Source organism: Nonomuraea marmarensis (assembly GCF_043197025.1).
GTDB lineage: Bacteria > Actinomycetota > Actinomycetes > Streptosporangiales > Streptosporangiaceae > Nonomuraea > Nonomuraea marmarensis.
In genome coordinates, this window is the sequence record NZ_JBICRM010000004.1 from 1 (window position 1) to 57113 (window position 57113).

48 protein-coding genes and 1 pseudogene (1 of these 49 running past the window's edge) are annotated in these 57113 nt (G+C 70.3%); 20 read left to right on the plus strand and 29 right to left on the minus strand.

The window, feature by feature from the left end:
* Positions 1-294: 294 nt before the first annotated feature.
* From ACFLIM_RS07395 to ACFLIM_RS07410, 4 genes are read right to left on the minus strand one after another with little or no spacing between them, the layout of a single operon-like run.
* Positions 295-1197 (minus strand): carbohydrate ABC transporter permease, encoded by a 903-nt coding sequence (locus ACFLIM_RS07395; protein ID WP_393163310.1) that lies wholly within the window; start codon positions 1195-1197, stop codon positions 295-297.
* Positions 1194-2075 carry a carbohydrate ABC transporter permease gene (locus ACFLIM_RS07400; protein WP_393163312.1) on the minus strand — a complete coding sequence of 294 codons (882 nt, stop codon included), beginning with the start codon at positions 2073-2075 and terminating at the stop codon, positions 1194-1196. The genes ACFLIM_RS07395 and ACFLIM_RS07400 overlap by 4 nt, the downstream gene beginning before the upstream one ends.
* On the minus strand, positions 2075-3436 hold the full coding sequence (locus tag ACFLIM_RS07405; protein ID WP_393163314.1) for an extracellular solute-binding protein: 1362 nt from the start codon (positions 3434-3436) through the stop codon (positions 2075-2077). The genes ACFLIM_RS07400 and ACFLIM_RS07405 overlap by 1 nt, the downstream gene beginning before the upstream one ends.
* Before the next feature lie 11 nt (positions 3437-3447).
* Positions 3448-5355, minus strand: coding sequence for a glycoside hydrolase family 127 protein (locus ACFLIM_RS07410; protein ID WP_393163316.1), 1908 nt, complete (start codon positions 5353-5355; stop codon positions 3448-3450).
* A gap of 125 nt (positions 5356-5480) precedes the next feature.
* On the opposite strand from ACFLIM_RS07410, the gene ACFLIM_RS07415 reads away from it, so the two are divergent.
* Positions 5481-6518 (plus strand): LacI family DNA-binding transcriptional regulator, encoded by a 1038-nt coding sequence (locus tag ACFLIM_RS07415; RefSeq protein ID WP_393163318.1) that lies wholly within the window; start codon positions 5481-5483, stop codon positions 6516-6518.
* A gap of 207 nt (positions 6519-6725) precedes the next feature.
* Complete coding sequence (locus ACFLIM_RS07420) at positions 6726-8192, plus strand: Ig domain-containing protein (RefSeq protein ID WP_393163320.1); 1467 nt, start codon at positions 6726-6728, stop codon at positions 8190-8192.
* A 114-nt stretch (positions 8193-8306) separates the two neighbouring features.
* On the opposite strand, the gene ACFLIM_RS07425 is transcribed toward ACFLIM_RS07420, so the two are convergent.
* Positions 8307-8765 (minus strand): pectate lyase, encoded by a 459-nt coding sequence (locus ACFLIM_RS07425; RefSeq protein ID WP_393163322.1) that lies wholly within the window; start codon positions 8763-8765, stop codon positions 8307-8309.
* Between the two features lie 147 nt (positions 8766-8912).
* On the opposite strand from ACFLIM_RS07425, the gene ACFLIM_RS07430 reads away from it, so the two are divergent.
* Positions 8913-9392, plus strand: coding sequence for a luciferase domain-containing protein (locus ACFLIM_RS07430; RefSeq protein WP_393163325.1), 480 nt, complete (start codon positions 8913-8915; stop codon positions 9390-9392).
* 34 nt (positions 9393-9426) lie between these two features.
* On the opposite strand, the gene ACFLIM_RS07435 is transcribed toward ACFLIM_RS07430, so the two are convergent.
* From ACFLIM_RS07435 to ACFLIM_RS07450, 4 genes are all read right to left on the minus strand, one after another.
* Positions 9427-10734, minus strand: coding sequence for an FAD-binding oxidoreductase (locus tag ACFLIM_RS07435; protein WP_393163328.1), 1308 nt, complete (start codon positions 10732-10734; stop codon positions 9427-9429).
* Positions 10735-11024: 290 nt separating this feature from the next.
* A complete protein-coding gene (locus ACFLIM_RS07440) occupies positions 11025-12653 on the minus strand; it encodes a GMC oxidoreductase (RefSeq protein WP_393163330.1) in 1629 nt (542 codons plus the stop codon).
* A gap of 119 nt (positions 12654-12772) precedes the next feature.
* Positions 12773-13270, minus strand: coding sequence for a carboxymuconolactone decarboxylase family protein (locus ACFLIM_RS07445; RefSeq protein WP_393163332.1), 498 nt, complete (start codon positions 13268-13270; stop codon positions 12773-12775).
* A complete protein-coding gene (locus ACFLIM_RS07450) occupies positions 13267-14346 on the minus strand; it encodes an NAD(P)H-dependent amine dehydrogenase family protein (RefSeq protein ID WP_393163333.1) in 1080 nt (359 codons plus the stop codon). The genes ACFLIM_RS07445 and ACFLIM_RS07450 overlap by 4 nt, the downstream gene beginning before the upstream one ends.
* 141 nt (positions 14347-14487) lie before the next feature.
* Between ACFLIM_RS07450 and ACFLIM_RS07455 the strand changes: the two genes are divergently transcribed.
* Entirely contained in the window at positions 14488-16500 is a 2013-nt protein-coding gene (locus ACFLIM_RS07455) for an alpha-glucuronidase (protein WP_393163335.1), read from the plus strand.
* On the opposite strand, the gene ACFLIM_RS07460 is transcribed toward ACFLIM_RS07455, so the two are convergent.
* Genes ACFLIM_RS07460 through ACFLIM_RS07480 form a run of 5 tightly spaced genes read right to left on the minus strand, consistent with a single transcriptional unit; the run spans position 16501 to position 23050 of the window.
* Positions 16501-17187: a DUF624 domain-containing protein gene (locus ACFLIM_RS07460; RefSeq protein ID WP_393163337.1), complete on the minus strand. Its 687-nt coding sequence runs from the start codon at positions 17185-17187 to the stop codon at positions 16501-16503.
* Entirely contained in the window at positions 17184-18821 is a 1638-nt protein-coding gene (locus ACFLIM_RS07465) for an ABC transporter substrate-binding protein (protein ID WP_393163339.1), read from the minus strand. The genes ACFLIM_RS07460 and ACFLIM_RS07465 overlap by 4 nt, the downstream gene beginning before the upstream one ends.
* A 34-nt stretch (positions 18822-18855) precedes the next feature.
* Entirely contained in the window at positions 18856-19731 is an 876-nt protein-coding gene (locus ACFLIM_RS07470; RefSeq protein WP_393163341.1) for a carbohydrate ABC transporter permease, read from the minus strand.
* A complete protein-coding gene (locus tag ACFLIM_RS07475; RefSeq protein WP_393163343.1) occupies positions 19728-20714 on the minus strand; it encodes an ABC transporter permease in 987 nt (328 codons plus the stop codon). Before ACFLIM_RS07475 ends, ACFLIM_RS07470 begins: the two co-directional genes overlap by 4 nt.
* Positions 20711-23050: a beta-xylosidase/alpha-l-arabinosidase gene (locus ACFLIM_RS07480; protein WP_449291466.1), complete on the minus strand. Its 2340-nt coding sequence runs from the start codon at positions 23048-23050 to the stop codon at positions 20711-20713. The genes ACFLIM_RS07475 and ACFLIM_RS07480 overlap by 4 nt, the downstream gene beginning before the upstream one ends.
* A gap of 437 nt (positions 23051-23487) precedes the next feature.
* Here ACFLIM_RS07480 and ACFLIM_RS07485 point away from each other — a divergent pair, with 437 nt between their 5' ends.
* Together ACFLIM_RS07485 and ACFLIM_RS07490 are read left to right on the plus strand one after the other, a co-directional pair.
* Positions 23488-23967, plus strand: coding sequence for a MarR family winged helix-turn-helix transcriptional regulator (locus ACFLIM_RS07485; protein WP_393163347.1), 480 nt, complete (start codon positions 23488-23490; stop codon positions 23965-23967).
* On the plus strand, positions 23968-25236 hold the full coding sequence (locus ACFLIM_RS07490; protein ID WP_393163349.1) for an MFS transporter: 1269 nt from the start codon (positions 23968-23970) through the stop codon (positions 25234-25236).
* A 14-nt stretch (positions 25237-25250) separates the two neighbouring features.
* On the opposite strand, the gene ACFLIM_RS07495 is transcribed toward ACFLIM_RS07490, so the two are convergent.
* Positions 25251-25898 carry a nucleoside/nucleotide kinase family protein gene (locus tag ACFLIM_RS07495; protein WP_393163351.1) on the minus strand — a complete coding sequence of 216 codons (648 nt, stop codon included), beginning with the start codon at positions 25896-25898 and terminating at the stop codon, positions 25251-25253.
* Between the two features lie 150 nt (positions 25899-26048).
* On the opposite strand from ACFLIM_RS07495, the gene ACFLIM_RS07500 reads away from it, so the two are divergent.
* Positions 26049-27878 carry a glycoside hydrolase family 15 protein gene (locus ACFLIM_RS07500; RefSeq protein WP_393163353.1) on the plus strand — a complete coding sequence of 610 codons (1830 nt, stop codon included), beginning with the start codon at positions 26049-26051 and terminating at the stop codon, positions 27876-27878.
* A 143-nt stretch (positions 27879-28021) separates the two neighbouring features.
* Entirely contained in the window at positions 28022-30076 is a 2055-nt protein-coding gene (locus ACFLIM_RS07505; RefSeq protein WP_393163354.1) for a SpoIIE family protein phosphatase, read from the plus strand.
* A gap of 24 nt (positions 30077-30100) precedes the next feature.
* Here ACFLIM_RS07505 and ACFLIM_RS07510 read toward each other — a convergent pair whose 3' ends face one another.
* From ACFLIM_RS07510 to ACFLIM_RS07520, 3 genes are all read right to left on the minus strand, one after another.
* On the minus strand, positions 30101-30739 hold the full coding sequence (locus ACFLIM_RS07510) for a TetR/AcrR family transcriptional regulator (RefSeq protein WP_393163355.1): 639 nt from the start codon (positions 30737-30739) through the stop codon (positions 30101-30103).
* A 24-nt stretch (positions 30740-30763) separates the two neighbouring features.
* A complete protein-coding gene (locus tag ACFLIM_RS07515; RefSeq protein ID WP_393163357.1) occupies positions 30764-31702 on the minus strand; it encodes an NAD(P)H-binding protein in 939 nt (312 codons plus the stop codon).
* 166 nt (positions 31703-31868) lie between these two features.
* Positions 31869-33224, minus strand: a complete 1356-nt coding sequence (locus ACFLIM_RS07520; protein WP_393163359.1) for a ricin-type beta-trefoil lectin domain protein — start codon at positions 33222-33224, stop codon at positions 31869-31871.
* Between the two features lie 258 nt (positions 33225-33482).
* Here ACFLIM_RS07520 and ACFLIM_RS07525 point away from each other — a divergent pair, with 258 nt between their 5' ends.
* Entirely contained in the window at positions 33483-34643 is a 1161-nt protein-coding gene (locus ACFLIM_RS07525) for an alginate lyase family protein (protein WP_393163361.1), read from the plus strand.
* Positions 34644-34745: 102 nt separating this feature from the next.
* Here ACFLIM_RS07525 and ACFLIM_RS07530 read toward each other — a convergent pair whose 3' ends face one another.
* The gene (locus tag ACFLIM_RS07530) at positions 34746-35627 is read right to left on the minus strand and encodes a helix-turn-helix transcriptional regulator (RefSeq protein ID WP_393163363.1); all 882 of its coding nucleotides are present in this window, start codon (positions 35625-35627) and stop codon (positions 34746-34748) included.
* A 239-nt stretch (positions 35628-35866) separates the two neighbouring features.
* On the opposite strand from ACFLIM_RS07530, the gene ACFLIM_RS07535 reads away from it, so the two are divergent.
* Entirely contained in the window at positions 35867-37240 is a 1374-nt protein-coding gene (locus tag ACFLIM_RS07535; protein WP_393163365.1) for a sensor histidine kinase, read from the plus strand.
* Positions 37241-37260: 20 nt separating this feature from the next.
* Here ACFLIM_RS07535 and ACFLIM_RS07540 read toward each other — a convergent pair whose 3' ends face one another.
* From ACFLIM_RS07540 to ACFLIM_RS07560, 5 genes and pseudogenes are all read right to left on the minus strand, one after another.
* Positions 37261-37689, minus strand: a complete 429-nt coding sequence (locus ACFLIM_RS07540; RefSeq protein WP_393163367.1) for a hypothetical protein — start codon at positions 37687-37689, stop codon at positions 37261-37263.
* An 11-nt stretch (positions 37690-37700) separates the two neighbouring features.
* Positions 37701-39887 (minus strand): LLM class flavin-dependent oxidoreductase, encoded by a 2187-nt coding sequence (locus ACFLIM_RS07545; RefSeq protein WP_393163369.1) that lies wholly within the window; start codon positions 39885-39887, stop codon positions 37701-37703.
* Positions 39888-39898: 11 nt separating this feature from the next.
* Positions 39899-40789, minus strand: a pseudogene (locus tag ACFLIM_RS07550) (LLM class flavin-dependent oxidoreductase); the annotation flags it as partial.
* A 115-nt stretch (positions 40790-40904) separates the two neighbouring features.
* Positions 40905-41441 (minus strand): MarR family winged helix-turn-helix transcriptional regulator, encoded by a 537-nt coding sequence (locus ACFLIM_RS07555; RefSeq protein ID WP_393163371.1) that lies wholly within the window; start codon positions 41439-41441, stop codon positions 40905-40907.
* 448 nt (positions 41442-41889) lie between these two features.
* Positions 41890-43020 carry a hypothetical protein gene (locus ACFLIM_RS07560; protein ID WP_393163373.1) on the minus strand — a complete coding sequence of 377 codons (1131 nt, stop codon included), beginning with the start codon at positions 43018-43020 and terminating at the stop codon, positions 41890-41892.
* Positions 43021-43129: 109 nt separating this feature from the next.
* Between ACFLIM_RS07560 and ACFLIM_RS07565 the strand changes: the two genes are divergently transcribed.
* From ACFLIM_RS07565 to ACFLIM_RS07585, 5 genes are all read left to right on the plus strand, one after another.
* A complete protein-coding gene (locus ACFLIM_RS07565; protein WP_393163375.1) occupies positions 43130-43918 on the plus strand; it encodes a trypsin-like serine protease in 789 nt (262 codons plus the stop codon).
* Between the two features lie 73 nt (positions 43919-43991).
* Positions 43992-45014 (plus strand): hypothetical protein, encoded by a 1023-nt coding sequence (locus ACFLIM_RS07570; protein ID WP_393163377.1) that lies wholly within the window; start codon positions 43992-43994, stop codon positions 45012-45014.
* Between the two features lie 53 nt (positions 45015-45067).
* Positions 45068-46012, plus strand: coding sequence for a cucumopine synthase-related protein (locus ACFLIM_RS07575; protein ID WP_393163379.1), 945 nt, complete (start codon positions 45068-45070; stop codon positions 46010-46012).
* Complete coding sequence (locus ACFLIM_RS07580; RefSeq protein ID WP_393163382.1) at positions 46009-47097, plus strand: NAD(P)/FAD-dependent oxidoreductase; 1089 nt, start codon at positions 46009-46011, stop codon at positions 47095-47097. Before ACFLIM_RS07575 ends, ACFLIM_RS07580 begins: the two co-directional genes overlap by 4 nt.
* 4 nt (positions 47098-47101) lie before the next feature.
* Positions 47102-48322 (plus strand): cytochrome P450 family protein, encoded by a 1221-nt coding sequence (locus ACFLIM_RS07585; protein WP_393163384.1) that lies wholly within the window; start codon positions 47102-47104, stop codon positions 48320-48322.
* On the opposite strand, the gene ACFLIM_RS07590 is transcribed toward ACFLIM_RS07585, so the two are convergent.
* Both ACFLIM_RS07590 and ACFLIM_RS07595 read right to left on the minus strand, forming a co-directional pair.
* Complete coding sequence (locus tag ACFLIM_RS07590; RefSeq protein WP_393163386.1) at positions 48319-49233, minus strand: ABC transporter ATP-binding protein; 915 nt, start codon at positions 49231-49233, stop codon at positions 48319-48321. The genes ACFLIM_RS07585 and ACFLIM_RS07590 overlap by 4 nt on opposite strands.
* Positions 49234-49257: 24 nt before the next feature.
* The gene (locus tag ACFLIM_RS07595; protein ID WP_393163388.1) at positions 49258-49878 is read right to left on the minus strand and encodes a TetR/AcrR family transcriptional regulator; all 621 of its coding nucleotides are present in this window, start codon (positions 49876-49878) and stop codon (positions 49258-49260) included.
* 120 nt (positions 49879-49998) lie between these two features.
* On the opposite strand from ACFLIM_RS07595, the gene manA reads away from it, so the two are divergent.
* Entirely contained in the window at positions 49999-51168 is a 1170-nt protein-coding gene (manA, locus tag ACFLIM_RS07600; protein ID WP_393163390.1) for a mannose-6-phosphate isomerase, class I, read from the plus strand.
* Between the two features lie 77 nt (positions 51169-51245).
* On the opposite strand, the gene ACFLIM_RS07605 is transcribed toward manA, so the two are convergent.
* Entirely contained in the window at positions 51246-52847 is a 1602-nt protein-coding gene (locus ACFLIM_RS07605; RefSeq protein ID WP_393163393.1) for an FAD-dependent oxidoreductase, read from the minus strand.
* Positions 52848-52951: 104 nt separating this feature from the next.
* On the opposite strand from ACFLIM_RS07605, the gene ACFLIM_RS07610 reads away from it, so the two are divergent.
* Positions 52952-53530 (plus strand): helix-turn-helix domain-containing protein, encoded by a 579-nt coding sequence (locus ACFLIM_RS07610; RefSeq protein WP_393163395.1) that lies wholly within the window; start codon positions 52952-52954, stop codon positions 53528-53530.
* 3 nt (positions 53531-53533) lie between these two features.
* On the opposite strand, the gene ACFLIM_RS07615 is transcribed toward ACFLIM_RS07610, so the two are convergent.
* Complete coding sequence (locus tag ACFLIM_RS07615) at positions 53534-54418, minus strand: sigma-70 family RNA polymerase sigma factor (RefSeq protein WP_393163397.1); 885 nt, start codon at positions 54416-54418, stop codon at positions 53534-53536.
* 286 nt (positions 54419-54704) lie between these two features.
* Between ACFLIM_RS07615 and ACFLIM_RS07620 the strand changes: the two genes are divergently transcribed.
* From ACFLIM_RS07620 to ACFLIM_RS07630, 3 genes are read left to right on the plus strand one after another with little or no spacing between them, the layout of a single operon-like run.
* A complete protein-coding gene (locus ACFLIM_RS07620) occupies positions 54705-55427 on the plus strand; it encodes an SRPBCC family protein (protein WP_393163399.1) in 723 nt (240 codons plus the stop codon).
* Entirely contained in the window at positions 55427-55768 is a 342-nt protein-coding gene (locus ACFLIM_RS07625) for a YciI family protein (protein WP_393164038.1), read from the plus strand. Before ACFLIM_RS07620 ends, ACFLIM_RS07625 begins: the two co-directional genes overlap by 1 nt.
* Positions 55761-57050 (plus strand): RNA polymerase sigma factor, encoded by a 1290-nt coding sequence (locus ACFLIM_RS07630; protein ID WP_393163401.1) that lies wholly within the window; start codon positions 55761-55763, stop codon positions 57048-57050. The genes ACFLIM_RS07625 and ACFLIM_RS07630 overlap by 8 nt, the downstream gene beginning before the upstream one ends.
* 31 nt (positions 57051-57081) lie before the next feature.
* Here the strand turns inward: ACFLIM_RS07630 and ACFLIM_RS07635 are convergent, their stop codons facing one another.
* Positions 57082-57113 carry the end of an ROK family protein gene (locus ACFLIM_RS07635; RefSeq protein ID WP_393163403.1) on the minus strand. 808 nt of this gene lie beyond the right edge of the window, so only the last 32 of its 840 coding nucleotides appear in the window; the start codon falls outside the window, past its right edge — the gene reads right to left on this strand; the stop codon is at positions 57082-57084.

A 57113-nucleotide genomic window follows, 5' to 3' on the forward strand; every position in this document is an offset into this window, starting at 1 on the left:
CATGACGGCTCCGCCACGCAGCAGCGATCGGCGAATCACCCTCTCGAAGGCCGACATATCCCATCCTCCTGATCTTGCTAGAGCTCGAGGGCGAGCAATCGATTTCTCAGAATCTAGGAGTCGGCATGCCAACCGTCAAGAACTCCCTGTTGTTACAGCTTGCTAAAGCCAGGAATCGATATCCTCACACGACCTGCGCCTCCATCCCCCGCCAAGCCGTCGAGATCACTCCAGCACGGCGCCCGCGTTTCACACCCGTTTCACGCCGACGCCGCGACACGGCGCCCCCACCCGTCAGTTCTTGATGCCCGTCAGCGTGACCCCCTCGATGAAGTACCGCTGCAGGAAGAAGAACAACACGACGATCGGCGCGATCACGGCCGCCGACGCCGCCATCAGATACCCCCACTGGGTCAGGTACATGCTCTGGAACGAAGCCAGCCCCAGCGACAACGTGTAGTTCTCCTCATCCTGCAAATACAGCAGCGGCCCGAGGAAGTCGTTCCAGGTACCGATGAACGTGAAGATGGTCACGACGATGATCGCGGGCTTCGACAGCGGCATGACGATCGTCCAGAACACCCGCCACGGTGACGCCCCGTCGATATAGGCGGCCTCGTCCAGCTCGAAGGGAATCGTCAGGAAGAACTGCCTGAGCAGGAAGATGTTGAACACTCCCCCGCCCGCCCCGGCGAACCAGCTCGGCACCGTGAGCGGCGCGATCGTGTCCAGCGCCCCCAGCTCCTGCCACATGACGAACGTGGGAATGAGCGTCACCGCGTACGGCAGCATCACCCCGCTCAGCAGCAGCGCGAAGACGACGTTGCGGCCGCGCCAGCGCAGCCGGGAGAAGCTGAACGCCGCCACCGAGCACGTCAGCACCGTCCCGAGCACGCTGATGACGGCGATGACCACCGTGTTGAGGAAGTACCGGGCGAAGGGCTGCGTGGTCAGCGCCCCGCTGAAGTTCGACCACTCGAACGGCGCCGGGATCCACTCCGGCGGCGACACGAACATCTGGCTGTCCTGCATGAGCGCGCTGCGCACGAGCCACACGAACGGCAGCAGGGTCGGGATCGACCCCGCCACCAGAGCCACGTACAGCAGGATCCGGCCGTACCTGCGGGGCCTGCGCAACCCTTCGGTGGGGGCCACGCCCTTCGACCGGGTACGGTCCGGCGCCGCCACGGCGGTCATCTGGCACCTGCCATCTCGTAGTAGACCCAGCGGCGGGCGTTTCTGAACAGCAGGAACGTCACCACCATGATGATCATGAACAGGGTCCAGGCGAGCGCGCTTGCGTAACCCATCTCGCTCTCGGTGAACGCCTTGCGGAACAGGTAGTAGACGTAGAAGAGCGTGGCGTGGTTGGGGCCGCCCTCGGTCATCACGTACGCCTGGTTGAACACCTGGAAGGTGCCGACCACGCCGACCACCAGGTTGTAGAAGATGGTCGGCGTCATCATCGGCAGCGTCACGTGCCAGAAGCGCCGCCACGCCCCGCCGCCGTCGATGGACACCGCCTCGTACAGGTGCCTCGGCACGCCCTGCAGCCCCGCCAGGAAGATCACCATGGTGTTGCCGAAACCCCACGTGCTCATGATGATCAGTGAGGGCACGGCGGTCGACTCGGCGTAGATCCACTGGGAGGCGGGCAGCCCGCCCTGCCGCAGCAGCGAGTTGAACAGCCCGAAGTCCGGGTTGAAGATCCAGATCCAGAGCACGACGTTCGCGATGGCCGGGACCAGCGTCGGCAGGTAGAAGATGGTCCGCCAGATCGCCAGCCCCCTGACCCGCTGGTTGAGCAGCAGGGCCACGGCGAAGCTGACGATCAGCACCAGCGGGACCGCCCCGAGCGTGTAGTACGTGGTGGTGCTCAGCGACTTCCAGAACAGCTCGTCCCCGACCATGGCCGAGTAGTTGTCCAGGCCGATGAACGACGGGCTGGCGCCGATCTGCCAGTCGGTCAGGCTGAAGAAGGCCGAGGCCGCCATCGGGCCGATCGTGAAGATCAGGAACCCGAGGACGGCGGGCAGCGCCATCAGGATGCCCCAGCGGGTCTCGAGGCGGCGCATCACGGCTCCTGGACGTGCTGCCAGCCCTGCAGCATGCTGGTGATCTTCGGGGCGACCTCCTTGAGGATCTCGCCGGCCGGACGCTTGCCGGTCTCGATCTCCTGCAGGGCCGGAGTCAGTACGTCGCTCCCGATGGTGGTCATGTTCTTGACCCTGTTGCCGAACACGGGGACGCCGTGGTCGCGGGCGTAGTCGACCACGGCCGTGCGGAACTCGGCCGGGTGCAACTCGTTCTTGGTCCAGGAGTCGATGGCCGCCTGGTCCTCGTAGTACTTCTTCTCCTGCGGCATCCACAGCCCCTGCTTGTACAGGTCGACGTAGCGCGGGTCGTTGTGGAAGGCGAACAGCTCCACGGCCTCCTGCTCGTGCTTGCCGCCCGCGAACACCGCCGACGCCCCGGCGACCTGCGTGGAGGTGAACGGCTCCGCGTACTTCGGCAACACGCCGATGCCGTAGTCGACCTTGCTCTCGTTCATGTCGAGCAGGCTCCAGTGGCCGTCCACCACCATCGCCACCCGCTTGGTCTTGAGCAGGATGTTGGTGCCGGGCACCTCGTCCCCGGTGGCGGCGAGCTGGCCGGGGCCCGGCGCGACGCGGTGCTTGTAGATCAGGTCCTGCAGGTTCTGGAAGACCTGGATCGCCTCCGGCGTGTCGAGCAGGCACTTCTTGCCGGCCTCGTCGGCGAAGTCGCTGCCGTTGCTGCGCAGGAACCCGTACCAGGCGGCGCCGTACGTGATGCTGCTGGAGATTCCGAACTGCTTGATCTGCTTGGGATCGAAGCCGGATTCGTCGGGATGCTTGCCGTTCTGGTCGACGGTGAGCTTGTAGGCGTTCTCGACGAGCTGGTCCCACGTCCACGCGGAGGCCGCCTCGACCGGCGGCGTGACGCCGGCCTGCGCGACGGCGGACTTGCTGTACCACAGCAGCTCGATCTCGTTCGCGGTCGCGACGCCGTGCAGGTTGTCCTGGCCGCTCCACAGGTAGGCGTCCGGCAGGTAGCCGGCCAGCTGCGGGTACTTCTTCATGTACGGGAACAGGTTGACCAGCTTGCCCTGCTCGCCCAGGCGGAACGACAGGGCCAGCGGCACGTACCCGACGTCGGGCAGCCGGTTGCTGGCGACGAGCGTGTTGAGCTTCACGTCGTACTCGTCGGGCGTGTACAGCGGCTTGACCTTCATTCCGGCATGCTTGCTCTCGTACTGCTTGAGCATGCTCTCGATGGCCTTCTTCTCGAACGTCGAGCCCCAGTACATGAACTGCAGCTGCACGTTCCCGGCGGAGTCCGAGCCGCCGCCACAGGCCGCCGCCGTGGCGCCGAGGGCGGCGAGCCCGCCCAGCTTCAACAGGTCGCGTCTTCTCATCGGGGGGTTCCTTACGCGAGGGGGAGCCAGACCCGCATCGTGCCGCCGTCCCGGTTGTCCCACTGGAAGTACGGGACAGCCGTGGCGGTCACGAGGGTGCCGGCCGCAAAGGGTTGGCTGGTGTACGGCAGTCCGCCGCGCGGCTGGTCCACGGCGGCGGCCTCGGTCTCGATCAGCACGGTGCGCCCGACGCCTTCGAGGTTGGCCACGGGGACCACGCGCAGGCGGGCGCCGGGGCTCAGGGCGAGGTCGTCCACCTCGACGCCCCGCGCCTGGTCGGCCTGCTCGAAGCAGTAGACGAGCGGCCCGCGCTCGATGGCCACGCAGCCCCTGACCGCGTCGATCCTGCGGTGGGGGTAGGTGTGCCTGGGCGTCAGGTCGAGCCGCAGTTCGACCGTCTCGCCGTGCCGCCACTGACGACGGATCCGGAAATATCCGTCTTCGCCGGGCTGGGCGGGGCGGGCGTCGCCGGGCTCGTCCCAGGAGAGGCCGGCGAGAGTGGACTCGCTCCAGGCGGGGATGCGCAGCGCGAGCTCCCATTCGCCCGCCGGCGCCTCCTCGACGGTGACCCGGATCAGCCCGTCCCACGGATAGTCGGTGTCGATCTTCAGCCGGGCGGGCGCGCCCTCACCGGCCTGGACGGTGCCGGGGACGTACTGGTGCACCTGCAGGCCGGATTCCGTCTTGGTGGCGACGTAGCCGCTGAGGGAGGCCACCAGCCGCATGATGTTCGGCGGGCAGCAGGCACACGCGAACCACTCCCTGCGCCGCCCGAGATAGGCGTCCTCCACGAGGTCGTCCCTGCGCTGCAGCGGGTTGACGTAGAAGAAGCGCACGCCGTCGGCCGAGGTGGAGGCGGCGAAGGCGTTGTAGAGCGTGCGCTCGATCAGGTCCGCGTAGCGGCCCTGGCCGGTGGCCAGCAGCAGCCGCCAGTTCCAGTGGATGCCGGCGATGGCGGCGCAGCTCTCGCTGTAGGCCCGGTCGGGCGGCAGCTCGTAGCGCTCGCCGAACGCCTCGCCGTCGTGCCGCGAGCCGTTCCCGCCGGTGATGTACGTCTTGGTGGCGACCATGTCCTCCCACCGGCGCACCGAGCACTCCAGCAGCGACTCGTCCCCCGTCTCCAGGTAGACGTCCACGATGCCGGACTCCAGGTAGAGCTGGCGCACGGCGTGCCCGACGGGGGTGTCGGCGTCGCGTACCGGCAGGTGGTCCTGGGCGTACAGCATGCCCATGCCGCTGTCGGCGATCAGCCCCTTGCCGCGGCTGTCGATCAGATTGCCCGCCAGCTCCAGGTAGGTGCGCTCGCCGGTCAGCCGGTAGAGCTCGACCAGCGCGGTCTCCACCTCCGCGTGGCCGTCGATACCGTCGTTCCCGCCGGTCAGGAACACCTCGACCAGGTGGCCGGCGAGGCGCCGCGCGACCGCGAGCAGTCCGTCGCCGATCCCGGCTCTGGCGGCGGCCACGGCCGCCTGGAGCAGGTGGCCCGCGCAGTACATCTCGTGGCTGTACTCGAGCTCGGCGTAGATCTTGTCCGGCTTGACGACCTGGTAGTGCGAGTTGAGGTAGCCGTCGGGCCGCTGCGCCCGTTCGAGCACGGCGGCCGCCTGCTCGGCGAACTCGGCATACAGAGGTTGGGGAGCGCGTACGTGCTCCCACGCGATCGCCTCGAGCTGCTTGTAGAGATCGGAATCCTGGAACCGATAGCCCTGGAAGGGCCCGTCGCCCTCGCCTCCCGCACGCCGGAGGTTGGGCAACGCGCCCGAGCGTTCCATCTGCTCCAGGCCCAGGGGAATGCTCGCCTCGTGATTGATCCGCTGCCACCGCGCGAGCGGCCCACCGGTGATGACCACGTCTTGGATGCCGATCGGCCGCAACACTGCCCGGCTGGACGGAACGGCAGGACCAAGGATCTGTTCCATCACGCTCCTCACCTTGGTGAGAAAATATGAGAATAGGTTTTCTCAACCGGAGAGTAGGGTGTGATACATCACTGGTCAAGAGAACGGCTGTGCGGGTCAGTGTGTGAGCGCGAAAGGGGAATCGGTTGGCCAGCCCTTCCGAGGGGACAGCGAAAACGGTCACGATCAGGGACGTCGCGGCGGCCGCCGAGGTGTCGATCGGCACCGCGTCCAAGGCGCTCAACGGCCGTGGCCGGATGCGCACCGAGACCCGCGACCGGGTGCTCGCCGCCGCAGAACGGCTCGGCTTCCGGCCCAATCCGCTCGCCCAGGGCCTGCTGGCGGGCCGCACGTACACGGTGGGCCTGGTCACGGGCGACAGCTTCGGGCGGTTCAGCATCCCGGTGATGCTGGGCGCGGAGGACGCGCTCGGCGCGGGGAAGATCTCGGTGTTCATGTGCGACACGCGCGACGACCCGATCAGGGAACGCCACTACGTCGAGCGCCTGCTGGCCAGGCGCGTCGAGGGCATCATCGTCACCGGGCGGCGCACGGAGCCGCGCCCGGGCATCGGCCGAGACCTGCCGGTTCCCGTCGTGTACGCCATGACGCAGTCCACCGACGAGTCCGACGTCTCGATCATCCCCGACGACGAGGGCGGCGGCGCGCTGGCCGCCCGCCACCTCCTGGCGACGGGCCGCACGCGCATCGGGCACGTCACGGGGCCGCACCGCTTCGAGGCGGCGCGCCGGCGGGCCCGCGGGCTGAGCACCGCGCTCGACGCGGCCGGTCTCGAGCCCGCCGGCGAGGTCCTGTTCGGGCAGTGGAGCGAGGAGTGGGGCCGCCAGGGCGCCGACGTCCTGCTGCACGCGGCGCCCGACGTGGACGCCATCTTCTGCGGGAGCGACCAGATCGCCCGCGGGGTGGCCGAGACGCTGCGGGAACGGGGGCGCCGGGTGCCGGAGGACGTGGCGCTGGTCGGGTTCGACAACTGGGAGCCGATGGCGCTGGGCTGCCGCCCGCCGCTGACGACCGTGGACATGAACCTGGGCGAGATCGGGCGGCTGGCGGCCCGGCACCTGCTGGACGCCATCGCGGGCACGCCGACGGGCGGCGGGGTGACGATCGTCCCGGCCAGCCTGGTCCTGCGCGAGTCCACGCGACGAGCCGCACCGCAGGGTTGACCGGTGCTGTGTAACACCTTACTGTGCGCCTGGGAAAAGGTATTCCCATCCTTCGAGGAGTCCAGATGGACCAAGGATGCCGCCCCGCCCCGAGAGCCGCCAGGGGTGCCAGGCGAGTGACCGTCGCGGCAGTCTTATTCGCTTCCTTACTCACCGGCGTGCCGCAGCCCGCGCACGCCGCCGCCCCCCACCGCTCAGGTCGTCGACATGTTCGGCAGGACCGTCAACGACTACGGCGTCAAGCTGGTGGACTGGCAGGGCTACCTGGCCAATCCCTACGTCGAGCTCACCGTCAAGCCCCCGCCGGAGGTGCGCTACCCCGTCACGATCGACCTCAAGGCCGAGGGCACGTCCCGGCTGATGATGGACCTGCCCAGCCAGCTCACCGCCACGGGCGCGACCAAGACCCTCACGTTCGCCGCCGCCTCCGACCAGAAGCCGTTCCGCCTCGCGATCCACTCCAAGCGCGGCCCGGGCCAGGATGAAAGTTACACGCTGAGGCTGTCGATCAGGGACGCGGGCGGCACGACGTACCAGCAGTCGATGCCGATCAGGGTGCAGCAGGACGAGAAGACCGCGGTGCAGCCCAGCCTGCCCCTCACGTTCGACTACCGCTACGACAACATCACCGGTTACTTCAACGCTCCCGCCTTCAGGAACGCCGCCGAGGAAGCGGTCAAGGACTGGTTCAGGTTCTTCGACATGCAGCCGTTCGACAGCGTGGCCGCCGGGGCGGAGTCCAACCACCTGCCGGGCAACGACTGGCAGAACACGATCAACGTCACCAACAACTCCGCCTGCACCGGCATGTACGTCTTCTTCAGGGGCATCCAGACCCCGTACTCGACCGGCTACCCCGCCGCCAACGGCCGCTACAGCACCAGGAACGGCCAGCAGCTCGCGGGCCCGCTGCACCGCTCCACCGCGATGATCTTCGAGTACGACGAGGCGAACAAGCAGCTGTTCACCTCGCTGGCCGACGAGGACTGGTACAAGACGGAGATCGCCGGCTCGGTGCTCGACGTGCACGGCTTGGTCATGCACGAGTACGGCCACGCGGTCGCCTACCACAGCGACTGGGCCGGGATGCGCTCCTACGTCCAGAGCGGCGGAAACGACCCCGACGTCGTGGCGTACCAGGGCTATGCCGTCCCGCTGGACAGCAGCTATCACATCCCGGGCGAACAGCGCTATTGGGACCGGCTGAGCGGGCAGAGCGGCGGCTGGACCCACCTGTTCCCGACCCGCAGGTGGATGCTGACCAAGCTGGCCCTGCTGGTGGCCGAGAACGCGGGCTGGAAGCTCAACCGCAACCTCACCCCGTTCCTGCCGCCGTCCATCGTGACCACCTCCCTGCCCCAGGCCACGCCGGGCACCACCTACCAGCAGACGCTGTCGGCCAAGGGCGGCGTGCCCTTCTACGACTGGCAGGTCACGAGCGGCACGTTGCCCGCCGGGCTGACCCTCGACCGGTTCACCGGCACGATCAGCGGCACACCGGCCACCGCAGGCACGTCCTCCTTCACCGTGCAACTCCGGGACTACGACCGGATGAGCACGCCGGTCACCAGGACCTTCCAGCTGTCCGTGGGAGGCGGCGGCATCTCGATCAACCTGGCCGGGAACGCCACGTTCGTGTCGGCCAGGGCGTTCCGGACGGGTAAGAGGAAGTAGCCGATCAGCAGGATCGGCAGGATGGCCAGGCGTTTCACGCGCACCTCCACTTTGGTAGCGCTGACACGAACCCGGCCTTGAGGAAGCGGGTGCTCCCTCAAGGCCGGGTTCGTGTCAGCGGATGGTGATGTCGGAGGAGGAGTAGAGGCAGTTCACGCCGTCCGCTCCCGAGCCGATCTTCACAGGCTCGCTCCCCTTGGGGACGCCTCGGTACTTCTCGCAGATGGTGGTGCCGCTGCCGTACACGGTGATCCTGCTGAACCGCGCGGTGTCACCCCAGTTGGTGTTGATCCCGGCCAGCACCTTGGTGGTACGGGCGGTGACGCCGTCCATGACCACGTTCCGCCGGTAGGAGGTGGAGCAGTTGCCGCAGGCGCGGTAGAGCTTGCCGGAGCCGTGCACCTGGAAGTTCCTGATGGTCACCGTGCCCGCGCCGTTGTGCTGGAACACCTTGTCGGAGCCGGACTTGGCGCCGCCGCCGTCCACCAGGTACGTGGCCGACGAACTCGAGGACATGAACGTCGCGGCGTCCTCGCCCACGTCGTTCCACCACACTATCTCAACAACTGGCACCTCATCTTCGCCTACGTGGTGCTGATGAGCCTGCCGCTGATCGTGGTGTTCGCCGTCGCCCAGCGGAAGATCATCTCGGGCATCACCAGCGGTGCTGTCAAACAGTAATTGTATGATAACTAGGTGTGAGCACTAAGGAGACGGAACATGTCCACCGCGTCCGCGCTGGCACCCCGGCGCGGCCCGCGTCCCACGACCACTCCAGAGACCCCGCACCAGCAGGTCGACCAGATCGCTCCGGAGGAGTTGCAGGAGAAGCTGTGGCGGCGCATGGCCGGCCTCGACCACGTACGCACCGGCGCCAGCGTCATCTCGCTGCCCGAGACCCGGGCGCTGCACCTGGATCCGGAGCACGCGCTCGGGCCGAGGTCGGCGTTCGTCCGCGACAGCACCGAGTTCGCCCACCTGCACGGCCCCTTCGACGGCAGCCTGCACGCACTGCTGACGGAGGCGGATGCCGCCGAACTCGTGGAGAAGGGGTGGGGTGAGCTGCACCCGATCGTCCACGAGGGCCGCCACCCGCCGACCCTGGTCATGATCTACGGGCCGCGCGACGAGGAGGAGCTGGAGACGGTGTGGAAACTGGTGCGCCGCAGCTACGCGTACGCCTCCGGCCAGATCCTCTGACGCGGCTCAGGCTGTGCGGGTCAGGCTGTGCGGGTCAGGCGAGCACCGGGAAGTTGGCGCGCAGCACGTTGCGCGGGTCGCGGGCGCGCTTGATCTCGCGCAGCCTCGCGACGGTCTCCGCGGAGAAGGCCGCACCGGCCCGCTCCCCCGGCGCCAGCATCGTGTACGGCTTGCGCCCGCTGACCGCGAGCTCCCCGGCGAACCGCGCCTGCTTGCCGCCCACGGCCGCGGACAGCTCGGGGTTGAGCGCGAGCCCGAACAGGTAGAGCAGGTACGGCTCCGCGACCGGCCCGCTCGGCCCCGCACCGGGCCGGGAGGCCGCCAACGCCCCGCCGAGGTGCCTGACCTGGACGCCGACCACCGGTTCCATCGGCGTGCCCAGCAAGGTTTCCACCGTCGCGTCGTCCAGCCCGGTCAGCAGCTCGGCGCGGGACCGCCCGGGCGCCGGGTCGGTCGGCTCGGCGGTGATGTCGCCCAGGTCGGCCACGGCCACCACGCGGCGCTTGTCGGTGATCACATCGTCGATCTTGTCCAGCCTGGCGAGCAGCGCCCGCCCCTCGTCCTCCTCGCCCAGGAAGGCGACGTCCACGGTCACCATGGGCGGTGCCTGGGGGAACTGCACCCGGTTGAACCAGACGGACAGCTCGTCCGGCGCCTCGGCGGTGACCTCGCGGAACGCCTCGAACACCTCCCGGGTGCGGTGCCCGGGCCACATCATCCGCCCGCCGTACAGGTGCGGCGCCGGATACAACGCGAATTCGATCGCCGTAACCAGCGCGAAGTCGCCACCGCCGCCGCGCAGCGCCCAGAACAGGTCGGCGTCGGACTCGGCGGTCACCGTGGCCCGCTCGCCGTCGGCGCCGACGACCTCGAAGGCCCGTACGCTGTCGGCGGCGAAGCCGTGCTTGCGGCCGAACCAGCTCAGCCCGCCGCCCAGGGTGTATCCGGTCACGCTCACCACGGGACTGCTCCCGGCCAGGCCGGTCAGGCCGTGCGGCCCGGCCGCCGCGAGCACTTGCCCCCACTTCGCCCCCGCGCCCACCATGGCGACCCGCTCCTCGGGGCGTACCCGCACGTCGTCCAGCCGCCCGGTGCGCAGCAGGATCACGCCGTCGGTGTCACCCGAGGCGCCGTGGCCGCTCGGCTGGGCGCTCACCGCCAGCCCGGCCTGGCCCGCGTACCGGACCAGGGCCGCCACGTCGTCGACGCCCTGGGCCTCGACGACGGCGGCCACCGGTTGCTCCACCGACAGGTTCCAGGCCTTGGACGCCTGCTCGAACCCGTCGTCACCGGGCAACCAGACCCGGCCTTCCACCGCGGTCCGCAGGTCGGCGTTCGTCATATCCCGTTCAGCTCCTTCAGCGATGTGACGCGGGCAGCTCGGCCCGCCTGTTCATCGACCCCGGTCGGCCCGGGGACATCGCTATGACGAACCGCACGGACAAAACGTGACAGCTGAGGCCGACGGCTCGATGTGCGGCACGGCGGCGGTGGCACCGGCTCGGTGTGCTCAGGAAGGCACGTCGCCCCCTGCCGTCGCGATCCGGGCGGCGATGGAGTCGAGGACCAGGTCGCGGCCGTCCGGCGGCCGAGGGGGAAGGGCCCCTTGGCCGCCGGACGGTGGCTGGTGGTTCACAGGTCGGTCGTGATGATCTGCTCGATGTTGCGCTCGGCCAGCGCCGTGATGGTGACGAACGGGTTGACGGTGGTGTTGCCGGGGATCAGGGCGCCGTCGATGACGTACAGGCCGGGGTAGCCGGGCAGGCGGCCGTAGTTGTCGGTGGCCCGGTTCAGCACCGCGCCCCCGAGCGGGTGGTACGTGAGGTGGTCGCCCCAGATCTTGTAGATGCCGAAGAGGTCGGTACGGTAGATCGTCCCCTCCTTCGCGTTGATCTTGTCGAAGATCGTCTTGGCCATGTCGATCGACTGCTGCTTCCAGGCGGTCTGCCAGCTCAGGTCCACCTTGCCGGTCGTGGCGTTCCAGGTGAACTGGGCGCGGTTCGGGTTCCTGGTGATCGACAGGTAGAACGAGGCGAAGGTCTCGATGCCGGTGGGCAGCGGCGCGACCTCGGCGAAGGCGCCGCCGGCCGCCCAGTTGTCGATGCCGCAGCAGGGGATGGACGACTGGAGGCTGCCCGTCGGGTCCCACAGGTGGTTGGCGCGGCCGCACATGACGTTGCCGTTGTCGCCCCAGCCCTTGCCGACCTCGGCGTTCAGCCCCGGCAGCGCGCCGGTGGCCTTCAGCTTGACCAGCAGCTTGCTGGTGCCGACGCTGCCGGCGGCGAAGAACACCCGGTCCGCGGTCACGGTCTTGGTGGCGGTGGTGTCGCCGGTGGAGTTGAGCTGTTCGATGACGACCGTGTAGCCGCCGCTGCCCGCAGGGGCGACCGAGGCGACCCGGTGCAGCGCCGAGATGGCGACCCTGCCGGTGGCCTTGGCCTGGGCGAGGTAGGTCTTCTGCAGGGATTTCTTGCCGTGGTTGTTGCCGTAGAGGATCTCGCCGGCCAGCGCCGACTTGGTGACCGTCCCGGCGGCCTCCTGCTTCATGTAGTCCCAGTCGTACACGTCGGGCACGAACACGAAGGGGAAGCCGGAGCGCTGGGCGTGCTTGCGGCCGACCCGGGCGTACTGGTAGCAGGCGGTGGTCTCGAACCAGGCCGGGTCGATGAGACCGACGCCGAGGCCGGCGTTGGCGCGCGGGTAGTAGGTGGCGTACATCTCGTCGGGGTTGACGGACGGGAGGATGGTGGCGAAGTTCTCGCGCTTGGGGGTGACCGCCATGCCGCCGTTGACCAGCGAGCCGCCGCCCACGCCGCGGCCCTGGTAGACGGTGATGCCGGTGAAGTCCTCGGCGTCCAGGACGCCGGTGTAGCGGGGGATGTTCCGGTCGATGGGGAAGCCGAGGAAGTAGTTGAGCGGCGCCTTCGTCCTGGTACGCAGCCAGTACGAGCGGTAGTCCGGTTCCAGCGTGTTGCAGAAGATCTTGCCGTCCGTGCCCGGGGTGTCCCAGGCCATGCCCATCTCGACCATATGGACGTCGACGCCCGCCTGGGCCAGGCGCAGGGCGGCGACGGAGCCGCCGTACCCGGTGCCGATGACCAGGGCGGGGACGTGGGCGCCGTCGGCGATCGGGGCCGCGGCCTGCGCTGGGGCGGCGCGGCCGGCGAGGGCCGCCACTCCCACGAGGGAACCGGCTCCGGCGATGAATCCACGGCGCGAGAGGCCGGTTAAACCGTTTCCGTCCGAGGTGCTGGCAGTCATGCGAGGCTCCTGACTCTCAACGAACCACTTTCGGGCGTGCGAACTACTTGGGAGGGCGGGCGCGTTGTCGGGGCGGGCGCGTTACTTGGGGCGGGCTCTTTGCGTCGGGATCGGGCGGCCTACTTGCGGACCGGTGATCGGCCGCTGGGGAGCCTGCACACCGTGTCCAGGCCCAGCACGTGGTTGAGGCGGCCGAACGCCAGCCAGGAGCCGATGCTCATGCTCAGCTCCACGATCTCCAGCTGGCTGTACTGGGCGGTCATCCTGGTCCAGAACTCGTCGTCGAGGCCGTGGTGGTCCAGGGCGTAACGTTCGGCGTACTCGGCGGCCAGCCGGGTGCGGTCGTCGAAGGCGTCGGTGGTGCGCCACTCGGTCACCGCGTCGGCGAACTCCTCCTCGACCCGCTGCCCGTCCCGCTCCGTGCGCCAGTCGAGGCAGAAGGCGCACCCGTTGATCTGCGCGATCCGCAGCCGGGCGGCCTCGAACTCGCGCAGTCCCAGGGTCGAGTGGGCGTACACCGACATCGAGAACTTCGAGGCGGCGATGCCGATGCCGGGGACCATCTCGCCCCACACATACTCGATCGCGTCCTTGCCCTCAGGGATGTCGATGTTCACAGCCGGCTCCTTCCGAGCTTGCCGATCGCGGGGCGCAGCGGGACGTCGAGCGCGTCGTACAGGCCGGGTTCGGCGGCCACGAGCCAGTCGATGGCGCTGACCAGGCGGCCCGCGGCGGTGGCGTTCCCGCCGGCGGAGCGGTTGCCGCCCTCGTCGGTGGCCTCGACCGTGACCTCGATGCGCGGGCTGCCCTCGATGATCACCCGGTGCGCCCCCACGCCGTCGGGCGGCACCGGCCAGTCCGGGGCGCAGGAGGGGTGGATGCGGGTGACGTGCTCGACCGCGATGCGGGGCTCGCCCCCGACGACGCCCTGGACCTCGAACCGCACCGCGCCCTGGGTGCCGGCCGCGAACTCGCCCATGCTCTTGGTGGTCACCGTACGGTCGAGCGGGCGCCGGTCCACGGTCTCGCGGATCTCGTCGAGCTCGACGCCGAGGGCCCGGGCCATCAGCCGTATCTGCCCGCCCCACACCATGGCGGGGACCGTCGGCGCGATCATCGGCGGCTCGTAGTCCATCGGCTGGCCCATGCCGACCAGGTACCGGACCGAGTCCTCCTGGTCGTAGGTGGAGTAGTCGAAGATCTCCTGGCAGCGGATCGCGTCCACCGTCGTACCGAGCCCGCTGACCAGCAGCGGCAGCACGTCGTTGCCCCAGCCGGGATCGACGCCGGACGCGAACAGCGAGCCGCCGCCGTCCGCGATGGCCGCCAGCACCGGCTCCCGCACCTCCGGCGGGGCGTTGCGCTGGTCGTAGAGGGCGTACAGGGAGGGCGTGACGACCACGGCACCGGCCCTGATCGCCCTGACGATGTCGGCGAGCGCCTCGTCGGGCCGGATGTCGCCGGACGCCGCGTACACGACGGCGCGCGGACTCTGGGCCAGCACCGCGTCGACGTCACCCGTCGCCGCGACTCCCAGGTGGTGGCCGAGCCCGCTCAGCTCGCCCGCGTCGCGGCCGACCTTGCCGGGGTCGTGCACGAGCACGGCCGTGAGCTGCAGCGCCGGGTGGGCCGCGACGGCGCGGATGGCCGCGCGGCCGACGTTGCCGGTTCCCCAGACGATCGTGGACACCATGGGCGGAGCGTAGCAAGCGCTTGGTTCGGTGCCTAGTGCCCGATCACAACGGTTGCCAGAACGCAGTGAGCGCTCCCCCCACGTGGCGGGCGCCGGGGCCTTCGGCGTGCTGGAATCCGTGGCGGCGTAGGATCTTCCTTCGTGACCACTCCCCCTGCGCACGACGTCCATGCGGCCTGGTTGCCTCCGGAGGCGTTTCGAGCGATCGGCTCGCGCCGGGTGTTCGTCTCCGGCAGCGGGACCGTGCGCGACGAGGTCGCGCAGGCCTGCGCCCAGTACGGCGGCAGCGTGGTGTCGGGGGAAGGACCGGTCGACCTCGTGCTCGCTGTTTCCACGGCGGAGCCCCTTCCGGCCGTCGCGCAGGCGGTCCAGGGCACGGCGGGTGAGGACGGGTTCGTGTTCGCCCGCCACGACGGCGTCACGGTGGTGCTCGCCGACGACCCCGCGGGCCTGCTCTACGGCCTGTTCCACGTGGTCAGGCTGGGCGAGTCGGCGTTCGGGGCCGCGCGTCCCGCCGAGCTCCACCGGCCCGCGACTCGGCGGCGCATGGTCGACCACTGGGACAACGTCGATGTGCATCCGGTGATGGGTCAGGTCGAGCGCGGCTACTCGGGCGGGTCGATCTTCTGGCGGGACGGCGGGCTGCGCGACGACCTGACAAGGGTGCGGGCCTACGGGCGGCTGCTGGCCGCGAGCGGGATCAACGCGATCTCGGTGAACAACGTCAACGTGCACGCCACGGAGGCCCACCTGCTGACCGATCGGCTCGGTGACGTCGCCGCGATCGCGGACGAGCTGCGCCCGTACGGGATCCGGGTGCATTTGTCGGTCAATTTCGCCTCGCCCATCGCGCTCGGCGGGTTGCCGAGCGCCGATCCGCTCGACGAGGGCGTACGAGAGTGGTGGGCGCGCGCCACCGAGCGGGTCTACGAGACGATCCCCGATTTCGGCGGCTACGTGGTGAAGGCCGACTCGGAAGGGCAGCCGGGCCCGTTCGCGTACGAGCGCACCCACGCCGACGGCGCCAACATGCTGGCCGACGCGCTGGCGCCGTTCGGCGGGGTGGTGCACTGGCGGGCCTTCGTCTACAACCACCGGCAGGACTGGCGCGACCGGTCGACCGACCGGGCCCGCGCGGCCCACGACCATTTCGCCCCGCTCGACGGGCGGTTCCGGGACAACGCGATCCTGCAGGTGAAGTACGGCCCGATGGACTTCCAGACGCGGGAGCCGGTGTCGCCGGTGATCGCGGCCATGCCGGGCACCAGCCTGGCGGTGGAGCTCCAGGTGACGCAGGAATACACCGGCCAGCAGCGGCACGTGTGCTACCTGCCTCCGCAGTGGAGCGAGATCCTCGCCTTCCGCCCCTGGGGGCCCGGCGGGCGGGCCGTGGCCGACGTGGCGACCGGCGGGGGTGGCCTGGTCGCGGTCTCCAACGTGGGCGACGACCCCTACTGGACCGGCCACCCGCTCGCCCAGGCCAACCTTTACGCCTTCGGCCGCCTCGCCTGGGACCCGCGGCTGGACCCGGCCGCCATCCTCGACGAATGGATCGACCTCACGTTCGTGCCGGTGACGAACGTCGACCCCGGGCCGCTGCGGCGTACGCTGCACGCGATGATGGACGGCTCCTGGCGCACCTACGAGCGCTACACCGCGCCGCTCGGCGTCGGGTTCATGGTCCGCCCCGGCCACCACTACGGCCCCGACGTGGACGGATACGAGTACACCCCGTGGGGCACCTACCACTTCGCCGACCGCGACGGCGTCGGCGTGGACCGGACCCGCGCCTCAGGGACCGGGTTCACCGGCCAGTACCCGCAACCGTGGTCGGAGGTGTACGAGTCGCCCGAGCAGTGCCCCGACGAGCTGCTGCTGTTCTTCCACCACGTCCCCTACGAGCACGTGCTGCACGACGGCACGACGGTGATCCAGCACATCTACGACACCCACTTCGCGGGGGTCGAGGAGGTGGCCGAGGCCCGGCTGAGCTGGGAGAAGCTGGCGGGCGCCGTGGATCCGGCGCTGCACGACCGGGTGCGGGAGCTGCTCGACGAGCAGCTCCGCTGCGCTGAGGAATGGCGTGACCAGGTCAACACCTATTTCTTCCGCAAATCAGGCGTGCCCGACGCCCGCGGCCGGCGCATCCACTGATCAGGCGACGAACTCCCGCTCGACCTCGGCGACCACCGGGCGGGAGTTCCACAACAACGCCGCCACGAACACGGAGGCCAGCAGCGCCGCCACCGCCTCGGTGGCCACCAGGGTGACGCCGCCCGCCACGATCAGCAGGCAGGCGTTGGCCAGGGTGGCCCCGGGGCGGCGCGCGAGGAAGTACGCCGCCAGCCGGGCGACGTCCGCCGCCCGGAACTCGAACAGCGACGTGATCACCAGCGCGTTGGCGACCCAGAGGGTGGCCGCCACCCCGACGAGGACCAGCAGCACCGCCCACCACCCGGGCACGCCCGACGCGCCGAAGTTCGCCAGGTTCGTCCCGACGATGGTCGTCCCCGCCAGGTACGGAATCCAGAGCTTCAGGACCCCGCGAACGTTGGCCTTGTATCCCCGCCAGAACGCCGCCGCGGGCCGGAGGTCCGTCAGGTCCCGGCTTCGGCGGCGCAACGCGTACAGGGCGGCGGACAGCGCGGGCCCGACGGGCAGCGCGCAGGCGGCGGCCAGCGGCACGTTGCCGGCGGACCGGTCGAGCAGGACGAGCCCGGTCAGGCCGGGTACGGTGGTGGCCAGGAACAACAGCTCGACGACCAGCAGGCTGTAGACCAGCGCCGCCGCCCTCGACAGGGGTCCCTGGCCGAACCGTTGCCCGGCCGTCACCTCGCTCATCCGTGTTCCTTCTTGAACCGCTCGTAGGCGGTGTTGACGAGGTTCATGTAGGACGAGGTGTTCTTGCCCTCCAGCTCCTTGACGTAGGCGTCCCACTCGCTCAGATCGCGCTCGCCGAGGATGAACTTGAGCGTGTTCTGGGTGACGAAGTCCTTCAGCGGCGTCTCCCACAGCGAGGCCTGCTCGCGCTCCTCGTCGTTGAACGGGTGCGGCGGCTCCACCGGCCACGGCTTCCTGGCGTTCATCACCTTCTGGAACTCCAGCTCCTCCTCGGAGAAGGTGGAGTTCAGCAGCTTGGTGGTGCCGCCGTAGGCGAACACGCCGTTGGAGAAGCCGAAGTCCTTCTGAAGGTGCTTCGGCACCCCGGGGTTGAGGCCGACGAAGTCGACGTCCTTCGCCAGTTTGTAGTTGCCGGAGGCGTCCTTGGTGAACGTCGTCCCCTCGACGCCCCACTTGGCGAACTCCTCGCCCTGTTCGGAGTAGAAGAGCCAGTCGATGAACTGCATCATGGCGACGAAGTTCTTGTTCTCCAGGGCCTTCTTGGAGATCATGACGCCGTTCTCGAGCCGGGGGGCGATCTTGTAGTCCCCGACGGGGCCCATGGGCACCGGGATCTTGGCGATCTTGGCGCCCTCGACGGTCTTGGTCAGCGTCTCCCGGTAGTCGTTGATCAGCGACTGCGCGTTGGTGCTGATCACGAAGGACTTGCCGGAGTTGAACTTCTGCTTGGCCTGCTCGTCCTGCTGCGTGAAGCTCTCCGGGTCGAGCAGCTTCTCGTCCACCAGCTTGCGCAGGTACTCGATCATCTGCTTGTACTGCGGCATGGCGCCGGTGTAGGCGAACTTCCCGGCGGCGGAGTCCCAGGTCGCGTGCTGGTACTCCCAGCCGCCCTTGGTGCCGTAGGCCTGGGCGACGAGCTTGAGCAGGTTGCCACCCGGCGTGGGGACGCCCCACCGGTCGGTCATCGGATAGAGGTCGGGGTACTCCGCCTTCATCGCCTTGAGCACGGTGTAGAGGTCGTCCCAGGTCTTGGGGACCTCCAGGTTGAGCTTCTCCAGGATGTCGGTCCTGATCGCCAGGGTGTAGTCCACCCAGATCTCCTCGTGGATCCCGGGCAGCAGGTAGAAGCGGCCGTCGGACTGCCGCAACGTGTCCAGCTCGGGCTCCATCCGCCATTTGGCGACCATGTCCTTGAAGTTCGGCATCAGGTCCATGTAGTCGCTGACCGGCAGGATGGCGCCGGAGGCCACGAATGCCTCTTCTTGCGGGTGGTACGTCTTCGGGATGATGAGCGGGGCCTGACCGGCGCCTACCACCAGGCCGCGCTTCTTCTCGTAGTCGCTGAGCGGCACCGCCACCGGCTTGAGCGTCACGTTGGTCCGCTTGGTGAGCTCCTGCCAGAACAGCCAGTCGTTCTTGAGCGGGTAGAACGGGTGGTTGTTGTAGAGCACGTCGAACGAGACCGGCTCGGTGGCCTTGAACTGCTGGTTGACGCCGTAACTGGCCATCGCGCCCGCCTTGTTCGCGGACACGTCGGCGGCCTTCTTCGGGGCCTCGTCCTCGCCGCAGCCGGCGAGCACGAGGGTGAACGCGCCCAAACCGATGATCGCCTGACGTCGTGAAAGTTCGCGCATTGAGAGATTCCTTTGCCGTGGGGGGTGGACAGGGCTAGCCCTTGACCGCGCCGAGCATGACTCCGGAGACGAAGTACCTCTGGACGAAGGGGTAGACCGCGAGGATGGGAAGGACGGTGAGCATGATCGTCACCGACTGGATGTTGGACGCGGCCTGCGTCACCTCGGAGAGCCCCGCGCCGGCGGACTCGGCGCCGGTGGCGCCCGCGATGAGGTTGCGCAGGTAGATGGTCACCGGGAACAACTCCGTCTCGTTCAGGTAGAGGAACGCCGTGAACCACGAGTTCCAGAACGAGACCGCGTAGAACAGCACCATCGTGGCGATGACCGCCTTCGACAGCGGCAGCACCACCCGCCACAGGATGCCGTAGGTGCTCAGGCCGTCGATGGCGGCCGCCTCCTCCAACTCGCCCGGCAGGCCCTCGAAGAACGCCTTCATGACCAGGAGGTTGAAGACGCTGATGGCGTTGGGCAGGACGATGGCCCAGATGGAGTTCGTCAGCCCGAGGCTGTTGACCAGCACGTACTGGGGGATCAGGCCGCCGGAGAAGATCATGGTGAAGACGGCCACCCAGATCAGGAACGTACGGCCCTTGAGGTCCTTCTTGGACAGCACGTACGCATAGCAGGTCGTCAGCAGCATCGCGACGGCCGTGGCGACGACGGTGTACACCACGGTGTTGCCGTAGTTCGTCCAGAACATCGGGTCGGAGACCACGATCCGGTACGTCGTGAGGTTGAACCCGCGCGGGATGAGGTTGATCTGCCCGGTGATGATGTAGCGCTCTTCGCTGAACGAGCGGGCGATGATGTTGACGAAGGGATACAGCGTCACGATCACGACGCCGGTCAGGATGACGGCGTTGATCCCTTGGAACACGCGGTAGCCACGGCTCTTGGCAATCGTCACCACAGGCTCGTCCCTACTGTGCGGCGGGAGATCAGGTTCGCCGACACGATCAGCACCACCCCGACCACTGCCTCGAACAGGCCGATCGCGGCGGCATAGCTCAGGTTGCTGGACTCCACGCCCATGCGGTACAGGTACGTGGAGATCACGTCCGCGGTCGGATACGTCAGCGGGTTGTACAGCAGCAGGACCTTTTCGAAGCCCACGGTCATGAACGTGCCGATGTTGAGGATCAGCAGCGTGACCGCCGTCGGGCGGATGCCCGGCAGGGTGACGTGCCAGATCTGCCGCCACCGGTTGGCGCCGTCCATCCGGGCCGCGTCGTAGAGCTGCTCGTCGATGGTCGTCAGCGCGGCCAGGTAGAGGATGGTCCCCCAGCCGACGGTCTGCCAGACCTCCGACGAGACGAAGATCGTGCGGAACCAGTCCGGCTTCTGCATGAACGCGGTGGCCTCGCCGCCGAACGCCTTCACGATCTGGTTCACCGGCCCGTCGACGGCCAGCATCTGCATGACGATGCCGGCCACGATGACCATCGACAGGAAGTGCGGCAGGTAGGACACCGACTGCAGGAACCGCTTGACGCGCCGGTTGCGCACCTCGTTGAGCAGCAGCGCGAGCATGATCGGCAGCGGGAAGCAGAACAGCAGGGTCAGCGTGCCGAGGACGAGGGTGTTGGTGAACACGTTCCAGAACGTCGGGTCGCTCAGGAACATCTTCACGTATCGCAGGCCCACCCAGGACTCGCCGAAGACGTTGCCGCCGGGCTCGAACCGCCGGAAGGCGATCACGTTGCCGATCATCGGGCCGTACCGGAAGATCACGAAGAACAGCAGCGGCAGGATCGCCAGCGAGTACAGCTGCCAGTCGCGGCGGATCGCGTGCCGCCACGTGCCCGGCCGCGCGCGCCTGCGGCGGCCGGGGTCCGGCCGCGCCGGGCGGGTGCCCGGCGGCGGGTCGTCCAGCGTCCTGGTCGTGCTCATCCCGCGCCCTCCGGTGTGACGCCGGCCGTCGCCAGCAGCTTCCTGTCCTGCCCGACCGCGCGCTCGGCGCCGGTCAGGCGTAGCGGCACGGCCGCCCGCACGTCCGCGCTCGACCGGCCGAAGCGCAGCTCGACGTCGCCCGGCTCGACGATGCGCGTGCCGCGCAACCCGGTGAACGACGTGACGTCCGCCGGGACCTCGAACGTCACGCGTGCCGACTCCCCCGGTTTCAGCGGGACGCGGGCGTAGCCGATCAGGCGGACCACCGGCCGCGTCGTCTGCGCGACCGGGTCGTGCAGGTACAGCTGGACGACCTCCGCGCCGGGCCGCGAGCCGGTGTTGCGGACCGTGACGCCTACGGTGACCTCGCCGTCCACCGGCCAGTCGGCCGCGTCCGCGTCGAGGAGCTCCCACTCGAAGGTCGTGTAGCTCAGCCCGTGCCCGAACGGGAACGCGGCGGTCGGGTCGACCGACGACACCTCCGAGCGGTGGCCCAGCGACGGCGACAGGTAGGTCGCCGGGAGGCCGCCGGCGTCGCGCGGCACGCTGACCGGCAGCCGGCCGGACGGGTTCACCGCGCCGGTGAGCACCTCCGCCAGCGCCTGGCCGCCGCGCTGGCCGGGGAAGAAGCCGTAGACGATGGCCGCGGCCGCGTCGGCCTCCGCGCCCAGCGCGTACGGGCGGCCGGCGAGCAGCACGAGGATCACCGGGGTGCCGGTCGCGAGCACGGCGCGGACGAGCTCGGACTGGACGCCCGGCAGGCGCAGGTCGGTGGCGTCGCAGCCCTCGCCGGAGGTGCCGCGTCCGAACAGCCCCGCCCGGTCGCCGACGGCGAGCACGCACACGTCGCTCTCCGCGGCCGCGGCGGCCGCCGCCGCGATGCCCGAGGTGTCGTCGCCGGTGATGCCGCAACCGGGCACGTACGTGAGATCCGGGACGATCCGGCCGAGTGCCTCGCGCAGCGACGGGAGGTCCAGTCCGAGCCCGTGCTCGGGATGCCCGCCCACGTGCGCGGGGAAGGAGTAGCAGCCGAGCATCGCCATCGGGTCGTCGGCGACCGGGCCCACGAGTGACACGCGCCGATGGGCGGCCAGCGGCAGGATGCCGCCGGTGTTGCGCAGCAGCACGATGGATTGCCGCGCCAGGCGCAGGGCGAGGTCCTGGCCGGGCTCGTCGTCGAGGCGGAGGCTCTCGACGTCGTCCGGCAGGCTCTGCCAGCCCTCGTCGAGCAGGCCGAGCTCGGCCTTCTGCGCTAGCACCCGGCGCAGGGCCCGGTCGACCAGCGCCTCGTCGACCGAGCCGTCCTTCACCGCGTCGATCAAAGGGGCGCCGAAGGTGTCGGCCGTGGGCAGCTCGACGTCGATCCCGGCCCGCAGGGCGAGCCCGGCCGCGTCCGACGCCCCCGCGGCCACGCCGTGCAGGCGCTCCAGGAACCGGATCGCGAAGTAGTCCGAGACCAGCGTGCCGGTGAATCCCCACTCGTCCCGCAGGAGCCCGGTCAGCAGGTCCTCGTCGGCCGCCACCGGAACGCCGTCGATCTCGGCGTACGAGTTCATCACCGACCGTGCCCCGCCGAGGCGGAGCGCCATCTCGAAGGGCGGCAGCACGACGTCCGCCAGCTCCCTGCGTCCCATCTCCACGGGAGCGAGGTTGCGGCCGCCCCGGGAGGCGGCGTAGCCGGCGAAGTGCTTCAGCGTGGCGACGACCCCGGCGCCCTCCATCCCCCGCACGTAGGCCGCGCCGATCGTCCCGACCAGGTACGGGTCCTCGCCGATCGTCTCCTCGGTACGGCCCCAGCGGTAGTCCCTGGTCACGTCCAGGACCGGGGCCAGGCCCTGGTGGACGCCCGCGGCCCGCATGGACCGGCCGATCCGCCCGGCCATCTCCTCGACCAGCTCGGGGTCGAAGGACGCCCCCCAGCTCAGCGGCGCCGGGTACACGGTCGCCCGCCAGGCGGCGAAACCGGTTAGGCACTCCTCGTGCACCTGGGCCGGGATCCCGAACCTGCTGGTCGCCACGATCTGCGCCTGGGACGTGGCCAGCGACCGCGCGCCCGCGACGGGATCGACCGGCGCGGTCCCGAACGGGCGGGTCAGCTGGCCGAGCCCGCTGCCGATGACCGTGTCCCAGTCCGGGCCGGCCGCCATGTCGGTCTGGTGCGGGGCGACGCCTCCCCCCGACGCGTCGGCGCCGACCCACACCCCGACGAGCTGGGCTACCTTCTCTTCAAGCGTCATGAGCGGGATGAGCGCCTCGGCCCGTTCGGTGGGAGACAACCGGGTGTCCCGCCACCGCTCGGTCGCAGGGCTTGTCTCGATTGGTGCGTGGGCCCTCATGCCATCCCTTCAGCCAATGATGTTGACGCCGAAACTTTCAAAGAAAGCCCGTTAATATTGCGGCAACATAAAGGGGTGCATTGACACGTGTCAAGAGTGCCACCAACTGCTAAGTTTCAGATCCTGATCGACCGCCGTCTACGGGGTTCCCGGCCTCGATCAGGCTTAATCGGGCGGCAAGTTTCCCGAAACTTTCGGAAGCTCGCCAGGGGGTAGCCGGCGGCCCGCAGCGCTTACAGACCGGGACCGCGGAACGCGGCCGCGATCACGGCCTCGGCCTGACCATCGCGCTGGGCCAGGCCCGGGTGATCGGCGCCGTTCTCGCCTTCTCCAACGCCGCGGACGGGGGCGCCGTGGCCGCACCCCGCCTTCCACCCGCGTCAACTACATACGGAACTTATATGAATCGATGATATAAATCCCTTATGGATCCGGACATGCCTTATATGGAGGAGCTGGAGCTCGCGGCCGGCCTGGCGCGCGTCAGGACGATGATGCGCCTGCTCGACGTGCCCAGGGACCTGTCGATCACCGCCCTGTCCACGCTGGCGAGCCTGGAACGCCTGGGCCCGCGCCGGATCACCGAGCTGGCCGCCCTCGAAGGCGTCACCCAGCCCGCCATGACCCAGCTCATCTCGCGCCTGGAGCGCGAAGACCTGGCCGAACGGCTGCCCGACCCGGCGGACCGCCGCGTGGTGGTGGTCGCCATCACCGAGCACGGGCAGGCGGAACTCGCCAGGCGCCGGGCCGCGCAGGCCAAGCGGCTGGCCGAGCTGCTCGCCGAGTTGCCGGAGGCCGACCGCGCCGCCATCGCCGCGGCGCTGCCCGCCCTCGACCGGCTGACGGCCCGCGCCCTGACCGCCATCGACCCGGCCGCCGTACCAGAAACCCCCACCCCCGACCTCCGGAGCAACTGAATGACAGTGGCCAAAGCGGGCGCGCCCAGCCCGTTCCGGCAGCCCAAAGCTGTCTGGGCGGTCGCGTTCGCGTGCGTGATCTCCTTCATGGGCATCGGGCTCGTCGACCCGATCCTGCCCGCCATCTCCTCCGACCTGCACGCCTCGCCGAGTCAGGTGACGCTGCTGTTCACCAGCTACCTGGTGGTGATGGCGGTCGCCATGCTGGTCACCGGCTGGGTCTCCAGCCGTATCGGCGCCAAGTGGACGCTGATCGCGGGTCTCGTGCTGATCGTCGTGTTCAGCGCCCTGGCCGGCTCCACCGACAGCATCGGCGGCATCATCGGCTTCCGCGCGGGCTGGGGCCTCGGCAACGCGCTCTTCGTCGCGACCTCCCTGGCCGTCATCGTGGCCGCCGCCAGCGGCGGCTTCACCGGCGCGATCATCCTGTACGAAGCCGCGCTCGGCCTCGGCATCGCGGTCGGCCCGCTGCTCGGCGGCGCGCTCGGCCACATCAGCTGGCGCGGCCCGTTCTACGGCGTCGCGGTGCTGATGACCCTCGCGCTGCTCGCCACCATCTCACTCGTACGCCCCCAGCCCAGGCCCGCCCGCAAGACCTCGCTCCTCGACCCGATCAGGGCCCTGCGCCACCGCGGCCTGCTGATCATGAGCTTGACCGCCCTGTGCTACAACTGGGGCTTCTTCACCGTCCTCGGCTACGCCCCCTTTCCGATGCGGCTGGACGCCATCCAGCTCGGCCTTGTCTTCACCGGCTGGGGCCTGATGGTGGCGATCTTCTCGGTGGCCGGCGCGCCCTGGTTGCAGCGCAGGCTCGGGCTGGCGCGTACGCTCTACGGCAACCTCGCGCTGTTCGCGATCAACGTCTTCGTCGTCGCGGCCTTCGTCGACAACCGGGCGGTCCTGGTCACCGCGGTGATCGTGGCAGGGGTGTTCATCGGCGTGAACAACACGCTGACCACCCAGGCCGTGATGATGGTCGCGCCGGTGGAGCGGCCGGTGGCCTCGGCGGCGTACGGGTTCGTGCGTTTCATCGGCGGCGGCCTGGCCCCGTTCGCGGCGGGCCAGCTGGCCGAGCACTTCAACGTACACGTGCCCTTCGTCATCGGCGCCTGCGCGATCCTGGTCGGGATCGCCATCCTCGCCACCGGTCACCGCGACCTGGCCCGCGCCGAGCGCAACCAGGCCGAGCTCGACGCGCACGCCCGCACGGGCGAGCCAGAGGCCGAGCTGACGGAGGCCGCCGAGGCCGGCGCGGGCACCCCCACCTGATCCTTGTCCGGTGGCTAGATCCCCAGTGCGTCCATGTCCACTCGCAGGTCGGCGCGTTCGCGGGTGGTGCGGATGCGGGCGGCGTTGGGCTCGTCGACCTCGGCGACCCAGCGGGCGGCCTGGTCGGGGGTCTTGCCGAACTGGATGTGCCGCTTGATGAGACGGTCCAGGCGGACGCGGTCGTCGAGGTCGGCGTACCAGACCTCGGTCATGGCCGCGTGTACCTGCGGCCATGGCTCGTCGGCGGCGAGGAGGTAGTTGCCCTCGCTGACGACGACCCGCGTGGCCGGCGGCACCGGGATGGCGCCGGCGATCGGCTGCTCGATCTCGCGGTCGAACGACGGGGCGTAGACGACGGTGGCGGTCTCGGCGCGGATGCGGCGCAGCAACGCCAGGTACCCGCGGGCGTCGAAGGTGTCCATGGCGCCCTTGCGGCCCCGCCGGCCGAGGCGTTCGAGCTCGACGTCGGCCAGGTGGAAGCCGTCCATCGGCACCCACACGGCCGGCAGCCCGGCCGAGGTGAGGCGGTCGACCAGCCAGCCGGCCAGCGTCGACTTGCCCGCGCCCGGGCATCCCGCGATGCCGATCACCACCCGCTCACCCCCGGCGGCCAGGCCGTGGACGCGCCGGAGCAACTCCGCACCGGTCACCGCGGTGTTCACGGCGTTCGTCTCATCCCGGATCGCGCACCTCCAGACAGGCACTGTACAGCGCCTCGACTCCGCGAAGATCTGCGGCCCCTTGACGAACAGCAGAGCCTGTCAGGCCGCTGAGCTGCGTATTTTGGGGGGATGAGGGCAGAAGAAACGGATATGACGGATGGAGCGTGGGGCTACCTCGACGACCCCCGGTATCTGCCGATCGGCGAGCACGGGTTGGTCGGCGATCTGCGCACGGTCGCGCTCGTGGGCACCAACGGCACGATCGACTGGTACTGCTGTCCGAGCTTCGACGCCCCCAGCGTGTTCGCCTCGATCCTGGACGCCGACCAGGGCGGGTCGTTCGAGTTGTGCGCCGACACACCGGCCAGGACCAAGCAGTTCTACTTCCCCGACACCAACGTGCTGATCACCCGCTTCTTCGCCATCGACGGGGTGGGCGAGATCCAGGACTTCATGCCGATCGCCGACGAGTCCAGCGAGGGTGACCGGCACCGGCTGATCCGCCGGGTCTTCTGCGTACGCGGCAAGCTGCCGTTCCGCGCCCGGGTGGCGCCCCGCTTCGACTACGCCAGGCAACCCCACACGGTCCTGCAGGACGGATCCCGTACGACCTTCACGTCGGAGTTCCTCTCCCTCGCCCTGTCGGCCAGCGTGCCCGTCGAGACCGACGGGCGGGACGCCTGGGCCCGGTTCGAGCTCCTGGAGGGCGAGCACGCGGTGTTCGCCCTCGACAAGATCGGCGACGGGGTCAGGCCGCGGGGCTGCCCGATCGAGGAGGCGGAGGAGGAGTTCGCCGCCACGGTGCGGTTCTGGCGGAACTGGCTGTCCGCCTCGCGCTACCGGGGCCGGTGGCGGGAGGTCGTCCACCGGTCGGCCCTCACGCTGAAGCTGCTCACGTACGCGCCGACCGGCGGGATCGTCGCCGCGCCCACGACCAGCCTGCCGGAGCAGTATCACGGCGCGCGTAACTGGGACTACCGCTACGTGTGGGTCCGCGACGCCGCGTTCTGCGTGTACGCGCTGCTCAGGCTGGGCTTCACCGAGGAGGCCGAGGCCTTCATGGGGTTCCTGTCCAAGCACGTCCAGCTCGGCGACGACGACCGTACCGGGCCTTTGCAGATCATGTACGGCATCGACGGCCGCCGCGACCTGCCGGAGTACGAGCTGACCCACCTGGAGGGCTACCGGCGATCCGCACCGGTACGCGTGGGCAACGCCGCCGCCGACCAGCTCCAGCTGGACATCTACGGCGCACTCATCGACTCCATCTACCTCTACAACAAATGGGGCAACCCGATCTCCAGCGACCGCTGGGACGAGGTGTGCACGCTGGTGAACTGGGTCTGCGACAACTGGGACCAGCCCGACGAGGGGATCTGGGAGACCCGCGGCGGACGCAAGAACTTCGTCTACTCGCGGCTGATGTGCTGGGTCGCCATCGAACGCGCCATGCGGGTGGCCACCCACCGTGGCCTGCCAGCCGACATCCCGCACTGGCGGCTGGCCCGCGACGCGATCTACCGCGACATCATGCGACGCGGCTGGTCGGCCAAGCTGCAGGCGTTCATCCAGCACTTCGACGCGGACGTCCTGGACTCCTCGATCCTGATGATGCCGCTGGCCAAGTTCGTCTCGCCCACCGACCCCAAGTGGTTGTCCACCCTCGACGCCCTCGGCCGCGGCCTGGTCTCCGACTCGCTGGTGTACCGCTACGACCCCGAAGCCAGCCCGGACGGCCTGGAGGGGCCGGAGGGCACGTTCTCGATCTGCTCGTTCTGGTACGTCGAGGCCCTCGCCCGCGCCGGCCGCCTCGACGAGGCCCGCCTGGCCTTCGAGAAGATGCTGACCTACGCCAACCATCTGGGCCTGTACGCGGAGGAGATCGGGCACACCGGCGAGCAACTGGGCAACTTCCCCCAGGCCATCACCCACCTGGCGCTCATCAGCGCGGCCTTCAACCTCGACCACGCCCTCGGCTAGGCCGTTCCCCACACGATCGACTCCAATGCGCGCTCCCACAGCGGTCCGCATCCGCCGCGATAAGAACCGATCAAGAATCACCGCAGGTCAGCGGTATTATGCAGACTTGCAGGGGCTGGCTCAACGCGTGGATGGATGTTGATATGGCCGCACCTGACACTACGGCGGGCGGCGCGGCAGAAGAGAATATTCCGGCGGTCGCCGTGATCGACGACGAGGGCACCGTGATCGGATGGACGCAAGCCGCGGAGGACCTTCTCGGATACCGTCCCGCCGAGGTGCTCAATCGGTCCGGGGCGGTGCTTCTCATGCCCGGCGACCGCGCGGCGCGGATCTCGGACTGGGCCGGCAGGTTCGGTGACCGGGAGCACTGGTCCGGCCTCGCCGAGACCCGCCACCGCGACGGCCACAGGGTCCTGGTGCGCGTCGAAGCCTCCCGGCTGCGCGTGCCGGAAGGAACCGACGCCTGGCTCCTGTCGGCGACGGCGGCGGCCGCGAAGGTCACCGAGCGAGCGGCGAGCTTGCTGGAGCCGTTCATCAACCGCTCCCCGCTGGCCATGGCCCTCTGGGACCGCGACCTCCGGTGCGTCTGGCTGAACGACGCGGCGCGGAGCCTGCAGCGGGTCTTCCCCCACTACCGGGTCGGCCGCTCACTGGCCGAGCCCCTGCCGGGGACCGACGTCGAGGCCGCGGCGGGAGCGATGCGGCGGGTGTTCACCGACGGCAACCCCATGATCGACCGTGAGGCCCGCTGGGTCTCGCCGGACGGGCTCGAGGAGCGCACCCTGTCGACCTCCCTCTTCCGCCTCGAAGGCGTGGACGGGCGGCCGCTCGGCGTGTGCTCGCAGGCCATCGACATGAGCCACAGCCGGGCGCGCGACCGCCTGGCGCTGCTCCGCGAGGCCAGCATCCGGATCGGCAGCACGCTCGACATCCAGAAGACCGCGCAGGAACTGGCGGACCTGGCCGTGCCGGTGCTGGCGGACTACGTCACGGTCGACCTCGCCGAGTCGGCCCTCCCGGACGTCGAACCCCTGCAACGACTGCCCGCCACGGACGTGAGCATCCCCGTGTTCCGCCGCCTGGGCGTGGCCTCGATCCACGAAGGAGTCCCCGAATCCCTCTGGGCGGTCGGGGAAGCGGTCTTCGTGCCTCCGTCGTCCCCCTTCACCGAGGTCCTGGCCTCGGGACGGCCCCACTACGAAGAGGTCCTGGACATCTCACCCGGCACCTGGCTCGACCAGGACCCGGCCAGGGCGGAGATCATTCACGGCACGAGAATGCACAGCCTGATCGTCGTTCCGCTGAAGGCTCGCGGCGAACTCCTGGGCGTCACCGTGTTCGTCCGCAACGACAACGCCGCGGCCTTCACCAAGGACGACCTGATGATCGCGGAAGAGCTCTGCGTCCGCGCCGCGCTGAGTCTCGACAACGCCCGCCGCTACACCCGCGAGCGCACGGCCGCCCTCGCGCTGCAGCGCCACCTCCTGCCGCGCAACCTGACCGGCGGCGGTGCCGTGGAGGTGGCCTCGCGTTACCTCCCCTCCGACATCCACGACGGCGTCGGAGGCGACTGGTTCGACGCGATCCCCCTGCGCGGCGACCGGATCGCCCTGGTGGTGGGCGACGTGACCGGGCACGGCATCAACGCCGCCGCGAGGATGGGACGCCTGCAGACCGCCGTGCGCACCCTGGCGTACATGGACCTGCCGCCCGCCGAACTGCTCACCCACCTCGACGCCCTGATCGCCAAACGCCAGGAAGAGGAGGAAACCGACGGCTACCCTCTCATCGCCATGGGGGCCACCTGCCTGTACGCGGTCTACGACCCGGCCACCCGGCGCTGCACCATGGCCGCGGCCGGGCACCCGCCACCCGCTCTCGTCGACCCCACCGGCGACGTCTCCTTCCCCGACCTGCCCAGCGGCACCCCGATCGGCCTGGGCATCGGCCCCTACGAGTCCCTCGAACTCGAACTCGCCGAGGGCACCCTGATCGCCCTCTACACCGACGGCCTGATCGAGACCCGCGAGGCCGACATCGACACGGGCATGGACCGCCTCCGCGCCGCCCTGGCCCGGGCCGTGCTCCCGCTGGAGAACCTCTGCACCCAGGTGATCGACACCATGGTGGGAGGCACCTCCTCCGAGGACGACGTCGCCCTCCTCGTCGCCCGCACCCTCGTGTCGGACCGCTGAGCCGGCGCGTTCACGGTCGGCCGGTCAGCGCCGGTCCGCGCAGAGCTGGGTGCGGAGGGTGCCGGAGGCCCAGCGCTCGAACTCCTCCGGCCGCCACCCCCGATCACGGACGAACAGCAGGTACAGCTCGGGACTCAGGACGGCGTACAGCAGGTCGGCCGCCCGCTCGGGGGACACGTCGAGGCGGGCGCCCGGCTTGCTCATCAAGCTCCTGGCAGCGGTGTCATGGACGACGTAGCGCGGGTCCTCCTGCTGGGGCCACAACTCGGCCAGGTCCGGATCCGACGCCACCGCGACTTCGAGCAGCCTGGTGATCGCCGCAACCCGTTCGAGTACGGCCCGCGTCCCCGCCACATGCGACCGCAGGTGCCGCTCGGCGGTTCCGGTGGCCAGTGCCTCCTTGAACCAGGCCCGCTCCATGGTCGCGATGGGCTGATCGTCACCCGCGATCGCGACGTCGACGAACTCCTTGAGCAGCGCGCGTTTGTTGCCGAACACGAAGTAGATGGTCTGCACCGCCACCTCGGCGCGATCGGCGACCTGCTGCAGCGTGGTCGCGCCGTACCCCTGCTCCATGAACAGTTCCCCGGCCGCCGACCGGATCCGCCGCCGGGTCTCCGCCGACTTCTGTGCCTTCTTGTTCGGCCTCTTGACGTCACTCACGAGCCTAGACACTAGTGGCTGACTCTAGAGATGCGGTGAGCCGGCCGTGAAGAGGGCGGGATTCCGGGCGACGAAGTCCGCGATGCTCGACGGTGGTCTTCCGAGGATCTTCTGGATGTCATAAGTAGCGCGGTCGTACCGGTTCAGCGCGTGCAGGCGCGCCATCTTGCCCAGATGCTCGACGACATGCTCGGGCAGGCCCAGTCCGCCCAGCTCGCGCCGGGCCCATTCGTCGTACGGCACATCCACGTAGACGATGTTCCGGCCCAGCGCGACGGAGAACTCGGCGGCGAGGACGCCGAGATCGCGGGCGGCGGCCCCCGTCAGCTCGTGGACGCGTCCGGCGTGGGACGCGGGATCCGTCAGGACGGCCGTGACCACGTCGGCGACGTCGCGGGCCGCGACCGGGGAGGTGCGGCCCGATCCGAAGGGCAGCCGGATCTCGTCGTCCTCGCGGATCGACTTCGCGGCGATGGTCTGGAACAGCGGGTTCTCCATGAAGACGGTTGGCCTGACGTGCGTGACCGGCAGCCCGGACCAGTTCAGGACCTGCTCCCCCAGCCAGTGCAGCCGCTGCTGCTCGGATTCGACGGTGCTCATCAGGTCCATCTGCGACACGGTCAGCTGCGACATGTTCACGAAGATCTCCAGCCGGCCGTGGGCCCGCGCGGCGGCCGCGGCGGCGGCGGTGGCCTCCAGGTACTGCTGCGACACGGTCATCGCGAAGTACATGCGCCGGCAACCGTCGAGGGCGCGCGCGACGTCCCCGGCACGGGTCAGATCGCCGGCGAACACCTCGGCGCCGGCCGCGCGGAGAGCGTCCGCCCGCGCGTCTCGCCTGCGGACGAAGGCCCGCACCGGCAGGCCCCGCGCCAGCAGGTTGCGCACGACCATCCCGCCGACGCCTCCGGTGGTGCCCGCGGCGCTGGTGACGAGTATCGGATGCTGATCGCCGGACATCATCTTCGCCTTCTGTCGTGAACACCGGTCGAACCGGTTCATGAGGTACGTCGCCGACAGCCCTGGCCCTAAACCAGGACCGGACGCGGCAAGAGCTCCTCAGGCCCTCGCCGCGCCCGGCCGTCTGTCCGCGATCCTCCTGAAAACCGGCCTCCTGGAAGCCGATCTTCTAGAAGCCCGCCGAGATTCGGGTGAAGTCCCAGTTCGCCTGGCTGACGCCGCTGCAGGTCTCGGTGAGGCCGCCGGAGCAGGGCCGGTCACGGTTGACCGACCAGAACGCGAAGCGGTTCAGCCCGCGTGCCTTGGCCCAGTCGCGGATCTGCGTCCAGGCGCCGGTCGTGGTGACCTCCGACTGGTCGGACATGCCGTTCATACCGGAGATGCCCATGTGGGCGTAGGCCTGGGCGTCGGTCCAGCCCCAGGCGCTCTTGAGCGCGTTCTTCAGCCCTTCCGAGGCGTTGACGGTGCTCTGGTAGATGTTCGAGGAGCCGAAGTTGAACGGCATGATCGTGTAGCTGTCGATCGGCACGTTCAGCGCCCTGGACTGGTTGATCAGCCGGACACCGGCCGCGCTCGGCCCGCTCTGCTCGGTGCCGAAGGTGACGGCGACCTTGACGTTGGGGTTGTTCTGCTTGACGATCTTGAGGCCGTTCAGGATGCGGTCCTGAACGGTGTAGTTCTCGAACTCGTCGCTGTTCTCGATGTCGAAATCGACGACGGCCGGGCCGTGCGCGTCGATGACCTGCTGTACGGCGGCCGCGTAGGCGGCGGGGCTGGAGCAGTTGGGGCCGAGCTTGTTGCCCGACCAGCCGCCGAAGGAGATCTGCACGCTGCCGCCCGCGGCCTTGATCGCGTTGATCGTCTGCTGGTCCACACCTCCGGCGAGCGCCCGGGAGCCGTCCCAGCGCGGCACGCAGCCGCCGCCGGACAGGATGAACGCCATGGTGAACGAACGCACCCCGGTCTGGCTCATTACCGACGTGGCGCTGGGCGGGCTGGCCCAGCCGAGGTAGAGGTAGGGCGCGGCGGCCATCTTGCCCGGGTTGGGCGGCGGGGTGGTGCCGCCGGGCAGCGTCCAGCGCTGGTTGGCGCCGGCGAAGCAGTCCCAGATCTGCAGCGGGGTGCCGTCGGCGGAGCTGTTGCCGGTGGCGTCCAGGCACTTGCCCAGGGCCCGCAGGGTGCCGTCACCGCCGGCCGTCCAGACCTGGGCGGCCGAGCCGTTGCAGTCCCAGAGCTGCACCTTCGTGCCGTTCGTACTGCTGGCGGAGGCGACGTCCAGGCATTTGCCGAGGGCGCGCAGGGTGCCGTCGCCGCCGGTGGTCCACTGCTGGGCGGTCGTGCCGTTGCAGGTGTAGAGCTGGATCGGGGTGCCGTTGGCGGTGCCGGCGGCGGCGACGTCCACACACTTGCCGCCGTACCCGGTGATCTGGCCGGTGGCGGCCTGGGCCGGGGCGGCGAGGGCCATGAGGCCGAGGATGGTCAGCACGCTCAGGAGCAGCCGTGCCGAGGGGCGCTGGGGGGTCATGAGATGTCTCTTTCTCTCTGCGCCGCGATGCGCGGCCTCCTGGGGCGGGAGGCCGCGGCCAGGCGAAGTACGCGCTGAGGACACTTACTTCGCCACGTAAATTAACTCGGATCCAAACAGTGGTCGAGAGAGTTGTCAATAGGAAAGTTTCCGAACAGAAGACCTTGACGGGTCCGGGCGGGGGCTTTAGGTTCGCCATCACCGCAGTCGTTCAGGTGTCTGCATGCCGTACACATATGTGGACGAAGGGACTCCCCCGTGCGCAGCCGAACCCTCCTCTCCCTGTCCGCGCTGATCACCCTGCTCGTCACCGGGCACAGCGCGCAGGCCGCCCCCGCCACCTTCACCCACCCCGGCGTGCTGGTCAGCCGGCCGCAACTGGACTTCGTCCGGGCCAAGGTCCAGGAGAACGCGGCACCGTGGAAGGCCGCCTACGACCGGATGAACGCCAGCCCGTACGCCTCCCTTACCAGAACCCCCCGCCCCCGCGCGATCGTCGAGTGCGGCTCCTACTCCAACCCGAACAACGGCTGCACCGACGAGCGCGAGGACGCCCTCGCCGCGTACACGCTCGCCTTGCGCTGGTACATCTCCCGCGACAGCAGGTACGCCGACAAGGCGATCTCGATCATGGACGCGTGGTCCGCCACGATCAAGGACCACACCAACAGCAACGCGCCCCTGCAGACCGGCTGGGCCGGCTCGACCTGGCCGCGCGCCGCCGAGATCATCCGCTACACCTACACCGGCTGGCCCAACGCCGGCCGCTTCGCCACCATGCTGCGCGACGTCTACCTGCCCGAGGTCGCCGGCGGGTCCAACAGCAACGGCAACTGGGAGCTGACCATGACGGAGGCGGCTCTGGGCATCGCCGTCTACCTGGAGGACCGCGCCGCCTACGACCGGGCCGTGGCCAAGTTCCGCGCCCGCCTGCCTGCCTACGTGTACGTGTCCGGCGACGGGGCACTGCCGAAACCGCCACCGGGAGGCGGCATCGACACCAGGGACGAGATCATCGGCTTCTGGCACGGCCAGAGCACCTTCGTCGACGGCCTCACCCAGGAGACCTGCCGCGACTTCACGCACACCGGCTACGGGTTGTCCTCCATCTCGCACATCGCGGAGACCAGCCGGATCCAGGGCCAGGACCTCTACCCCGAGGTGTCGGAACGGCTCAGGCACGCGCTCGGCTTCCACGCCAAGTACCAGCTCGGGACGGCCGTGCCGAGCTGGCTGTGCGGCGGCAGCCTGACCCTCGGCCTGGGCCCGGTCACCGAGGTCGGCTTCAACGGCCTGCACACCAGGCTGGGCATCGCGATGACCAACACCCAGACGCTGACGGAGCAGCAGCGGCCCGCGGGCAGCAACAACCTGTTCGTCGCCTGGGAGACCCTCACCCACGCGAACAACCCGAACTGATGGCCTGCTGACCGGCGGCACGGGCACGCCCGGGCGCCTCGTCCCGCGAGGCGCGGGCGCTCAGCAGCCGAGCGGCTTCGTTAGCGCTATCATCCCCCGCCGTCAGCGACGGCTCGTGCGGTGCGCGGAGTTCTCCGAGGCGGGGTCCGGGACGGTGCCGGACCGGGAGGCGGCGAGGCTGCCGAGCAGGCGCAGCGCCTCCTCCGACGGGCTGCCCGCCTGGGGCAGCAGGGTGATGAGCTGCAGCCCGGGCGAGCTGTTCACCGAGAAGATCTCGACGGTCATGGTGAGGTCGCCGACGGCCGGGTGGCGCATGCGCTTCTTCTCATGTGTCTTGCTGGAGACGTCGTGGCGGGCCCACAACCGGCGGAAGTCCGGGCTCTTGACCGACAGTTCGCCGACGAGTTCCGTCAGGCGGGGATCGTCGAGGTCGGCTCCGGCGGTCGCGCGCAGGTGGGCGACCTTGGAGCGGGCGGACTGCTCCCAGTCGGGATAGAACTCGCGCGCCGCCGGATCGAGGAAGATCATCCGGAGCAGGTTGTCGCGGTGCTGGAGGCTGTCGTACAGGGCGTCGGCGATGGAGTTGACGGCCAGCACGTTCATCAGCCGGTCGCACACCAGGGCGGGAGTGTCGGGCCAGCTGTCGATCAGCCGGCGCAGGTCCTGGCTGATCAGCTCGCGCCGGGCGACCGCCCGGCGTTGGCACAACTTCGGGTGGGCCAGCTTGTACATGTGCGCGGTGGCCTCGGGGCTGAGGTCGAGGACCTGGGCGAGCGATTCCAGCACGCGCTCGGACGGGTGGCGCTCCCTGCCCTGTTCCAGGCGGATGTAGTAGTCGGTGCTGACATGGGCCAGCATGGCCACTTCCTCGCGGCGCAGGCCTGGGGTGCGGCGGTGGCCGACATCGAGGAGTCCGGCCTGCGCGGGTGTGGTGGCCTCACGCCGAGCCCGGAGGAACTCCCCCAGCAGCTTATTCTGGTCCATTTGTACACATTATGTCCGTTTTATGCCGCCAGGGTGGGCGTGTCACTACCAGGCAACTTCCCAGGTCAGCGTACGGGTGAGCGAGCTTCCTAGGAGTTTTACGACCACCTTGCCAAACGTTTTCCGACCTACGGTGAGTAATTGGACAGTCGGTTTCCCCGCGACCACGTTGCCACCGGCTGGAAAGGAATCCATCACCCTTGATCCGTTACCCCCGATCCCTCCGTGGGCGTTCCACCATGGCCGCGTCGCTGCTGTCACTGACCATCCTGACCGCGCTCAGCGCCACCGCCTGCCTGGCCATCCGCTACACCCTGGGCGAGCACGTCTACGACCAGGCCGAACACGTGGCCGGCCAGTGGACCACCGCCGCCCGCATCATCTCGCCCAACGCGCTGCCCGATCCCCTGCCCGTCTCCGGCGACGTCGGCCTGGTCCAGATCGTCGACTCCCGGGGCGCCGTCCTGGCGGCCAGCCCGGCCGCCCACGGCCGGCCCGCGCTCACCCAGGTCCGCCCCACTCCCGCCGACCCGGTGAACCGCCTGTCCGACGGCCGGCACATGATCGTCGCCATCCGCACCAGCCCCGCCACCGCCGCCCCGGTCGTGCTGGCCGGCCTGAGCATCCCTGCCCTGCTCCGCGCGCACCTGCTCGAATTCCTGCTGGCCGCCCTGGCGCTCGCCCTGGCCGCCTGCGCCGGCGCCATCACCTGGATCGCCGTCGGCCGCGCCCTGCGCCCCGTCCAGGCGATCCGCACCCACATGGCGCAGATCACCCTGAACGACCTCAGCCGCCGCATGCCCATCCCACCCGGCCACGACGAGATCACCGAACTCGCGCGTACCGCCAACCACACCCTCGCCCGCCTGGACGAAGCCGTCGCCCAGCAACGCCGCTTCGCCGGCACCACCTCTCACGAACTGCGCAACCCCATCGCGGGCCTGCGCGCCCAGCTGGAGGACGCCCTGGAACATCCCGAGGACACCGACATCCGCCACGCCCTGCGAGCCGCCCTGACGACCACCGACCGCCTCGACGCCATCATCACCGACCTGCTCGCCCAGGCCCGTCTCCACGACAACCCCACGACCAGCTCTGACGAACTCATCAACCTCACCGAACTGGTCGCCCAGGAGATCAGCCAAGCGAACCTCACTCACACCCGCACCAAGGGCGCCCACCACGGGCCGGTCCGGCTCCACAGGCACGGCGACGTGTGGGTCTGCGGATCGCGCATCCAGCTCATCCGCGCCCTGGCCAACCTGGTCAGCAACGCCCGCCGCCACGCCACCACCGCCGTCGACATCACCCTCACCTCTGTCGACGGCCAAGCCGTGATCGCCGTCACCGACGACGGCCCCGGCATCCCACCCGCCGACCGTCAGCGCGTCTTCGAACGCTTCACCCGCCTCGACGACGGCCGCCGCCTCGACACCGGCGGCAGCGGCCTCGGCCTGGCCATCACCCGCGACATCGCCCACCACCACCGCGGCACCCTCATCCTCGAAGACTCACCCCGGGGCGCCTGCTTCGTCCTGCGCATCCCGCAACTCGACCCCCACCACGACGCAGCGGACCACGCCGCAGAGCCGAACTGCCTACCAGGACGGTGACTCGGCGTGAGTCGCGACGGTCAGGAGTCCTGACGCTCGGTTGCCGCGTCGGCCAGCAGGCCCAGGCCGATGCCGAGCATCCACACGTCCTTGCTGACGCCGATGCCCGCCTGGCTCGGCCAGACGCTGCCGGGCTTGCGCAGGGCCGGGGTACGCAGGTACAGGGCGACCAGGCTGCCGGAGAAGCCGGTCAACGCCGCGCCCGCGAGCGCCGTCGGCACGAACGGAGCCAGCAGCGCCGCGCCGGTCGCGATCTCCCCGGCGGCGAGCAGGCGCAGGAACCTGCGGGGCGGGATCGACTTCAGGAACGGGAAGGCGTTCGCCGCCATGCCGTGGATGCCGGCGGCCTGCTCCTCGCCGCCGTTCCACTTCTCCAGCCCGCTGTGCAGGATGAAGGCGCCCGTCGCCAGGCGCCCGGGCAGGGTTCGCGGCTTGATCGGCAATTTCACGATATTTCTCCTCATTTCCCCTCAGGGGGAATGTTGAAGTTGTCACGGAAGACGTTGGCAGGGTCGTAGCGGCGTTTGAGCTCTCGTAGCCGCCGCAGGGTCGCGCCGGGGAAGGTGTCGTCGAGGCGTTCGGGACGCAGGTCGGTCTCGAAGCTGAGATAGATGCCCGAGAAGTGCGGCCGCATACGATCCCAGATGGGGTCCAGACGGGCGCGGCTGGACCCGAAGGCGACGAGGCTGAAGTTCGCCGAGCGGCCCGCGTAGGCGGTCGCGTCCGCGGGAACGTCGGACGCCGCTCCCCCTACCGCGCGGATCTGGAAGAAGTACGTTTCGCCGCTCGCGACCAGCCGGGCGGCCGCCGTAGCGAGCTCGGCGGTCAGGTGGTCGGCCAGGGCGGAACGGGTCACGGGCTCGCCCTGGCCGTCATGCGGGCCGGGCGGCACGTCCATGATCGCCGCGTACGGCACGATCTGGATGTTGTAGTCCAGCAGCGGCGCGGTGTCGGCGATGGGCTGCAGGCGGCTGATGACCGTCTCGCCGTCGTCGGCGTCCACGACCGCCATGATCTGGGCGACGACCGGCTGCCCCGGGCTGGGACGGCCGATGATGAGGGAGCTGGTGACGTCCCGGGGCGCGGCCTCGATCGCGGCGCCCCAGCGTTGCAGGAAGCCGGCCGTGTCGCTGGCGTCGACGACGAACTGGGCGAAGCCGACGTCGCCCACCTCGTCCACCTCGAACTCGAAGGAGGTGACGACGCCGAAGTTCGCCCCGGCGCCGCGTACCGCCCAGAACAGGTCGGCGTTCTCCTCGTCACTGGCCCGGACCAGCGATCCGTCGGCCAGCACCATGTCCACCGCGCGCAGGTGGTCGATGGTCAGGCCGTGCTCGCGGACCAGCCAGCCGATGCCGCCCGCGGTGGCCAGGCCGCCGACGCCCACGCCGCCGTAGTCGCCGGAGCTGAGCGCCCACCCGTACGGGGCGAGCGCGGCGGCGACGTCGCTCCAGCGCGCGCCCGGTCCGACGCTGATCCGGCGGGTCTGCTTGTCGAGCACCTCGATGGCGTTCAGCCGGGAGAGGTCGATGACGATGCCGCCGTGGTTGGTGGAGCGGCCGCTGATGCCGTGCCCGGCACTGCGGACGGCCAGCTTCACCGGCTGGGTGCGGGCGAAGGCCAGGGCGTCGGCGACCTCGGCGGGCGTGCCGGGCCGCAGCACCAGCCCGGGTGATCCGCCGCGCAGGTACGTGGAGCGCACGCGGGCGTACCCGGCGTCGCCCGGCTCGATCGCTGTCAGGTGGGCGGGTACGGCCTCGTAGTCGATGCCCGGGTGCCGGCGGGCCCGGACGAAGCTGCTGGACACGGCCGCCTCGGTGACGTGGCGGGCAGCACGTTCGGCGGCCACCGCCCGCCGCAGCGCGGGCGCGACCTCCTCGGCGAACCTGCGCAGCGCCTCCTCGTCCGCGCCGTCGACGATGAACGTGCTGATGCCGTGCTCCACGGCCAGGACGAGGAGTTCGTCCGGGTTCGCCGCGCGGGGCGTGATGGTGACCAGACGGCGGATCTCGCGCGGGTCGCGTCCGGCTCGGGTGGCCGCCTCGTCGATGACGGCCTGGCCGGCGGCGAGCCCCTGCTGATCGAGTGAGGTCAGCCATCCGTCGGCCTTGGTGCCGGCCAGCCGCAACAGCTCCGGCCGGGTGCCGCCGACCCAGATGGGGATGTTGTGGGCCGGGGCGGGCCCGCGTTCGGCGCCGCTGATGCGGTAGTGCTCGCCGTCGATCCGCAGGGGCGAGCGCGCGTCGGCCGCCCAGATGCCGCGGATGACGTCGATCGCCTCGCCGAGCGCGGCGGCGGCCTGTTCGGGCGGCAGCGCCTGCCCGCCGGCCGCCTCCCACCGGCCTCCCCCGCCCAGCCCCAGGTCGAGGCGGCCGTCGGCGAGGAGGTCCAGGCTCGCCGCCGCGCGGCCCAGGGCGGCGGGTGGCCGCCGCGCCGCGTCGAGCAGGTCGGCGGAGAGGTGGATCCTGCTGGTACGGGCGGCGACCCAGCTCATCAGCGTCCAGGTGTCGATGGGCTGGTCGGCGTCGTCGGCGAAGGTCACCAGGTCGAGGCCCAGCTCCTCGCTCAGCCGGGCCTGCTCGACGGCCTCCTGCGCCGATCGGGCCGCGACGCGGGCGCCGAACCGCAGCGGGTGCGCGTAGTCCACCGTTACCTGCCCGCCCGCTCGGCGCCGACGAGCTCGCGCGTGGCCGGGGCGACCTCCTGGCCGAACGTCTGCAGGGTCACCGGGTCGTCGCCCATGACGATGTAGCCGCTGAAGCCGTACTCCAGGGTGAGCGCGGCGAGTTGCTCGGCCCACTGCTCCGGCGGGCCGGTGAACAGCCGGTCGCTGCGCGCGCCGAACCGGCCGCCGATGTTGAGCAGGCGCCGCACCGCCGCGGGCTCCCGGCCCGCCTCGGCGGCGGCCTCGTCGATGATCGCGTTGCTCTCGGCGAGCTGGTCCAGGCTCTTCATGTACGCCAGCGACGGCAGCCACCCGTCGGCCTTGCCGCCGGTCAGGCGGAGCATGCGCGGTTTGTACGCACCCAGCCAGATGCCGATGTCGTGAGCCGGGGCGGGGCCCCGCTTGGCGCCGTTGACCTGGTAGTAGGCGCCGTCGAGGCGGAAGCGGTCCTTGTTGCCCGCGTCCCAGACGCCGCGGATGACGTCGATGGCCTCGCTGAGGGCGTCCACGGCCTGGGCCGGGGTCAGGCGGCGTCCGCCCATGGCCTCGATGGCGTCCCAGAACCCGCCCGCGCCCAGCCCCAGCTCGAACCGGCCGCCGCTGAGCAGGTCGAGGCTCGCCGCCGCGCGGGCGAGCACGGCGGGCGGGCGCAGCGGGAGGTTGATCACGTTGCCGGAGAGGCGGATGCGCTCGGTGCGGGCGGCCACATAGGTCAGCAACGTCCAGGTGTCGAGGAAGGCCGGCTGGTAGGGGTGGTCCTGGAAGGTGACCAGGTCCAGCCCGGCGTCCTCGGACGCCTGAGCCAGATCGAGCACCTGTTTCGGCGCGGCGTTGGAAGGGGTGATGAACGACCCGAACAACAGGTCATGGCCGTAGTCAGGCATGGATCCCCTCAGATGTGTGGCTGCCCAAACTGTATGTGGAAGAGATGTGTTGTCAAACCACGCATCTTTGGGGCGTATTCCCGCAGTCAGAGCAAGGACCGCGAACGCTCAGCGGCTATCGGCGGCGGGATGGGGCGGCGTCACTGAGCACGTGCTCGGCGGCGACGCACGGATCGGCCTGAGGCTCGATGCGGCGCGCGCCGCAGGCCACCGTGCGCAGCAGGTCGCGGAACACCTGACGCTGCGCGGGATCCAGCGCACCCAGGAGCGTGTCTTCGGCGGAGCTCACCAGTCGCTCGAGCTCGGCGAGCGTCTTGGCACCCGCCGGGGTGACGACGATCTTGCGGGCCCGCCGGTCGGTGGGGCTCTGGCGGCGTTCCACCAACCCCGCCTGGACGAGGTCGTCGATGAGGTAGGTCATCACCGTCCGGTCGATGCCCAGATAAGCGGCCAGGGCGCTCTGAGTGGGCTGGTCGCCGTGGGCCACCGTGGACAGGATCTGGTAGCCGCGCATGGCATGCGGCAGGTCGCCGAGCAGCGGCGCGATCACGCCGTGATAGGTGCTCAGTAACACCCCGAGCTGCCAGCCGAAGTCGCCCTCGGTACGCACCGGCTCCTCGTCGTATCGCCCTTCGGCTGCCTGGCTGGTCATACCGGCAACCATACCCGGCCCCGCTCATTTGTCTGCGTACATATCATCTGCACGACAACACATCGCTGGCATGGGCCAGGCCAGCCGCCCACCCGGCGGACGGCTGGCCTGGGGCCTGGGCGTCAGAGACGGACACCGTCGCGGCGCTCTCGGGTGCGTCACGCTCAGTGTCCGCGCATTCAGCGGCGACGCCGACGCCGACGCCGACGACCGGTATCGGAGCCGTTTCCCCCTGGAATATCCGGCGGTCGCGAAGGGATCAGACCCAGGTAGTGCTGGATAGACATGGTGTTCCCCCGAATTTGTGGGAAGACGGGTGTGCTTCCGGCACTCCCCGACTAAACCACCACCTACCCCAAACCTTACTCAGGAACCCCCTTGAAGAGAGTCCTGACGTGGGCTTTTACCACCTACGGGGGCCCATATCGAGCGCTGATCATGGCAAAGACTACTTGCGGGACAGCCGGCGGCTCTTGTACATCGGGTGCTTGGTTTCCCAATACCGCCAGCCTTCGACCTTGGAGGGCACGTTGGCCAGGCCGCTGTCGATCTTGACGTGGCGGCACGTGCCGAGCACCGACCAGGCCGCCCAGCCGATGCGGTAGCCGAAGACGCGGTACCACAGATTGCCGTACATCCCGTCGCTGATCTCCCGCGTATATTCGTGTCCGCTGAAGACCATGTGCCTCTCCTCGAGGTGGGGAACCCCCAGCCGGCGAAATTCGCGGATCAACTCCGCGGTGGTGATCTTCGGTCCGGTCATCGGTTCCGTCAACGGATCGAGCGCCACGTCGGTCGTCAGTTCGTCCATCGGATCGGCCGTCGGTTCCGCCGTCGCCCCGGTCGTCGGACTGGTCGTCGGTTCCGCCGTCGCCTTGGTCATGGGCTTGATCGTGGCCCCGGCCGTCGGACTGGTCGCCGGTTCCGCCGTCGCCTTGGTCGTGGGCTCGGTGGTCGGGCTGGTCGTCGGACTGGTCGTCGGTTCCGCCGTCGCCCCGGTCGTCGGCTCGGTCGGCGGTTCCGCCTGCGGCTCGGCCGGCGGTTCCGCCTGCGGTTCCGTCGTGGGTGGGGGTATCACTCGGGTCTTCCTTCGGGTGAACGCGTTTCGCCTTTCGTTCTCGGTCTCGCGGAACGCCAGCACTTCGTGCTCACGCGTGACCGACACCGTCATCGTGCCGCCGGGGCCGTCGATGTAGCGGGTGCGGGGCAGGAAGAAGTTCCGCGGCGAGATCTCATCGAGCCTGAAGAAAGTACGCGGCCCGCACCGGTCGTCGTCGACGAAGTCCGCCCGCGCCGCCGGGGCCAAGGCGGCGACCAGAACCATCGAAAGAGAGCCGCTCATGGTCGACTTCGTCATTCTCTTCATCGAGTGACACGCCTTCGGCCGGGCGGGAGTGGCTTCGGTCCGGGGAATGGGCGTGAACATGTTCCGTCCCTTTCGGAGTGCGACCCATGAGATCGGTACGATGCTCGCAGTCGTCGCGAGCCGCTCCACAACGCCACGCCGAAGCCGAATTCCCCGTACCGGGAAAGAGCCGGTGAAAAAGCGGCGATGTCGGCAGTGCGGCCGGATTGCCATGCTCGGCTCCCTCCCCGCGGAGTCAGGTCAAACCTGGCCTTGACACCCGGTAAGTAGATCTTTTTGCCTCATTTGTCATGAGAAGACCGCGAGCAGCTACACTCTCGGAATGCGTTTTGTCCCTTTTGTCGTGATCCTCGCTGTGTCGATGGTGGGTATCACCAAGCCCGCATCGGCCATCACGAACGGCTTCGCCGACGGAAACGCTCACCCGGAAGTAGGGGCCCTGATCGACCACAAGCCCCACTCCGACGGCACGTGGACCTACTGCTCCGGCACGCTCATCTCGCCCACGGTCTTCCTCACCGCCGCCCACTGCGGGCTGCCGAAGCAGCGGACCGCCCGGGTCTCCTTCGCCAGCCGCTACCAGCACGGCGCCAAGGTCTACACCGGCAAGTACGTGCCGGACACCCGCTTCACCGAGAAATCCGAGCTCCATGACATGGCCGTGGTCATCTTCAGCACGCCCATCCAGGACATCGAGCCCGCCCAACTACCCGAGTCGGGGATGCTCGACCGCCTCAAGGCCGCGAACGGCCTGAAGGAAGCCCGCTTCACTCCGGTGGGGTACGGCTCGTTGTCCCCGGCCAAGTTGTCCCCGGGCAAGAAGAAGCACGGGAGCCCGTACCGTTACACCGACACCCGCAACCAGACGTCCATCTCCTTCAAGGCCCTCTCCCGCGGCTGGCTCGATCTGTCCCTGAGCTCCAAGGGCGACGGCAGCACCTGCTTCGGCGACTCGGGCGGCCCGAACTTCCTGGGAGGGCCCGACTCGCACCTCCTGGTGGCAACGTCGATCAGCGGAGCCGACGACGCCTGCAAGAAGACCAACTACGACTACCGGCTCGACACCGCCTCGGCCCGCCATTTCCTGGGCAGGTTCGTCACCCTTCCGTGAGCCGGCCCGCCCTTCTGACGCAGCGGGAAATTGCCTCGCGGGCACGCCGCGGACTTGGCTAGATTTGATATTCGTGCGGGCACCCCTCGATATCGCGTGCGACGAGTCCGGGGCGGAGGGCGAGAAGCTCATCGGCGGCAACACCGACGTGTTCGCGCACGCCAGTGTCGTGATGGACCGCGACTCCGCGGCCGCCTGCATCCAGGAGCTACGCGAGAGGGCGCCGTCCCCGGTCACCGAGTACAAAGCGGGCCACATCCTGCGCGAGAAGCACCGGGCGGCGCTCAGATGGCTGCTCGGACCGGACGGGCCGGTGCTCGGCAACGTCCACGTCCATCTCACCGACAAGACGTTCCTCGTCGTCGGCAAGGTCGTCGGGCTGCTCGCGGAGGACCATGCGCAAGGCGAAGGCCCGCGCCAGAACTCGCCCGCCCTCTCCCGGGAGGGCGGCCAGGACGCGGGGGCCTGGGCCATGGCGGTCGCCCTCTACCGTGAGGGCCCGGCCGCGTTCGGGCCGGGGCGGTGGGCGGCGTTCCTCGACTCGTTCAACTATCTGCTGCGCGCCAAGAACGGCCAGGGCGTCACGACGTCCGTCGATGACGCCTTCCGCCTGGTCGACGACCTGCGGGCGGCGGGCGGCCCGGCGGGTGAGGTGATGGAGCTGCTGTGGCGAGCCAGGGCGCGGGTCGGCGCCTTCCGGGAGCGGCTGCTGGCCGACCCGCACGTCTTCCCCGCGCTCGACCCGCTCATCCCGGCCATCGTCCGGGCCGTCGCCTACTGGGGCCGGGGCGGCAGGCCGGTCTTCATCGTCCACGACCGGCAGACGACGCTGACGGACCAGCGCATCGCCCTGTTGCTGGAAACCGGGGGGATGGCCGGGTTGCGGCTGGTCGAGTCGCGGCTGGACGCCCGGGTCCAGGTGGCCGACGTCGTGGCGGGCGTGGCCCGCAAGATCGCCTCCGACGAGCTCAACGGCCGGGGTGACGCCCGGCTGACCGCCCTGTTGCGGCCGTACGTGGACGCGTACTCGATCTGGGGCGACGAGCGGAGCGGGGCGCTGTTGGGGCAGCGCCCAGACGAGGTCATGTACCGGTAAATGCCCCACCCCCACCTCTATCGCCACAAATCGTGACGATAGAGTGACTTATTGTGAACGAATCGAAGCGTGTGGAAATAACCTGGCCCGGCCTCGGCATCACCGTGGCCGCCGAACTCGACCAGCGCAACCGCGCCCTGGCCCAATGCCTGTGGGATGCGCTGCCGTACCGCAGCCTGCAAGGGCATGCCCTGGTCGCCGGCTATCACCTGTACCACGTCGCCCCGGTCCATTCGCTCTTGCACGCGCCCGCGGAGTACCGCGTGGACCGGCGCACCGTGCCCGACGGCACCCTGTTCTGCTCGCGGCTGCAACACCTTGGCATCAAGTACGGCGAGCTGACCGAGCCCATGACCGCCACCCCGGTCGGCCAGGTCGTCGAGGAGGACCTCGATGCCCTGATCCAGGCCGGCCGCGAGGTGTGGCAGGCCGTCTACACCACCAAGGAGCCCGTCATCGCGGAAGTGCGCCGCGCGGGCGAGCCCAGCGGCCATGATCTGCCCCGGCTGCCGATCGGCGACCCGCATCTCAACGCGCTGGTCACCGACGTGCACGCCGAGACCGAGCGCATCTGGCTCAACCCGCCGCAGGAGCTCATCGATCTCCACGAGGGGCGGATCCCCTCGGGGGCGGGCAGCTATGAGACGGTCCTGACCACGTTGTTGTTCGTCAACGGCGAGACCCGGCCGCTGGGCTACAGCTGCTACGGCGGCCTCGTACGCGCGGCGCTGGACGGCATGCCGATGCCGTGGCTGCGCCAGATGACCCGCCTGCTGGCCGCGACTCCCGCGGAGTTCCTCGGCTACTGCGGCCTGGACACCTTGTGGAACTTCACGCAGCGGCTCCTGACCGGGCTGGAGCGCCTGGACAACCACGAGGACTTCATCGCGACCATGGCCCACATGGCGCTCTACTGCAACTGCCTGGGCGGGTGGAACCTGCACCTGTTCCCCTGGGAGGCGGGCGAGCACCTGCGCCGGGCGCAGGAGGCGGTGTGAATTCGCCGCGGGTGGTGGTGATCGGCGGCGGTGTGATCGGCCTGTCGATCGCCTTCCACCTGGCCGAGGCCGGGGTCGACACGACCCTGCTGGAGCGGGGTTCGCTCGGCTCGGGCGCCTCCCGCGCCACCGCCGACGTGGTCCGCTCGTACTTCGCCGGCAATCCGGTCAGCTCGGCGCTGGCGGTGCGCAGCCTGGACGCGTACCACGCCTTTCCCAGCAGGCCGGGCACCGACCTGCCGTTGCGGCAGGTCGGCTACCTGGTGTTGTTCACCGAGCCGGAGCAGGTGAGCGCGTTCGAGGCCGACCTGCCGGACCAGCGGGCTGCCGGGGTGGATGTGGGCCTGATCAGCGCGGAGGAGGCCAGGGAGCACAATCCGCTCATCGGGGACGCGCCACTGCTGGCCGCCGCGTACTCGCCGCAGGCCTACATCTCCGACACCACGGCCATCGTCACCGCCTACGCGCGGGCGGCGGAACGGGCGGGCGCGCGGTTGCGTACCGGCTGTGCCGTCACCGGGATCGAGCCGCGGGCCGGCCGCGTGCGGACGCCGGACGGCGATCTCACCGCGGACGCGATCATCTGCGCCGCGGGCGCGTGGTCGGCCTCACTCGTGCGCTGCGCGGGCGTAGACCTGCCGCTGACCGACCCGATCGAGCAGGAGCTGCTCACCACGGACCCGCTGCCGCCGAACACACCCGACATCCCGGTCACCCTGCACGCCGCCAGCGGCCTGCTGGTACGGCTGCGCGGCGAACGGCTGCTGATCGGCATGGGCTACCCGGGTCCCGACCGGCAGGCCTGGCGGCGGGGGGTGGCCGAGCAGCTCGCGGCCACGTACCCGAGTCTGGCCGGGGTCGCGCTGCACACGGCGGTCACGGGACTGCGGGACGCCAGCCCGGACAAGACCGCCTTCATCGGCCACCAGCCGGGGCCTCCGGCGTTCCTGTACGCGACCGGCTTCTCCGGCCACGGCCTGTGCAACGCGCCGGCCGCCGGGGAGCTCGTCCGCGACCTCTACCTCGACCAGGACCCCGGCTTCGACGTGACCGCACTGGCCATGAGCCCACGACGCACGGGGTGAACCCATGACTGAAGAGAGCCGCTTCATCCTCGACCCGGCCACCCGCGACCTGCACGCCGACAACCGCCGGTTGCGCGAGGCGGGCCCGCTGGTGCCGGTGACGGCCGAGGGCGTGCCCGCCTGGGCCGCGACCCGGTACGCCACGCTGCTGACCGTCCTGACCCACCCGAACCTGTCCAGGGAGATCTGCCACTGGGCCGCCCGCCACAGCTCACCGCCGGGCACGGCCATCGACCGCATCGTCACCGACACCTCCATGCTCAACGCCGAAGGAGACGAACACCGGCGGCTGCGCACCGCGGTGGCCGGCGCGTTCACGCCGCGCCGGCTGGAAGGGCTGCGCCCCAAGATCGAGTCGCTCACCGGCAGGCTGATCGACCGGCTCGCGGACCTGCCGCCCGACCAGCCGGTGGACCTGCGCAAGGAGTTCGCCTACCCGCTGCCGCGCGAGGTCATCTCCGAGCTGATCGGCATCCCGGCCGGCCACCAGGACGAGCTGCACGAGCTCAGCGACGCGGTGGCCCAGGTCGGCGGCAGCCTCGACGACACGCCCGAGCTGCGCAAGGCGCTGCACGAGCTGCTCGGCCAGATCATCGACCAGCGCCGGGACACGCCCGGCGAGGACCTGATCACGGACCTGTTCCGGCTGCGCGAGCAGGACGGCGTCCGCCTGTCCACGGACGAATTGTTCGCCACCATCGAGCTGCTGTTCATCGCCGGGCACGTGACCACGGTCAACCTCATCACCAACGCCATCGGCGCCCTGCTGAACGAGCCGGGCCAGCTCGACCTGCTGCGCTCGGGCAAGTGCCCGTTCAGCGCGGCGGTGGAGGAGACGCTGCGCTGGGACTCGCCGATCGCCTACTTCCCGATGCGGTACGCGGTGCGCGACATCGAGATCGACGGCGTGCACCTGCGGGCCGGCGAGCCCATACTGGCCTGCTTCGCCTCCGCGGGACGCGACCCGGGCCACTACGGCGAGGCCGCCCACCTCTTCGACCTGACCAGCCCGCCGGCCACGCACCTGTCGTTCGGGCACGGGCCGCACTTCTGCCTCGGCGCGCCGCTGGCCCGGCTGGAGGCCGAGGTGGCGCTGACGGCGTTGTTCGGGGCGTTCCCCGAGATCGCGCCCGCCGCGCCGCCGGAGGAGTTGTGCCCGCTGGACACCCTGCTGGGCAACAGCACCCGCACCATGCCCGCCGTCCTCGGCCCGCGCTCCCGCTAGCACCGGCCTCCCGCGGGGCTGGCCTCGCAGTTGTCGTAGTGGCGCAGGAACAGCTCCTCCAGGGTCGGCGGCCGGCTGACCAGGCTGCGCACGCCCGCCGCCGTGAGCCGGCGCAGCGCCGGGTCCAGCGCCGCCGCGTCCACGGTGAACCGCACCCGGCCGCGCTCGGCGCGCAGGTCGTGCACGCCCGGCAGACCGGCCAGCCCGTCCGGCGGCCCGGCCAGCTCGGCCTCGATCGAGGTGCGGGTCAGGTGCCGCAGGTCCGCGAGCGTGCCCGTCTCGACGGCCCGGCCGTCGCGGATGATCGTCAGCCGGTCGCACAGCGCCTCGACCTCGGCCAGGATGTGACTCGACAGCAGCACCGTGCGGTCTCCGCGCCGCTGCTCCTCCCTGACGCACTCCCGGAACGCCGCCTCCATCAGCGGGTCGAGGCCGGAGGTCGGCTCATCCAGGATGAGCAGCTCGACGTCGGAGGCCAGCGCGGCGACCAGGGCCACCTTCTGCCGGTTGCCCTTGGAGTAGGCCCGGCCCTTCTTGCGCGGGTCCAGCTCGAACCGCTCCAGCAGGCCGGCCCTGCGCCGCCGGTCGAGGCCGCCGCGCAACCGGCCGAGCAGGTCGATCGTCTCGCCGCCCGACAGGTTCGGCCACAGCGTGACGTCGCCGGGCACGTAGGCCAGGCGGCGGTGCAGCTCGGTCGCCTGGGACCAGGGATCGCCGCCCAGCAGCCGGGCGTCGCCCGCGTCGGCGCGCAGCAGGCCCAGCAGGATCCGGATCGTGGTGCTCTTGCCGGCGCCGTTGGGGCCCAGGAAGCCGTGCACCTCGCCGGTGCGCACGCTGAGGTCGAGCCCGTCCAGCGCCCGCGTCCTGCCGAAGGTCTTCACCAGCCCGGACACGGTGATGGCGTCAGTCATGGTGGTGCTCCTCAAGGGGATGGATCATGGGGTTTGGCCGCGGTCGAGCGCCTCCCGGATGGCGGCGGCCTCTTCCGGCGAGAGCAGGGGGTGGGAGTAGATGTCCACGATCGCCCGCAGGAGCTTGGCCTCCCCTTCCGGGGTGTTCACGTCGGCGCCCAGGCCGCGCGAGACGTGCTGGGACAGGACCGCGACCGACAGCGCCATGGCGGCGATCACCGCGGAGCGGGCCTTGGGGTCGACGTCGGGAGGGTCGGGGCGGCTCTTGTCGGCCTCCGCGAGCCACTGCTCGCCGATCCTGACCATGTCGTCGAACACCGGCGCCGCCGCCCCCTCCGTCAGCGCCCTCGCCAGGTAACGCTGGTAGGGGCCCATGACGGCGACCGGGTTGATGGCGCTTTGGGAGGTGCTCGCGGCCTGCTCGTGCAGCCGGTGGATCATCTTCATGATGTGCTCGTCGCAGGCCTCGCGCAGCGCCTGCTTCGAGCCGAAGTGATGGCGTACCAGGCCCAGGGACACGCCGGCGGTCTCCGCGATCCCGCGGATCGTCGCCCGTTCGAAGCCGTGCTCGCCGAAGTGCCACAACGCCGCGTCCCTGATCCGCGCGCGAGCCGTCAGGTCTTCGGGGTCCGGTACGGTCGTCACCCAATCCTCCTGTTCGATCATATAGCTAACTATTCGTGCGAAAAGCAGGCTATACCCATGTATAGCATGGATGCAACGCGCGTTCGCTAGGCTCCTTTCACCACGATTGGAGTCGACACCGTGCCCCAGACCGCCGTGCCCATGCGCCTGGCCACCGCCATCCGCCCCTACGACTGGGGTTCGGTGACCGCACTGCCGGAGCTGTTCGGGACCGAGCCCACCGGACGGCCGCAGGCCGAGCTCTGGATGGGCGCCCATCCTGGCGATCCCTCGACCGTAGAGGGCACCCCGCTCAACGAGCTCATCGCCGGCGACCCGGCCGGCACGCTCGGCGAGCGGTCCGCGGCCCGGTTCGGCCCGGTCCTGCCCTACCTGCTGAAGGTGCTGGCCATCGAGCGGCCGCTGTCCCTGCAGGTGCATCCCACGACCGCGCAGGCCGAGGCCGGGTTCGCCGACGAGACGGCGCGTGGTGTCCCGCTGGACGACTTCGCGCGCACGTACAAGGACGCCTCGCACAAGCCCGAGATGGTGTGCGCGATCACGCCCTTCCACGGGTTGTGCGGTTTCCGTGAGCCCGCCGCCACCGCGGACCTCCTGGACCGGCTCGGCCTGCCGGGGCTGCGGCCCTGGATCGACACGCTCAGGGCGGAGGAGGCCGGGCAGGCGCTGCGGACCGTGTTCGCGCAGATTTTCGACGACGCCTCCCGGCCGCTGCGCGCCCAGGTCGAGCAGGCCCTGCTCGCACGGGACGACGACGACCTGGCCGGGTACGCCGCCATCGCCCGCTCCTGCCCGGCCGACCCCGGCGTCGTGGCCGCTCTCCTGCTCCACCATGTCAACCTGCTGCCCGGCCAGGCCCTCTACCTCGGCGCCGGCGTCCCGCACGCCTACCTCGGCGGCATCGGGGTCGAGATCATGGCCAACTCCGACAACGTCCTGCGCTGCGGGCTCACCAGCAAGCACATCGACGTGCCCGAGCTGATGCGGGTGGTGGACTTCACCCCGGGCGACCCGTTCCTGGTCCGGCCCTCGCACGACGTCCAGGGCGAGTACGACTACCGGCCGCCCGCCCCGGAGTTCGGCCTCACGCGCTACGACCTGACCGAGGGGACCGCGCATTCCCTTCCCGGCGGCGTTCCCCAGATCGTCGTCTGCATCGAGGGCGAAGCCCACCTCGGCGCCGGGCTGACGCTCCGGCCGGGGCAGTCGGCGTTCATCCCGGCCACCGCCGCCTCGACCCCGCTCGCCGGCAAGGGCACCGCCTACCGCGCCCAGCCGTCACCGTCGTGACTATGCGTCGACCTCCCGCAGCCTCCCCGAGGAGCAACGGGCGACGCTGGCTCCCTCGGCGCGCGGGGTAGCGCTCGCTAGGGGAGCCGCCGGAGCTTCAGGACGTTGTCCGTGCGGGTTCCCGGGGTGCCGTCGGGGGCGGTCTGGGTGCGTTCGTACTCCTCGCTGAGCTGCACCTCCCACTCCTCCTCCGGCAGTTCGAGGGCGTCGAGGACCTCTTGCGGCGTCGGGAAGTGCACGCCGGGCTGCGGGTCGTGCTCCCAGTGCGGCCCGCTCGCGTGGCCGACGACGAGCAGCACCCCGCCGGGCGCGACCGCGGCGGCCGCAGTGCGCAGGATCTTGTCGCGCGGCAGGTCGCCCGGGGAGTGCAGGAAGCAGGCGGAGACGAGGTCGAAGACGCCCTCGGGGAACGACGCTTCCAGGTCGTGCCGCTGCCAGTCGATGCGGTCGCCCACCTCCGCGGCCTTGGCGAACTCGGCGGCGCGGTCGAGCGCGACGCGGGAGATGTCAGTGGCGGTGACGTGCCATCCCCGGCCCGCGAGCCAGATGGCGTCGGCGCCCTCGCCGCAGCCCAGGTCGAGCGCCTTGCCCGGCGGCAGGTCCGTGGCCTCGCGGACCAGCATGACGTTGGGGTTGCCGCTCCAGATCTGCGCGCTCTCGGCGTAACGGGTGTCCCAGAACTCCGTCATCGACGTCGGCGGCCGGTGCGGGTTCTCGGCCGCGTGCCGGGTGCGGTGGGCGGCGACGGCCTGGCGGGTTTCCACCTCGATCAGGTCGGCGTTGATGGCCGCGGCGGCCCGGGCACCTGCCGCCGCGGCGCCGATGACCTGCTCGATCAGGTTGGTCACGTTCCCGGCCACCCACACGCCTGGCACGTTCGTCGCGCCCCACTGGTCCGCGGGGACGTACGTGCCGACCACGTGACCGGCCATCTCCTGCTCGGCCGTCTCCAGGCCCAGGTCCGCCAGCACACCCGCCTGGGCGGTCATGCGGGTGGTGACGGCGAGCGCCTGGCGGGGCACCACCCGCCCGCCGGCCAGGTTCACGCCGGTGAGCCTGCCGCCGCTGATCGACAGCCCGCTCACCTGCCCCTCCACCACGGCAACGCCCCTGGCGGCCAGTCGCTCGCGCTCGTCCTCGCCGAGCTCGGGCGCGGTGTGCGGGAAGAGGGTCACGTCGTCGCTCCACTGCCGCCACAGCAGTGCCTGGTGCACGGCGAACGGGCCGGTGCCCAGGATGCCGATCGCCTGGTCGCGTACCTCCCAGCCGTGGCAGTACGGGCAGTGCAGCACATCGCGCCCCCACAACTCGGCCAGGCCGGGCACCTCCGGCAGGTCGTCCACCAGTCCGGTGGTCACCAGCAGCCGGTCCGCCTCGACCGCGGACCCGTCGTCCAGCACGACCCGGAAACCCCCGCCGGCCACCCGCTCGGCCGCCGTGACAGTGCCGGTGACGCGCTCCCCGCCGTACCCGGTGACCTCCTCGCGGCCGGCGGCCAGCAGCTCCTGCGGCGGCGTTCCCTCGCGCCCCAGGTAGAGGTGCACGCCGTCCGCCGGAGCGTTGCGCGGCCGCCCCGAGTCGATCACCAGCACCCTGCGCCGGGCCCTGGCCAGGGCGAGCGCGCCGCTCAGCCCGGCGGCCCCGCCCCCGATCACCACCACGTCGTACTTCGCGTCCATCGCGCGACTCCTCTCGTTCAGCCGATTCGTTCAGCCGATGCGCCACTGTCCGCGACCCGCCGGGGATTTGACAAATATCGTTGCCGAAATGGCAAGGTAGGGCGATGGATCTCGACGAAGTCCTCCAGGCGGTCGGGCCGCGGCTGCGGGCGTTGCGGATGGAGCGCGGCGCGACGCTGGCGCAGCTGTCCAAGAGCACCGGCATCTCGGTCAGCACGCTGTCGCGGCTGGAGTCCGGGCAGCGCAAGCCGACCCTGGAGCTGCTGCTCCCGCTGGCCAGGGCCCATCAGGTGCAGCTCGACGAGCTGATCGACGCCCCCGTGACCGGCGATCCGCGGGTGCACCTGCGGCCGACCAGGCGGCACGGCATGACGTACATACCGCTGAGCCGCCGGCCCGGCGGGATGCAGGCGTACAAGCAGATCTACCCGCCGCGCTGGCCGGGCTTCGAGCCCGAGCAGCAGATCCACGAGGGCTACGAGTGGCTGTACGTCCTGTCCGGGCGGTTGCGCCTGCTGCTCGGGCGGCACGATGTGGTGCTGGCGGCGGGCGAGGTGGCCGAGTTCGACACGCGCACGCCGCACGCCTTCGTCAACCCGGACGCCGAGCCCGCCGAGGTGCTCGCCCTGTTCGGCCCGCAGGGCGAGCGGCTGCACGTCCGCGCCCGGCCCGCCGCCAAGTGAGCCTCAGTCCATGGCCAGGTCGAGCTGGTCGAGACGGTCCAGGTCGGCGAGGATGTCGATCGCGACGATCCGCCCGTTCGTGATCGTGAAGCTCAAGACCGACGCCGGCCTGCCGTCCACCGTGTTCACGATCCCGGCGACGCCGTTCACCAGCGCGGGGCGGGAGGTGGCGGCGGCCGCGTGCCGCCGGAAGGTGAGCGCCTGGCCGGCCACGTTCGCCGCGCCGTGGATCTCCGTCCAGCCGCCCGCGAGCAGCGCGCCGTGGTCGGCGCGCAGCACCACGTCGGGGTCGAGCACTTCGAGCAGGGCGCCGAAGTCGCCGCGGTGCGAGGCGGCCACGAAAGCGTCCACGACCGCCCGCTGGCGGGCCAGGTCCGGGTCGGGCACCGGCGCCGAGCCCCGCACCCGCCGCCGCGCCCGGCTGGCGAGCTGCCTGGCCGCGTCGGGCGAGCGCCCCACCAGCGGCGCGATCTCCTCGAACGGCACCGCGAACATGTCATGCAACACGAACGCCAGCCGTTCCGTCGGGGTGAGCGACTCCAGCACCACCAGCAGCGCCAGCCCGACGGAGTCGGCCACCAGCGCGGCCTGCTCGGGGTCGAGCCCGTCGGCGGGGCTCACCACCGGGTCGGGCAGGCGCGCCTCCAGCGACTCCTCGCGCCGCGACGTGCGCGTGCGCAGCATGTCCAGGCACACCCGGCCGACGACGGTGGTCAGCCAGCCGCCCAGGTTCTCCACCTCGCCGCTGTCGGAGCGGCTGAGCCGCAACCAGGCCTCCTGCACGGCGTCGTCGGCCTCGCTGAGCGAGCCGAGCATCCGGTACGCCACCGCCCTCAGATGCCCTCGGTACGCCTCGAACCGTCCGGCCAGGAATTCGTGCTCGTTCATCGGGCGTCACCTCGTGTCGCAGTCGCGGTTCGTCACTGCAGTGACGTTCGAAACGCGGCCGGTGTGACAGGACGGCGGGCGTTTTGTCCGTTTAATCGGGAATCCTATGGCAAACTGCCGTCCCGGCGTCTCCACCGGGGCACCTCGCCGTCGTTCCGGCCCTCCTCCCCGAGAGCCGGGCCTGGAAAATTTCCGCACGCGCCTGTCGATTGCGGCCGTTTCCGGTTGTCGGTGTTGTAGAAGGGCCGTTAGAGGGCCCGTGACGAGCGATGACGGAGGCGGATGCATGTCCAGGCAGTTCGAGGTGCGGTGGGAGGGCGTGTTGCCCGCGCCGCCCCAGGAGGCGTGGGACGGGATCACCCGGCACGCCGTGGGATGGCTCTGGAAGACCGAGTACGAGCCCTGGGCCGGCGGCGCCGAGCGCGGGCTGACGGGACGCGGCACGGTGACCGCGTGGGATCCGCCGCGGCACTTCGCCACCCGCGCGCCCGATCTCGACGGCTTCAACCAGCTCGACTATCTGCTGGAGCCGCACGGGCAGGGCACCTACCTGCGCTACCACCACCAGGGCGAGTTCCCCGAGGACGACTACGACGTGCAGCTCGACGCCTGCCGGCAGCACACCGAGTTCTACCACCACTCCCTGGGCGAGTACCTGCGCCACTTCTCCGGCCGCGAGGCGGTGTACGTCTCCGCCGAGGCGCCCGACTCCTCGGCCAAGGGCGGCTCCGATGTCGTGCGCCGGGCGCTGGGCGTGCCGGACGGCGTCGCGGCCGGCGACCGGATCCGGCTGACGCCGGCCGGGCTGGCGCCGATCGACGGCGTGGTCGACTACGTCACCGACGCCTTCCTGGGCGTGCGGTCGGCCGACGCGCTCTTCCGCGTCTACGGGCGCGACGTGTGGGGCTGGCCCGTCTCGGTGGTGTGCCACCTGTTCGCGGACGGCGCGGCCGGGCAGGACTGGGGCGCCTGGCTGCGCCGCGTCTTCGCCGACGAGGGGGTGGCGTGATGGCCCAGTACGCGGTGCTGCTCTACGAGCGAGTCCCACCGGAAGACCTGCCGGAAGAGGTCCAGCAGGGCCACCTGGCGATGCCGGAGAGGGTGGCCGAGCTGGGCGGGCGGATCGTCATGGGGCTGGCCCTGGAGCCGCCGGAGACGGCCACCGCGATCCGGGGCGACCTGGTGACGGACGGCCCGTTCATCGAGACGAAGGAGGTGCTGGGGGGCGTCTTCGTGATCGAGGCGCGCGATCTCGACCACGCGCTGGCCATCGCCAGGCTCACCCCGGTCGTGCAGGGCGGCGTCGAGGTCAGGCCGCTGCTCGGCCTCCAGATCCTGGAGGGTGGCTGAGCATGCTCTTCGAGGCCCGTGGCGGCGTGATCACCTGGGAGGAACGCTGAGCGCGGTCGAAGCGGCCGTCGCCGAGTCGCACCGTCGCGAGTGGGCCTTCGTGCTCGCCGCGACGGTGCGGGTGACGCGCGACCTGGACACGGCGGAGGAGGCGGTGCAGGACGCCTACGTCCAGGCGTTGCGGACGTGGCCGCGCGACGGCGTGCCCGAGCGTACCGGCGCGTGGCTGACCACGGTCGCGCGGCGCAACGCGCTGAACGTGCTGCACCGCCGCAAGACGCTGGAACGCAAGCTGCCGCTGCTGCTGGAGCCGGAGGACGACGCCCCGATGCCCGAGCCCGACACCATCCCCGACGACCGGCTGCGGCTCATCTTCACCTGCTGCCATCCGGCGCTCGCCCCCGAAGCGCGCATCGCTCTCACGCTGCGGCTGGTGTGCGGGGTGGCGACGCCGGACATCGCGCGGGCGTTCCTGGTGGCCGAGGCGACCATGGCCGCCCGGCTCACCCGGGCCAAGAAGAAGATCGCCACCGCGCGCATCCCGTACCGGGTGCCGTCCCCGGAGGACCTGCCCGCACGGGTGGACGCGGTGCTGACCGTCATCCACCTGCTCTACGCCACCGGTCACACCGCCCCTTCCGGCCAGGACCTGGTACGCGACGACCTGACGGACCGGGCGCTGGACCTGGCGCGCATGTTGCACCTGCTGCTGCCCGCCGAGCGGGAGACCGCCGGGCTGCTGGCGCTGCTTCTGGTGCACCATGCCCGGCGCGCCACTCGTACCGACGAGCACGGCCGGCTGCTCCGGCTGGAGGAGCAGGACCGCTCGGCCTGGGACCGGGAGCTGATCGCCGAGGCCGACCGGCTCCTGGTGGGCTCGCTGACCGCGGGGCCGCCCGGGCGGTTCACGCTGCAGGCGGCCATCGCGGCCGTGCACGCCCAGGCGGCCACCTACGAGCGGACGGACTGGCGGGAGATCCTCACCCTGTACGACGAGCTGCTGCGGATCTGGCCCTCGCCCGTCGTCGCGCTCAACCGGGCGGTCGCGCTGTCCATGGTGGAGGGCCCGGAGGCGGCGCTGGCCGAGGTGGAGGCGCTCGAACGCGACGGCCGCCTGGCCGGCTACCGCTACCTGCCCGCCACCAAGGCCGACCTGCTGCACCGGCTGAGACGGGACGCGGAGGCGGTGGAGGCGTATCGGGCGGCGCTGGCGCTCAGCGACAACGCCGCCGAGCAGGAGTTCCTCGCCGAACGCGCCGCCGGCATCGCCGCGGGAAGCTAGCCCGGATCGGCCCGGCGCCCGATTGGCGGGCTCAGGTCAGGGCGTGGGCGAGGGCCAGGGCGC

Bases quoted from the DNA above. Each gene is read 5' to 3' on its own strand.
- ACFLIM_RS07475 (WP_393163343.1), bottom strand. From the start codon at position 20,714: ATGAGCACGACCAGGACGCTGGACGACCCGCCGCCGGGCACCCGCCCG.
- ACFLIM_RS07450 (WP_393163333.1), bottom strand. From the start codon at position 14,346: ATGGTGTCCACGATCGTCTGGGGAACCGGCAACGTCGGCCGCGCGGCC.
- ACFLIM_RS07405 (WP_393163314.1), bottom strand. From the start codon at position 3,436: ATGAGAAGACGCGACCTGTTGAAGCTGGGCGGGCTCGCCGCCCTCGGC.
- ACFLIM_RS07440 (WP_393163330.1), bottom strand. From the start codon at position 12,653: ATGACTGCCAGCACCTCGGACGGAAACGGTTTAACCGGCCTCTCGCGC.
- ACFLIM_RS07400 (WP_393163312.1), bottom strand. From the start codon at position 2,075: ATGCGCCGCCTCGAGACCCGCTGGGGCATCCTGATGGCGCTGCCCGCC.
- ACFLIM_RS07430 (WP_393163325.1), top strand. From the start codon at position 8,913: ATGTCCACCGCGTCCGCGCTGGCACCCCGGCGCGGCCCGCGTCCCACG.
- ACFLIM_RS07620 (WP_393163399.1), top strand. From the start codon at position 54,705: ATGTCCAGGCAGTTCGAGGTGCGGTGGGAGGGCGTGTTGCCCGCGCCG.
- ACFLIM_RS07460 (WP_393163337.1), bottom strand. From the start codon at position 17,187: ATGAGCGAGGTGACGGCCGGGCAACGGTTCGGCCAGGGACCCCTGTCG.
- ACFLIM_RS07615 (WP_393163397.1), bottom strand. From the start codon at position 54,418: ATGAACGAGCACGAATTCCTGGCCGGACGGTTCGAGGCGTACCGAGGG.
- ACFLIM_RS07555 (WP_393163371.1), bottom strand. From the start codon at position 41,441: ATGACCAGCCAGGCAGCCGAAGGGCGATACGACGAGGAGCCGGTGCGT.
- ACFLIM_RS07410 (WP_393163316.1), bottom strand. From the start codon at position 5,355: ATGGAACAGATCCTTGGTCCTGCCGTTCCGTCCAGCCGGGCAGTGTTG.
- ACFLIM_RS07535 (WP_393163365.1), top strand. From the start codon at position 35,867: ATGGCCGCGTCGCTGCTGTCACTGACCATCCTGACCGCGCTCAGCGCC.
- ACFLIM_RS07605 (WP_393163393.1), bottom strand. From the start codon at position 52,847: ATGGACGCGAAGTACGACGTGGTGGTGATCGGGGGCGGGGCCGCCGGG.
- ACFLIM_RS07585 (WP_393163384.1), top strand. From the start codon at position 47,102: ATGACTGAAGAGAGCCGCTTCATCCTCGACCCGGCCACCCGCGACCTG.
- ACFLIM_RS07465 (WP_393163339.1), bottom strand. From the start codon at position 18,821: ATGCGCGAACTTTCACGACGTCAGGCGATCATCGGTTTGGGCGCGTTC.
- ACFLIM_RS07480 (WP_449291466.1), bottom strand. From the start codon at position 23,050: ATGAGGGCCCACGCACCAATCGAGACAAGCCCTGCGACCGAGCGGTGG.
- ACFLIM_RS07520 (WP_393163359.1), bottom strand. From the start codon at position 33,224: ATGACCCCCCAGCGCCCCTCGGCACGGCTGCTCCTGAGCGTGCTGACC.
- ACFLIM_RS07420 (WP_393163320.1), top strand. From the start codon at position 6,726: ATGTTCGGCAGGACCGTCAACGACTACGGCGTCAAGCTGGTGGACTGG.
- ACFLIM_RS07485 (WP_393163347.1), top strand. From the start codon at position 23,488: ATGCCTTATATGGAGGAGCTGGAGCTCGCGGCCGGCCTGGCGCGCGTC.
- ACFLIM_RS07395 (WP_393163310.1), bottom strand. From the start codon at position 1,197: ATGACCGCCGTGGCGGCGCCGGACCGTACCCGGTCGAAGGGCGTGGCC.
- ACFLIM_RS07560 (WP_393163373.1), bottom strand. From the start codon at position 43,020: ATGGCAATCCGGCCGCACTGCCGACATCGCCGCTTTTTCACCGGCTCT.
- ACFLIM_RS07565 (WP_393163375.1), top strand. From the start codon at position 43,130: ATGCGTTTTGTCCCTTTTGTCGTGATCCTCGCTGTGTCGATGGTGGGT.
- ACFLIM_RS07590 (WP_393163386.1), bottom strand. From the start codon at position 49,233: ATGACTGACGCCATCACCGTGTCCGGGCTGGTGAAGACCTTCGGCAGG.
- ACFLIM_RS07505 (WP_393163354.1), top strand. From the start codon at position 28,022: ATGGCCGCACCTGACACTACGGCGGGCGGCGCGGCAGAAGAGAATATT.
- ACFLIM_RS07490 (WP_393163349.1), top strand. From the start codon at position 23,968: ATGACAGTGGCCAAAGCGGGCGCGCCCAGCCCGTTCCGGCAGCCCAAA.
- ACFLIM_RS07500 (WP_393163353.1), top strand. From the start codon at position 26,049: ATGACGGATGGAGCGTGGGGCTACCTCGACGACCCCCGGTATCTGCCG.
- ACFLIM_RS07435 (WP_393163328.1), bottom strand. From the start codon at position 10,734: ATGACGAACGCCGACCTGCGGACCGCGGTGGAAGGCCGGGTCTGGTTG.
- ACFLIM_RS07625 (WP_393164038.1), top strand. From the start codon at position 55,427: ATGGCCCAGTACGCGGTGCTGCTCTACGAGCGAGTCCCACCGGAAGAC.
- ACFLIM_RS07610 (WP_393163395.1), top strand. From the start codon at position 52,952: ATGGATCTCGACGAAGTCCTCCAGGCGGTCGGGCCGCGGCTGCGGGCG.
- ACFLIM_RS07515 (WP_393163357.1), bottom strand. From the start codon at position 31,702: ATGATGTCCGGCGATCAGCATCCGATACTCGTCACCAGCGCCGCGGGC.
- ACFLIM_RS07530 (WP_393163363.1), bottom strand. From the start codon at position 35,627: ATGGACCAGAATAAGCTGCTGGGGGAGTTCCTCCGGGCTCGGCGTGAG.